Source organism: Spirosoma sp. KUDC1026 (genome assembly GCF_013375035.1).
GTDB lineage: Bacteria > Bacteroidota > Bacteroidia > Cytophagales > Spirosomataceae > Spirosoma.
In genome coordinates this window covers 1,244,044-1,301,714 of the sequence record NZ_CP056032.1, presented here as the reverse complement: position 1 = coordinate 1,301,714, position 57,671 = coordinate 1,244,044, and the positions used below count along the sequence as shown (strand labels likewise).

Here is a 57,671-nt window from a genome sequence, read left to right as displayed (position 1 = left end):
CCAGGCAGACGCGCTGCTGCCAGCCACCGTCGCCAACACGGTTTGCCGGATGAAATCACGACGGGATGAAAAAGCCATACAGATACTGACCGTTGTCGTTTCTTGACTACAGTCAATATCTAAAGCATACGGTACGCCTTCTATACTGAACGGCCCAATAGCGTACACTTATCTAATCTGATGACAGCTTCATGCATAAGCCAGGTAGTAATTCTTTGCGCCAAGATCAGTAAAATCCAGCCCTTTCCGCCTGTTATACGCATTGCCTTCAGACCCTGAATCAATCCACTGCATGACGCTGTTACGTCTTCTCTTTTTGATAAGTACGCTACTGGTTCACACCACCATTCTGGCGCAAAAAGCCACCCGCGTTACGTCCAAAGCCAGTACGAAACCAACGTCAAATTATTGGTGGAAACAAAACAACCTGCGAGTGATTCAAACCAATCTTCCTGCCTACGAAGCCGCGACGCTTAACCCCGACTCGTTGGTAAAAGACCTGCTGGCCTGTTCGGCCAATACGTTGCTGATCAACGCGGGCGGCATCATGGCGTTTTACCCGACGCAACTCGATTTCCACTACACGAACCCCTACATGAAAACCAACATGCTGGGCGAAGTCGTCGAGAAGTGCCACCAGCACGGCATCCGGGTTATGGTACGGTTTGATTTCAGTCGGGTCCATGAAAGCATTTTCAAGGCCCACCCGGACTGGTGTTACATATCACCGAAAGGCGAGCGAATCATTAACACGGATATGTACGTCGTATCCATCAACGCGCCCTACGTGCAGGACAAGGCGTTTCGGATCATCGAGGAAGTTATCGACCGCTACCCCATCGACGGTGTTTTCCTGAATATGCCGGGCTATCAGGTCAATAACCCCTATGAGGGAAAGTACCACGGCATCGACCAGAACGAGTACGACAAAAAGCGCTTTGCGGATTATAGCAAGAGCATGAAACTACCAACGGAGGAAAACAAAGCTGACCCGGTTTTCCAGACGTACCAGGCGTTCAAGAAATTTACGACCGACGACTGGACCAAACGGCTCCACACGCTTATTAAATCGAAGAATGAGCAGATTGCGCTCTGCACGTACATGGATCAATACGTCGACATTATTCGCCACGAGTCGCAGACGAACAGCCTGCCCTATTGGCCCTACTCGGCGTCCGACAACGTGAACAATGCGGTTCATTCCTACCCGGACCACATCATCAGCAACAGCAGCATTCAGCAGATTTCGTTTCAGTCGCGCTACAACGCGGTCGAACCGGAAGAAGTAGCGATCCGGCTGTATGAGAACATTGCCAACGGTTCGGGTCTCGACATCAGCATGATGGGCGATATGCGGGGTTACGAGGACGAACGGAATTTCGGCATCATCAAACGGATTTATGCGCACCATAAGAAGTTCGAGCCCTACTTCGGTAATTATACCTCGGTTGCCAAAATCGCCATTGTTGCACCGGGTTCCTGGCCGAGTGGCGCACCCATGCAGGAATATCGGGGGATTCAGCTGATGCTGAAGGAAGCCCACCTGGCGTTCGATATTATCGAGGATTCGCAGTTGGACAAACAGGCCGAAAAGCTCAAGCAGTACCAACTTCTGATTCTGCCGGACATTACGTACCTCAACCCCGCGTCGATGCAGGCGTTACGTAATGCCTCCCAGCAGGGCACGAACCTGATTGCCACGAACACGACAATGTTCGATAATGCAGCGAGTTTGATGGACTTGTTCGGCGCTAAAATCGTGAACCGTGACCACGAAGGCAGCGGTTTCTACCTCCGACCCGATAATAAGGAACTGTTCAAACGCCTGCCCGGCCAGACAATGCTGTTCTGGAAGTTTAACCTGGGATTATACGATCTAAGTGGAGCTGACGCCCGATTCCTACCCATTCTCGCGAAAGGACGCCCCGGACCACCGGAAATTATTGGCGGGCATGATCCGACGGGTTACTACGGTATGGCGACGAAGAAATATGGGCGTAGCACGAACGTCATTTTACCCATTAACCTCGGTCGGCTGTATTATATGCACGGTTATCAGGAACACAAAAACGTGCTGCTTGACGCTATCGATCGTGTTTTTCCTGACGCCAGTCAGTTGCTGCAAACTAACGCGCCGGAGCGGGTTGAAGTGATTGTGCAGCAGTACGGCCGGAACGAACGACAAAACCCATCCCGAAAAACTGATGATGGTCTGATCGTGCATCTGGTTAACCTGACGGGTTTCAGCGGTAATACGTATTTCAAGCCCCTGCCCATTTACAACCTTACCTTCCGCGTCAAAGCTGATAAGAAACCAGCCTCGCTCCTGTCGATGGCAACCGATAAAGCCGTGCCGTTTACCTGGCAGGATGGCTACGTCAATTTTACGCTGGATAAACTCGAGCAATTTGATGGCATTCTGATTAACAACTAATGGGTTGATTCAGGAAAGACAACTTTCCTGAATCAACCCATTAGCTTAGTACATCTGGTAGTTTAACTCCAGGTCCGGTCCCAGGATTCGACTTTGTTCCAGCTGTCGGACGGGGCGAAATACTGCTCGTCTTTCATCATGTGCTGTTTGGCCACGGCTTCGTTTAGTTCGACGCCCAGGCCTGGTTTATCCGGCACCCGGATGAACCCCTGATTTACGATGGGTTTCTCAATACCCGTTACCAGATCCTCCCAGAAAGGCACGTCGACGCCGTGGTGTTCCAGCGCGACAAAGTTCTGAGTAGCGGCCGCACAGTGCACGTTAGCCATCATCGAAATGGGCGATCCAGCAAAGTGCATCGCCATCGGTATGCCTTTTTCTTCGGCATAATCACCAATCTTTTTGGTTTCCAGAATCCCCCCCGACGATGCCAGATCGGGCTGGATCAGGTCGACGGCTTTCGCATCGACGAGTTTGATAAACTCTTCTTTCAGGTAAATATCTTCGCCCGTCAGCGTTGGGGTTTCGATCGCTTCGGTAATCTGCCGCCACTGATCGTGATAGAACCAGGGCACCATATCTTCTAGCCAGGCCAGTTGGTACCGCTCCAGTCTCTTGCCCAGCCGGATTGCCGTATTGACGTCGAAATGACCGAAATGGTCGGCCGCCAGCGGCATGTCATACCCAATAGCGTTTCGTACCTTCTCGACGTAATCAGCCAGAATATCCAGCCCCTTGTCGGTCACCTGCACCCGCGTAAACGGGTGTTTGGTCATGCTATAGCTACCTACCTGCCGGGGTCCGACAGGGGCATTTCCGAACTGTCGTTTTACGTCCCAGACTCCCGCACCGATCAGCGTACCGGGCGTATCGGCTAGGAGTTCGATACCAAAATCCATTTTCAGGAACGTAAAGCCTTTATCGATCCGCTCGGCTTTCATCTTCTTGGCAAAAGCCGTTGGGTCTTTTTCTTCGGGCGTATCGGCGTATAGCCGCACTTCGTCGCGGTACTTCCCGCCCAGCATCTGATAGACCGGCACCCCGTAGGCTTTTCCGGCCAGATCCCAAAGCGCCATTTCGACGCCACAAACCCCGCCCGCAGCCCGACCATGCTGGCCGAATTCTTTGATGATCTTGAACAACTGTTCGACGTTGCAGGGGTTTTTGCCCAGAATCCGGCTTTTCAGGAAGAGCGCGTATTTGGCGCTGGCTCCATCGCGCACCTCGCCGTAGCCCGAAATACCCTGGTTGGTATCAATCCGGATGATGGGACTCGTAAACGGCACCCCCGTCAGCACAGCCACCCGCATATCAGTGATTCTCAATTCCGACGGTTTGGAACTGCGGTTTACTTTCTGGCTGATATACTCCATCTCAGCCTGCTTGTCGTGGTCGAACAACAGGCCAAGCGACAGGCCGCCCAACGCCGATTTCTTCAGGAATCCCCGGCGATCATCGGCCCGTTGGAGTTCGGGATTGGCGGGTTGTGGAACCGGAACGGCGGGTTCCGGGCGCTTATAGGCAAAACGGTCAAGGATATTTTTCATGGGGTAATAGGAAGATTAAAGAGTTGCTAACCGACTAAAGTGCCGTGATACGCTTTTCGAGTTCCTGCGCCGACATTTTCACTTTTTCTGGGTGCGACTTGAGCCAGCCCCGGAACGTAGTAATGATAGCGGCACTCCATTTCATATCAATTTCGCCGGGGGTGTACTTACCTTCCCGCAGCATCTGATGCCCAAAATCATCCTGCAGGGCTACCCACTCTGCGCTGGTAATTACTTTCTCGGCCAGGTGCGCCGGAATGAAAATGACCCCTTCTTTCTTGCCCAGCACCAGGTCGCCGGGGAGAACCGTCGAGCGACCGATCCGGATGGGGCAGTTAATACCCGTCATGATCATTTCCTTGATGTAGGATGGATCGACACCGCGCACGTAGCCCACGAAGCCGTCGATTTCTTCGAGACCTTCGAGATCGCGCACCCCACCGTCGAACACCACTCCCGTTTTGGATTTAGCGAAAATGGAATTACCCAGGTTATCGCCGATCAGCGTACCGTCGATGATCTTCCCGAAGCCATCTGCTACGTACACATCGTTGGTTTGCAGTACGTCAATGGGCCAGGAGTTGGGCGAACCCGACCGTTTTTCTGCTTTCCCTTTCTCCTTGATGGGTTTCTCCATATCGGGGCGCGACGGCATGTACTGCGCCGTCACAACGCGGCCAGCCAGCACCTTATCGGGGTGGATAACCTGCCAGCCTGCTTCGAACTGGTTGTTGTAGCCTTCGTTTTTCATGACTCCCCAGGCCTCTTCGATGGATATGTTTTTGAGCCGCTCCACCAGATCATCCGACACTTTCGGCCGGCCGTCGGGGTAGCGTTCGCCTTTCCACTCCTGCGAGTAAGCCATGATGGCTTCTTTGCTAGCGCCAATCTGTTGCGCCTGCGTCTGTGCGCACAAACCAATCAGCGCAGCCGCGATGAATAAGGAACCCTTCATATAGAAATGTGTAAGGTTGTAGGAATATATTTCTCTTAGTAAGACACCGTAGCTCACCAAACTACTGTTTATCCCACCAGACACGGGTATCCAGATTATCAGGACCTTGCCGAGACACGACCGTATTTAGGTTTGCCTGGTTAACCGAAATCTCCGCGTCTGGATAGCTGAGCCGGTTGATGAAATTTCCTTTGATTTCTTTTCCAGGATACGGGTTTGGCTTCAGCGTCGGATAGCCGCTCCGGCGGAAATTGGCAAATAACTCAGGACCATTCAGCAGCGACGCTACCCAGTATTGCGTATTGATCTGTTCGAGCCCTCTGGCCGCTACGTAGGGGTTTTTCTGTAAATAAGCCGTAATGTTAGCCGCCGATACCAGCGACGTCGCATCATAGTCTCCCAGTTGCTGCATATGAGCGGTTACACCGGCATTGTAATAGTCGGCCGCATTTCCCGTAGTCCAGCCGCGCTGTGCGGCTTCGGCCAGTAGCAGTTGCGTCTGGGCGTAGGTTAACAGATAACAGGGCACGTCGAATCGCCCCAGCCGGGTCCGATCCAGTTGCGAGTAGTCGTAAAAACTGGCTAGTCCATCGGCAGAGGCCCGGGCGGGTATACTACCATTGTCGTAGCCCAACGGCATCCCGATCTGGACGGCCGCCGTTCGGTTAGCCCGGGCAGCCGTTTGCTCAACGCCACTTCTGGCCCCTACGTACCGGACAGCAATCGACGCCAGCCGTGGATCTTCGGTTGATTTCAGATAATCAACAAATGCCCCCGTCAGGTAGTAGTTGGCTGCTTCGGTAGCGTTAAGGGTCGTACCAACACTGTTCTGGTAATTGGCATTGTTCCGCACAGCACAGTTATCCGCGTTTGACTGCATCAACCCACCGGCCACGGCTTTCTGTACGGTCGACTGCGCCAGGGTTGGATTTACTTTCGACAAGCGCATACCGGCCCGCAGCAGCAGCGAGTTACCCAGTCGTTTCCAGCGATCAATGTTACCGCTATACATTACTTCACCGGCTTCGGTTGGCTTTGTCGCATCCAGCGCTGCAGTGGCTTCGGTCAACTCCTTCAGAATGTCGGTGTAGATCGCTTCCTGCGCGTCGTATTTTGGCGTGATGTTGCTCCCCAGAAAACCCATACCGGCTTCGGTGTACGGAACATCGCCGTACGTATCTGTCAGCACCATGAACGCATAGGCTTTCCAGATTCGCATCATGTTGTAGAGGTTGCTGCGGCTGGCATCGCTTTTTGTTTTATCCAGTCCGTCAACCAGATACCGGATAACGTCCCGGTAGTACCGCTGCCACAGCGCTGCGTTTGCCCCAGCCGATCCGCGGTTATCAATGTTGTAGTTACCTCCGGCTATAATTCCCGAGTTTGGACTGAACATTTGCTGAACAATGGGCTCCTCAAAAATCAGAATAGACGCCGGAAAAGACGTATTGATAATGGCGTTATTAAACGTAAAGACTGGATTCAACGCCGTAGCCGCCGTTGGGTTAACGTTTAGCTGATCGAATCCTTTCTCGCAGCCACTCAAACCAATGAGCAGCGCGCAGAAGGGGGTCAGAAGATGTATCTTTTTCATAAGTCAGGACAGAGTTTCGATTAAAAGCGAACGTTCAAATTGAAGCCAACGCTCCGTGTAATGGGTAGGCCGGTTGATTCAAGACCAATTAGATTGTCGGAACTGAAGCCAAACTGTTCAGGATCGATGTTGGGCACCCATTTTTTCAGGACAGCAACATTGTTAGCTACGGCGCTGACCCGGATCCCTTTGATGAAGAGGGATTTGGGAAGGAATTTTGTAAAATCATAGCCCAGACTGATTTGCCGTAGTTTCCAGAAGCCAGCGTCATAGATTACCTGTTCGCCCAGACTCTTGGAGCGTCCTACCGAGTAGTAATCCTGTACAAAAGCCCGGACCGTGTTGGCTTCACCATTCTGGTTCACCCCGGCTCCGACCATTTTATTGTCGGGATCACCCCGGCCAACCAGCGTCTCTTTCTGCAGCCCGTGCCGGAACAAATTCAGGTTTGTTCCCGAAATCATTTTACCGCCGAGTTTGAAGTCTACCAGTACCGATAGGTTGATGCCTTTATAAGCAAAGCTGTTCGTGATGCCACCCAGAAATTTCGGCAGGGCTGATCCCAGCGAAATTGGTGACGGCGTACGCAGGGGCAGCCCGTCACCGCCGTGTACAATACGTCCCTGTGCGTCACGCTGGTAACCATACGTGTACAACTGCCCCAGCGGCTGTCCGACAACCTGGCGCAGTTCGCCCACGTAAATACCGGTGCCCACCACAATCTGCTCGCCCGGTGTTTCGGTGAGCAGCCGCAGCAGTTTTGTCTGGTTGTAGGAGCCATTCAACGTAATATCCCAGGAGAAATCCTTTGTCCGAACGGGAACCAGGTTAAGCAGAACTTCTACCCCTCGGTTTCGACTGGCGCCGTTGTTGATGAGCGTGCTGGTATAGCCAGATGCATCGGAGGTTTGCGCGGCTACAATTTGATCGCTCGTGATTTTGTTGTAGAACGCCAGATCCAGACCAACCCGGCTATCGAACAGCTTCATTTCCAGCCCAACCTCGGTTTCAGCCGTCCGGCTTGGTTTCAGGTTGGCATTTGGAACGGTATTGGACGTAATGGTGCCAACCGGCTGGTTCAGACCAGCGGAGTTAGGAAACAGATTGGCGGCAACGGCATAGAATAGATTGTTCGAGTAAGGCGCTACGTCACCATCGCTGCCTACTTCGGCATAAGCTGCCCGCAGCTTACCAAAATTCAGCCAGCGGGGTAACGACGAAAACGCCTGGGAGAATACAAAGCTTCCTGTTACTGATGGATACAAAATGCTGCGATTTCCGGGCGCAAGCGTAGAGAACCAGTCGTTACGCACCGTGGCGTTCAAATACAAAAAGTCCTGGTAAGAAAACTCAGCCGCGCCATACAACGAATTGACTTTTCGCTCACTTAATCCATAAAGGGGATCCTTGACGCGGCCATTTTGCGGTACGTACAGTCCCCGCACAATGAAATCGGTCACCAGTACACTGTTCAGATCACTCCGGCGATACAGTTGGTTGCCCCCCACGGTCAGGTCAACACCAATTGGCCCGAACTTCCGATTAGCACCGATCAGGAAGTCGGTGTTCAACTCCCGGAACCGACGGGCTTCCTGTACGTAGTTCCCATTAACAAACCCGGCTGGAGCAGCGGCCAGGGATGCCTGGCCCGTTGGGAAGTTGTAGTCCTGATCGCGCGCCCAGAAATCCTGCCCAACGCGCACCTGGCCATACAACCAGTCTGTTACGTTATAGCGGGCGGCAAGATTGCCGAAGAGCCGGTCGCGACGAATATTTTCAAATTTATTATTCAGCACGAAGTATGGGTTCGTCCGGTTCTGGAAGCGGGAATACACGTACTCATTGCCCGTGGCCGGATTAATCTGATTGGCGTTCAGTACTTCCAGCGGCAAGGAGTTGGCCAGCGTGTATAATACGGTCGGAATGCTGTTATCCTGCTGACCGATCTGGGGTGGATTTTTATTATTCTCGTTCGAGTAATTGATTGTCCCCGTTACCGTGAGCTGGGGCGACAGGTTATAACTGAATCCCAGGTTGATCGTCTTCCGGTTAAACGTATTGTTGGGCGTAATACCCTTGTTATCCGTATTGGATACCGACAGGTTGAAACCTCCTTTATCGCTACCGGACGAGACAGCGATTGAGTTGGTCCAGGTCGAGCCTTCCCGGTAAAATTTATTAATCCGGTTGCGAATCGGCTCGTAGGGCAGCACTAGCCCATTAAAAAGAACCTGTGTCTGTCCCGCAAACCGCTCTCCGAAACTCCATACGCCCGATGTTGGGTTGGGTGCCGTTGGCCGAACGCCGTATTCTCCCTGTCCGTAGTCATACTGAAAGTCTGTATAATCCAGCGCGTGATCGGTCGTAAAGTTTGTATTGTACGTTACACCGATCCCCTGACCACTCCCTTTTGTTTTGGTCGTGATCATGATTACTCCATCCTTCGCCCGAGAGCCGTACAAAGCAGCTGCCGTGCCGCCTTTCAGTACGGTCATTCCTTCAATATCATCCGGGTTGATGGACGAAAGACCATCACCCCCATCCGAGTAATTGGCCCCACGGTTGGCGATCGAGTTGTCACTACCTGTATTGCCGTTATTCTGCCCGAAATTGGTATTGTCTACTGGTACTCCGTTGATGACAATCAGTGGACTGTTCTGTCCGGAAAATGACGACTGTCCCCGAATCCGGATTTTACTGGTACCCGCAGCACCTGTACCAAGGTTGCTGATGTTTACCCCGGCAATCTTGCCCTGCAGGGCGTTCATAAAATTGACGGTACGGTTGGTCGTAATTTGCTCAGGACTGACTACGGCGGTTGCATAGCCGAGTCGCTTCGCTTCTTTTTTGATCCCCAGCGCCGTTACAACTACTTCATTCAGGCTCTGATCAGCTTCCGTCATGGATACGGTCAGCTGCGTCTGATTGCCTACTGCTACTTCCTGTCGCTCGAAACCAATCGCACTGAAAATCAGTACGCCGTCATCCGGTGCAGTAATTGAAAACTTTCCTGTCGCATCGGTAGTGGTGCCCGTCTGACTATTTTTCACTAGAATCGTTACGCCCGGAACAGGTGCTCCGGATCGATCTATTACTCGGCCGGTAATGGTGACTGGGGGTAACGGCTGCTCTGTGGACAACGAATTGACCTCCGCCTTCAAATTTATTTTTCGAAGCACAATCCGGGAGCTAACTTCCTCATACGTCACACCGATGGGCGTCAGCAATTCGTTAAGAATAGCAGACAACTTCTGATTCTCGGCCCGTAGTGATACCTTTCTCGATGGCTGAATAGTTTGTAGACTGTAGACAAACCGCACGTTCGCCTGTTTTTCAATCTGCGACAGGGCATTTTTCACATCCACCGATTCCAGCTTAATGGACAGCGTTCGGTTCAGGATTTCCTGGGCATGGGTGGGGCGGGCCCGTACGATGCTGCTGCCAGCACCCAGCAGCAGTGCGCACGTAACGCACAGACAAAGTACATTCCGCCAGGGGAATCGTACGTAGAACTTAATTTTCATATAGGTACAAGGGTTTAAGAGTACGCAATGGCATTGTTTATTCGGCCCGTTAATGGACCAGGGCAGGCAGCTACACGAATCGCTCATGGCGTTTGTTACAGCCTGTTTCGTTAAGAAATTGATGAAGTTGAATCCGCAGTATTACTGGCACCCCACACCACGGATGAAAATGCTGGTACCTCTGGTTTCGTAATCAGCGTTGAGCGATCTACAGATCAATTCAAGTTGTTTGTAGAGCGGCAGATCGGTTAAATCCGCCGTTAATACGCAGGCCGTCAGAACGTCATTCTCCAGGAAAATATCAATTCCGTAAATCGCCTGCAGCTGCGTTAATACGTCCTGCAGCGGAACAGCCTCAAAAACCAGCTGTACAGGCTGGCGTTTGGCAATCAGCCTGGTCGGATGATCGACCAAACTGGGAATCAGCTGCTTCCGGCGACTATCGAAATCGATCTTCTGGTTTGGTTTCAGAATCACTTCTTTCCGTTGCTTCACCTCCCGGTCGCTCATCTGATACACCGCCACCCGGCCCGTTACCACAGCGACCTCGATTTCTTTGGCGTCTTCGCTGGCCTTGATCCTAAAGCTCGTTCCCAGCACTTCGGTCACCAACTCGCCGGTATGCACAATAAAGGGCTTGGCTGGGTTGCGTTTTACATTGAAAAAAGCCTCGCCTTTCAGAAATACCGTCCGGTCCTGCCGGGCAAAATGAACGGGATAATTCAACACCGCCTTGGGCTGTAACGTAACCATTGTTCCCTCTTCCAGCCAGATTGTCTGCGGTTGTTTCCCGGTATTGCACACTTCGCGATTTCCTCCTGACAACGTGAACTGGGTTAATAGCGGGGGTTCTGATGTGCTGGTATTGCGTACCCAGAAACCAATGCCAACCAGCAGGAACAATCCGCAGACAATGCCCAGGCCCCGTTTCTGAAAAAAGAGCGGTCGTCTTCGCGGTTTGCCGTTGATCGTCGACGATAGCCGTGTCCACAGTCGCTGCCGAATTGCGTCCTGCTCCCGGTTATCGATGGATGTCGGCAGTTGCCCATCCGTGCGTTCGCACCAGTCAGCAATCAATTTCTCCTCAGCAGGTTCACAGCCGCCGGCGAGATACTTCTGAAGGAGCTGGTCAAACTCGTACTGTGACATGTCAGGGACGTTTCAGAATAGATGAAACACGGAATCGTGATAAGCGACTTAATTGTAATTGTGGTAGGCTCTCAGGTTTTCCTTCAGTAGTTTCATGGATTTGGTAATGTGGTACTCAACGGCTTTTTCCGACAGGTTCAGCAAACTGGCAATATCCTTGACGGACTGATTTTCGAATCGGCTCAGCTTGAAAATCTCGCTGGTCTTCTCGGGTAGTTTCTTCATTACTTCCTTTAGTGCGTCGGACAGATCGCCGTAGTTGACCAGTTCCTCGGTGGAGAACGACTGCTGCATCTGGTGAAAGATCAGGTACTCCTGCAGCTTCCGGTGGTTAATCTGCGACTTGATGTAATTCGTTGCCAGGTGCTTCATGGCCACCATCAGATATGCTCCCAGATGGTTGATCACGATCTGCTGCCGTCTGTTCCAGATGCTTTCGAACAGGTCGTGCACCAGTTCTTCGGCTTCTTCTTTTGTTCCCGTCTGCTGATACGCCAGCCCAAATAATCTGTACCAGTACCGGTTATAAATTTCTTCAAAGGCAACGGTATCGCCGTCTTTGAGAAACAGTATGAGCTGCTCATCCGAAATCGACTGGTACTTCATCCGAGATAATTGGTAGACGGTTTATGTATAGTCAACTGAAAGAAAAAAATCCCTAAATGATTTTAAAAATACTACTAATAATACAATGATCACGAACTAAGTATAATTTTTCTGATAACATATAAAACTTTAACAATTAGATAAAATCGAGCGTAGTCTCATTAATTGGCAGTCAGCGAATAGTTGTAGAGCTATTGGGAGCTTTTATGACACATTCAATGTTTTAAATGTATCAAAACGCACTACCGCTATGATTCCCTTTTCTGTGCTGGACCTTTCGCCAATTACGGCAGGCAGTTCGGCGGCTCAATCGTTTCGTAACTCACTGGATTTGGCGCAACACGCCGAAGCCTGGGGCTATAACCGGTTCTGGCTGGCCGAACATCATAATATGACGGGTGTAGCCAGTGCCGCTACATCGGTGGTCATTGGTTACGTAGCTGCGGGCACCCAAACTATCCGTGTTGGCTCGGGAGGTATCATGCTCCCAAACCACTCCCCTCTGGTTGTTGCTGAGCAGTTTGGTACGCTGGAATCCATGTATCCGGGCCGGGTTGACCTGGGACTGGGTCGCGCGCCCGGTGCCGACGGCGCAACCGCTTACGCCTTGCGTCGCGATCAGACGGGCCCCGATACGTTTCCGCAGGATGTAGTCGAGCTGCAGCGCTATTTTCAGCCTGCTGAACCCGGTCAACAGGTACGGGCCGTACCCGGTGCGGGTCTGAACGTACCGATCTGGATACTGGGGTCGAGTTTGTTTGGTGCTCAGCTGGCGGCTCTGCTGGGGCTTCCCTACGCCTTCGCTTCCCACTTCTCACCCAACGAGTTGATGCGGGCTATTCAGTTATATCGCAGCCGGTTCAAGCCGTCGGAGCAGTTAGAAAAGCCTTATGTTATGGTGGCGGCCAATGTGGTTGCTGCCGATACGGACCGGGAGGCCCAGCGGCTTTACACGTCGCTTCAGCAGCAGTTTATCAACATTCGCTTTGGTATGCCCGGTCCTATGCCACCACCGCTGGATAACCCGGATAAGGCCTGGTCGAGTGCTGAACAAGCCATCATCGACCATACGCTACGGTACTCGGCGGTTGGCTCGCGCGACACGGTGAAAGACTGGCTGAAACGGTTTATCGACCAGACACAACCAGACGAGGTAATTCTGACCGGATCTATCTTCGATCATCAGGCCCGCCTGCGGTCATTCGAGATTGCGATGGAAGCCCGTAACGAACTAGCCGAGGAGCAACAATTGGCCGGCGTTCAGGACTGAGTATGCGGGTTAGTTTCGGGCTAGTGAGTGGGCATCAGTCTTGTAGAGTTGCGGGGAAAGGGTAACCTTTGTACTTTATTAGTCTGCAACATTAGTACGCATCTTCATGCTTGACCTGATTCGTCACGAACTAACCGAAGCACAATCCGTTCTGGATACGTTTCTGAATAATCCTGATAACCTTACCGCTATCGAACAGGCGGCCGTCCTGATGGCCGATGCTTTAAAAAGCGGTAAGAAAATTATTTCCTGCGGCAATGGCGGTTCCCATTGCGACGCGATGCACTTCGCCGAAGAGTTGTCGGGTCGTTACCGCGATAACCGACGCTCACTGGCAGCTATCGCCATTTCAGATGTAAGTCACCTCTCGTGCGTCAGCAATGATTTTGGTTACGAACACGTGTTCTCCCGTTTCCTGGAAGGTCTGGGAAATGAAGGCGACGTCTTACTCGGGCTGAGCACCAGTGGTAATTCGGGCAACATCATCCGCGCCGTCGAAGCCGCCCGCCAGAAGGGTATGAAAGTCGTACTGCTGACGGGTAAGGACGGGGGCAAATTAGCCGGGCAGGCCGACGTCGAAATTCGCGTTCCGCACTTTGGCTACGCTGACCGGATTCAGGAGATACACATCAAAGTTATTCACCTGTTCATTCTGCTGATTGAAAAACAGGTGATTGGGTAGAAGATAAAAAAGCGTAACCGGAAATGTCAGTTACGCTTTTTCTTTTACAATCTCAACGAGACAATTACCTTTTAGCTGATCGAGAAATATTTACGACGAGGAACGAGCTTCTGCTGGCCTATTTGCGACTATATTGAGGCATGAACTTGTACCACAGCAACGAGCGATTTATCTCTATCCTTTCCGACTATGGATTCAAAGTAACCTTCGGAAATGAATCTGATACCCGATTTTTACGGAAGGCATTACAAGCGCTCATCCAGTCTCCGTTAGCTATTAATGAGGTTCAGTTTATTCAAAATGAGATTCAGGGAATAACGCGCGATAGTCGCAGTGGAATATACGATTTGTTTTGCGTTGACGAGCGGGGTAATAACTTCATCGTCGAAATGCAACTGGGGAAGTATCCCACGTTTATTCAACGCATGAAGTTTTACACACTGTATCGACTAAACACTATCATCTTAAAAGGAAAATATCAATTTGAAGGCTTACCTAAAATCTATTGTATTGGTATCATAGCCGTCAGCATTTTCCCGCACATTACTGACTATCATAACGTTGCTACGCTAAAGAATAATAACGGAGAACTGATTGATGACCAAACTACCGCACCGGCGGCCCGGGTTTATCACTGTAGAGTTAGATAAGTTTAATAAAGCAATAAGTGAAGTAGAAACGGACTTAGATAAGCTGATCTATACGATGAAAACACTCGACACAACTAATACACCTACTCAGTTTCCTCAATTCTGGACGGAAGAGTGGCTGGACATAGCTATTAAAGAACTGGACACGCGCGCAATGACGCCCGAAAACCGCCTGTTTTACGAGATGACTCTCTCAGCCAACGCACTGGCCATTAAGAACGAGCAGAAAAGAATTGAAGAGGGAAAAAATCAGGCGAAAGAAACCATTATTGCTAACCTTCTTCATCAGACAGATTTTGATAACGATAAAATTGCAGCTATCACTGGCGTTTCTGCCGAATTTGTCGAAACAGTCAGGCAAAAATTAGCTTAGCCAGTTGCACAACTTTTAATAATTCCCCCCGGCGCCACCACCGCCGAAGCTACCCCCACCGAAGCCGCCGAAATCACTTCCGCCACCGCCCCCAAAACCACCACCTCCACCGCCGGAGCTTCCCCAGCCAGAGTAGGTTGATGTTGGAAAAAAGACAGGTGGAAAGAAACCTCCGCCCCGATTCCTATTGTTGCGTCCGCCCCCACCATTTCGTCGGGAAATGAAAAAGACCACGATCATGACGATAATGATTATAAAAAAGATGCTCGATCCACCGCCGTCTGATTTCTCACGGGGTTCGGCCTTGTATTCGCCCTGGGCACGCTGGATGATCTCCGTTGTAGCCGCATCGAGACCAGCGTAATACTGCTCCTGCTTAAAGGCTGGTACAATCTTGTTGGAGATGATTCGCTTAGCAATAGCATCGGGTATAGCCCCTTCCAGGCCATAGCCCGTGGCGATGAATATTTTTCGGGTCTGGGTAGCCCAGGCCAGTACTAGTCCATTGTTTTTTCCTTTCTGCCCAACGCCCCATTTCCGGCCTACCTGAAACGCGAAATCACCAATTGGGTATGGATCGGTATCACGTACGATGACAATCGTGATCTGTGTGGAGGTAGAGTCGTTGTACAATCGTAGCTTCTGCTCCAGTTGCGCCCGGTCGCTGCGGCTCAGAATCCCCACCAAATCGTTGACCAATCGGGGTGGATTTGGCCGGTTTGGAATCACGGAATCGGCACTACTTACCTGCGCCTGTAGCCGAAAGGCGAGCAACAACAGCACCAGCAATACTGGCCAGGCCGTTGATCGGAAACCACGAAACGTTGAAACAGATCTATTCACAGAATTTTTAGTCAAACGATATATCGTCGGAAAGCTCGTTGGTATCGTTCGCGCCGGCATGGGGGAAATACTGCCGTAGCTGCTGCCCCGCTCGTTCAATGCCCTTACTTAGGCCACCTACGTAGTCGCCAGCGGCAAAATGCTCCCGTAACAAGTTTTTCGTACCTGCCCAGAAATCAGCGGGTACTTTAAAGTTGATGCCTTTATCGCCAATAACGGCAAACTTCCGATCCGTGAGCGCCAGATAAAATAATACGCCGTTACGTTCTTTGGTCTGGTGCATACCCAGCCGGCCAAAGACGTCGACGGCCCGCTGAACAGGATCGGCATCCGGGCAATGCTGTTCGACATGCACCCGGATTTCGCCCGAGGTGGTTTTCTCGGCCTGGCGAATGGCACTGACGATACGCTGCTGTTCGTTGGGCGTAAAATGAGGATTCATACGGGAAGGTTTTGTGGAGTCGGGCCAGCGCCATTTAGTAGTCACTGGCCCGACTGCTGACTAAAACTGTACCGTTGGCGCGTTTTGGGCCGCCTGTGACGCTTCGAATAAGCCCCGGCGCTGAAAGCCGAAAATACCGGCGAAGATGTTGTTCGGGAACGAACGTACCGACTGGTTGTAGCTGGTAGCCGCGCCGTTGAAATCGTTACGGGCAACCGCGATCCGGTTTTCGGTACCTTCCAGTTGCGCCTGTAATTCAGAGAAATTCTGCGTGGCTTTTAACTGCGGATAGTTTTCGGCTACGGCCAGCAGCCGCGACAGCGAACCACTCAACTGTTCCTGAGCCGCCTGAAATTTCTGAATATTCTCCGGCGTCAGCTGGTCGGCGCTCAGGTTGATACCCGTGGCACTGGCCCGCGCCTTGATGACGGCTTCCAGCGTACTTTTTTCAAAGTTAGCCGCGCCTTTTACGGTATTGACCAGGTTGGGAATCAGATCGGACCGACGTTGGTACTGCGTTTGCACCTGCGACCAGGCCTGATCGACCTGCGTATCTTTTTCGACCAGACCATTGTATGAGCTACAGCCATAGAAGCCTAGGGCGATAGCAATAACGACAACGATAATTAAGGTTCTTGACATGGTTATGTTCCTGTAGTGATTTTCTACACCAAAACTCCGCAGAAGTGGTGATTTGTTTTCAACTTTTAGGCTAACGGTGTTTTTCTTCCGTAAGCCAGTGATTTGGATTGATGACTGGTAATGGGTACGTATCACCCAGCATTACATTACAGGCCGTCTGCTCGTCAGCGCTCAGATTCGATACCAGATGAATTTTGTCGGCGGGTACAGCAGCCAGTTCCGGCAGCCAGTATTTCACATAACTTCCCTGTTCATCATACCGCCTGGCCTGGCTATAGATATTAAAATACCGGTCCTGTCGCGGGTCGTTCCCGACCCCGGCGATGTAGTTCCAGTTGCCCCAGTTGCTGCACGGGTCATAATCGACCAATAGGCTTTCGAAATACGTAGCGCCCCAGGTCCAGTCGACGCCCAGGTCTTTCACCAGAAAACTTGCTACGTTCTGACGCCCCCGGTTGGACATGTACCCCGTCTCGTTCAGTTCGCGCATGTTGGCGTCGATGAAGGGAATGCCCGTCTGGCCGCTGGCCCACTGCTGAAAGAGAACCAGATCACGATTGCCCCGTTTGGTGAGGTCATATTTAATTCCGCTTGGCTTAAACAAACGCGTACCGTAGCGTAGTGCCGTAAACCGGAAGAAGTCGCGCCAGAGCAGCTCAAACACCAGCCAGTAAGTCGACTCGTTTTTTACCCGCTCGCTTTCGTACCGCTGCAATTCCCAGTAAATCTGCCGGGGCGACAGGCAGCCCATCGACAGCCAGGCCGAGAATTTAGACGAATAGTCTTCGCCCAGCATACCATTGCGGGTTTCCTTATACGTTTTTGCCAGATCAGCCTCCCAGAGATACGCATTCAGCCGGGCCAGGCCGACCGATTCCCCGCCTTTGAACCGAATAGCAGCCCGCCCGTCCTGCTGACTTTCTGCCGCTACAAAACTAAAGGTTTCCAGCGTTGGCAGTTCGCCAGCGAATATATCGGGAACACTCACGATAGTAGCAGGAGACGGGATCAATTCACGCACCGTTGCGGACTTTTCTACCTGCTCCCGAAACTGCGTAAATTGATTCGGCAGGCGAGAGACGTAAAATGGCAGATCACGAACGTGGTAGAGCGTAGCCATCCAGAAAAACTCAAGATCGACGTTAAGCGGCTTCAGCAGTTTGCTCAGATCCGACTCGACGTCGGTTTCTTCCTGCGTAACTTCTTTGCTGGCATACACAGCCTCAGCACCAATTTCTTCGGCCAGCTCAGCCAGAATACGGGCTGTATTTCCCATCCGGATAATGAGGTCAACGCCTTTTTCTTTCAGCGACCGCTGTAGGTCGGCCACGCTCTCAAGTATAAACGCCGTTCGGTAGGCGCCCGTTTTGCAAACATTGATATCAGGTAGTCGAACAAACCAATCGGGGTTGAAGACAAAGACGGGCAGCACTTCGTCGGCATCGGCCACCGCGCGGGCAAATCCTTCGTTATCGTGCAGCCGCAAGTCGTTGCGGAACCAGTAAAGAATACGTTTAGGCATACAAACAGATAATCTCGGTACTACGTACCAAAACAACTCCTGACAAGCTTATTAGTTCCTGCTGTTTGCAATCGCGATCTTGTCCAATCTTCTTTTGTTTGCGTTTAAAGGAGATACAGCAGCCGTATATTGCCTAAAACTGACACAAACTATGAATCTTGATCTGACCGGAAAAACCGCGCTCGTGTGCGGGAGTACGCAGGGAATTGGCCGGGCATCGGCCGTTGAGCTGGCGTTGTTGGGAACCAACGTTGTCCTGATGGCCCGTAACGAAGAAAAATTACAGGAAACGATCAGCGGCTTGGATACGTCACGGGGACAAGCTCACCGATACATCGTTGCCGATTTTGCTGAAGCCAGTGCTGTATCCGATGCTATTTCGAAGCATCTGGCGAGCTATCCGGACATGCATATCCTGATCAATAACACCGGCGGTCCGGCGGGTGGCCCACTGATTGACGCTCAGGCCGACGCCTTCGTGCAGACGTTTCACAATCACCTGCTGAATAATCAGGCGCTGGTGCAGGCCGTTGTTCCGGCCATGAAAAAGGCAGGTTACGGACGTATTGTGAATATCATTTCAACCTCGGTTAAGCAGCCTATTGTGGGGCTGGGCGTATCGAACACCATTCGGGGGGCCGTAGCGCAGTGGTCCAAAACCCTCTCACTGGAGATTGCGCAGTTCGGTATTACGGTCAACAACGTATTACCGGGCTACACGCGCACCGCCCGTTTGGATTCGGTACTGTCGATGCGGGCCAAATCCACCGGAAAAACAGAAGAGGAAGTTACTACGCAGATGCAACAGGAGATTCCTACGGGGCGCTTCGTTGAACCCGAAGAGGTAGGTGCCGCCGTAGCCTTTTTGTGCACACCCGCAGCGGCCTCCATCAATGGCATCAACGTACCGGTTGACGGGGGCCGGACGGGTAGTCTGTAGTCTCAAACCAGATTGTTCCGGAAGGCGAAAGCCACCATGCCGGCGGTGTTTTTGGTGCCTGTTTTCTCCAGGATCCGCAGGCGGTGGCCTTCGACCGTACGGGGGCTCAGGAAGATTTTTTCGCTGATCTCGTTCGTCGACAATCCCTCACAAAGTAGCGTCAGAACTTCTTTCTCCCGATCGGAGATTAGAATCTTACGGTTGTAAAGTCCATTCGACGCGAGTGGTTTAACGACCTTGTTTTTGTTGGTCATCTTGCGAAGCATAGCCTTAGAAACGAAATCGTTGAGGTAAACGCCTTCGTCCATTACCTTACGGATGGCCTTTTCGACTTCGCCTTCATCAGCATCTTTGAGCAGGTAACCGCTAACGCCTTTTTCCAGCAGGTGCAGCACCATCCGGTCTTCATCGTGCATGGTCAGGACGATGATTTTTACGAGCGGAAAATTATCCCGCAGGTAATCAGCGGTGACCGTTCCATCCATAACCGGCATCTGCAGATCAAGCAACAGCACGTCGGGCGTTTTGCGGGGTATCCGGTCGATCAGCTCCTTGCCATTGCTGGCTTCTACGATTAATTCAAAATCATGTACCTGATTTAGAATTGAGCTCATGCCCACCCGAAACAGGTTATGGTCATCACAGAGTCCTAGTCTAATTTTACGCATATCGATAAAAAGTTGGGTATTGAGTTAACCAGGCATAATGGCCGGCTGAAGATCCAGAAGACTAACCTGGGCGTGGACTCGGGTACCTCGTCCCGGTGCAGCGTCAACTGTTACGTGGCCGTTCATGACGCTCAGCCGACTTTCGATGTTACGCAGGCCAATACCTCGCTGTTTATTCTCCATAATGGCATCAAAATCGAAGCCGATCCCATCATCCAGCACCGATAGGCGCACCTCGTTGTCGAAGCAATAAAGCTGCACGACAATCTGCTGGGCCCGCGCGTGGCGGATGGCATTGTTGATCAGTTCCTGTGCAATTCGGTACAGCGTCAGATCCAGCGACGATGGCCATTGCCCGGCCATAGACGGGCAATCGATCTGAACCTGCAGATCATCACTCGTCGCCCGGTCGGCCAGTTCTTCCAGGGCGGCCAGCAAGCCAAATCGCTCAAGTGTCGTTGGTACCAGATCACGGCTGATGCGCCGGACGTTGAACATGGTTTCGTCCAGAATAGCGCGGGTTTTCTGCATCTGAAGGCTAAGCCGGACGTTGTTCTCATTCGAGAAACGCTCAATCTGATTCAGGTTCATCTTCGTCACCGACAGCATGGTACCGATGCTATCGTGCAGATCCTCGGCCAGCCGACGACGTTCGCCTTCCTGCCCCCGAAACGTAGCAGCCATCAGTTCACGCCGGTGTTGTTCCTGCATTTCTTTGAGCGCGAGCTGCTGCCTTACCTGCTTTTGCTGGTAATAGGCAACGAAGACGATGATAAACACCGCCATCGTTAACAGCACGGCCGTTCCAACAGCAATGACAAAACCAGAACTCATGACTACGCAGAAATTTGCAGGTTAATTATTCCACAGTAAAATTGGCGATCAGCTACTGAATGTCAATAAGTTGCGCATAGGATTGAGTAAAAGGTAACAGACCTTTTGTCATGCAAAGCAGGTATTACACCGCTATTTGCTGAGTCTTTCGGGTATTATCAAAGAAATTTTCGCGATCGCGCTTACTAGTCCAGAACCCGACTGACGTAATGCAGCAGAAAATAATGAACAGCATCTGGCAGATGTTCCAGTACCGGTCAAAGATTTCAGCAGGAACCTGCGTGATGTCGCCATACCAGTATTCGCTGAACAGCATACTGAAAAACGTGCCGGACGCGTACACAAGTAACCCCGCGCAGAACCAGAACAGGGTATGCAGCAGAATATTCTTAATCCGCATATCGACCAGAATTTTGTTGAAATAAGCCAGCGAAAGTCCAATAGATACAATCCGGACAATGGCCATCGACATCGTCGATACGTTGCTGCTGCTATACGTGTACGAAATTCCTGCCAGTGATAGTATCAATACGCCAATAATGATCTGTTTTGATTTTTTCGACTCAAATGACCAGTAGAAGATCAGCCCAATAAATATTACCTGAAAAAAGGCTTCGACGTTCTGCACAAACGTTGTGCTTCTGGCAAACAATACCAGCCATAGCGAATAGGTATCTTTGGTGAAGAAAAATACAAACAGGAGCCATATCCAGACGCCAGCCCGGTCCAACTGCCTGAACCGGATTAAACCCGACAGTATGGGTAGCAGACTACTCAGGTGGGCAAGCAGATCAAGAGGATACCGGGTGCTTAAATCCAGAAATCGTTCCCACATACGTTCAGCTTAGTTTCGGCAATGTTGTGGGCAGGTCCACCCATCGCCAACGGCCCCACCCCCACCATTTTCTGGCATATCTTTCAGACCAACGATGTCGGCATAAATCGGCATATCATCACCATTGGAATCAACACCCGTTAACAGGACACGGGGAATCAGCTGACCTTTTCCCGTTTCGGTTGGCTTACCGTTCGTATCTTCCCAACGTTTAGCATGATGAATACGAAGACCAACGCAACCCGGCTGCGACAGCAGACGCGCTATCTGGTCAGCCCCAAAAAACTCGGAGCGGATGTATTCGTCTTCTTTCAGGTGAGCTGCCAGTTTACGCTCTTTGTAGGTGTTTTTTAGCGACTGAGCTTCCTTTGGACTGAGAATCCGTCCGGCATCTTTCGTAAATACGTTCACATTCATGGAATAAAGGGCTTTGTTGATATTGGTTGATGTTTGTAGGGATAGTTGCGGAAAGCGCCATTAAAAATAAAACTTACCTCAACGCGAGCGGTACTTAACAAAGCGTCCCATTCTAAACATTTACTAATAATCAACCACTTATCTAAAAAATATGCGTAGAACTACGTACCAGAATAAGGAATACCCCTGTCTAATCTTATCGCCCAAAAACACGAAACGCCGGAGCAATAGCTCCAGCGTTTCATCACTGTACTTTAATTTATTTACCGTAATATATCCAGCAGGTATTGACCATAGCCGCTTTTAACCAATGGTTTTGCAACAGCTTTCAATTGCTCGGCATCGATGAATTTCATGCGGTAGGCAATCTCTTCAATACAGCCGATTTTCAGGCCCTGCCGCTCTTCAATAACCTGCACAAACTGACCAGCCTGCATCAGCGATACGAACGTACCGGTATCTAACCAAGCCGTTCCCCGGTCCAGGACGCCAACTTTCAGTTTGCCACGCTCCAGATAGACCCGGTTCACGTCGGTAATTTCCAACTCACCACGGGGTGATGGTTTGATGTTCTTCGCAATATCGACGACGTCGTTGTCGTAGAAATAAAGCCCTGGAACCGCGTAGTGCGACTTGGGTGTTTCGGGCTTCTCTTCAATCGACAGCACGTTGAAGGAGTCGTCGAACTCAACTACGCCGTAGCGCTCTGGGTCGTGCACCTGGTAGGCGTAGACAACACCTCCGTCCGGGTCGTTGTTGGCCTGCAACAGCTTTGACAGACCCGACCCGTAGAATATGTTATCACCCAGAACCAGCGCTACTTTATCGTTGCCGATGAACTCTTCGCCGATAACAAACGCCTGCGCCAGTCCATCCGGACTAGGTTGCACGGCATAACTGAACTGGCAGCCGATCCGGGTGCCATCGCCCAGCAGCTTTTGAAAATGCGGCAGGTCATGGGGAGTCGAAATAATCAGAATCTCCCGGATGCCCGCCAGCATCAGAATCGACAGCGGGTAATAAATCATCGGCTTATCGTAAACCGGCATTAGTTGTTTACTGACTGCCAGCGTAAGCGGATGCAAACGCGTACCGGATCCCCCGGCAAGAATAATTCCTTTCATCTTGTTTTAAAAGAGTGAAAGAGTGAAAGAATGAAAGAGCGAAAGACTGTTCCAGATGGTATCACTCTCTCACTCTTTCGCTCTTTCGCTCTTTTATCTGTTCTCGTACATGCCCTGGTAATAGCTCTGGTAGGCGCCGGACGTAACGTTGTCAAGCCACGCCTGGTTGTCCAGGAACCAATCGACCGTTTTTTCGAGACCCTGCTCGAATTGCAGTGATGGCTGCCAGCCTAGTTCATTCATGATTTTTTTAGCGTCAATAGCGTAACGCAGGTCGTGTCCGGCGCGGTCCGTCACGTAGGTAATCAACTGCGCCGATGTACCTTCCGGGCGACCCAGCTTGCGGTCCATGATACTGCACAGCAAATTCACCAGATCGATGTTTTTCCACTCATTGAACCCGCCGATGTTGTACGTCTCACCCAGTTTACCCGTGTGGAAAATCGTATCGATAGCGCGGGCATGATCGACAACGAACAGCCAGTCGCGTACGTTTTCGCCTTTACCGTAAACGGGCAGGGGTTTGTTTGTCTGGATATTGTGAATCATCAGCGGAATCAGCTTCTCGGGGAAGTGATTCGGGCCGTAGTTGTTCGAGCAGTTGGACAGCACAACCGGCATTTTGTACGTATTGCCGTAGGCCCGGACAAAATGGTCAGACGCGGCTTTCGACGCGGAGTAAGGTGACTGTGGATCGTAAGCTGTTTCCTCGGTAAAGAAATCTTCAGGGTTGTGTAGCGAGCCATATACCTCGTCCGTCGATACGTGGTAGAACCGCTTTCCCTCGAAGCCGGTTTCGCCTTTCTGCCAGCTGTTTTTGGCCGCGTTCAGCAGGTTAACCGTACCCACTACGTTCGTCAGCACGAAAGACATTGGGTCAGTAATCGACCGGTCAACGTGCGACTCAGCGGCTAAGTGGATGACGCCGTCGAGGTCTAACTCGGCGAACATATCCTCTAGGAATTTCGCGTCGGTGATATCACCCTTAATGAAGGTGTAGTTCGGCGCGTTTTCGATATCCGACAGGTTCGCCAGATTACCGGCGTAAGTCAGCGCGTCGAGGTTATAAATCTGGTACTCGGGATATTTTGTTACGAACAGGCGAACAACGTGTGAGCCAATAAAGCCGGCTCCGCCTGTAATCAATATCTTTTTCATGAATTGGCTATAACGCGTCACGGGTAATCGACAGAGCTACCCGCCGTGCTTCGTTTCGTTATGATTTTGCTTCTACACTTAATTTCTGCTGCCACCGCCAGGCATCTTCCAGCGATTCGGCCAGCGACCGACTTGCCGTCCACTCCAGTTCGGTGTTCGCTTTCGTTACGTCGGCATACACCTGTTCAACATCACCCGGACGACGTGGCCCGATGCTGTAATTCAGTTTGACGCCAGTTACCTGCTCGAAGGTTTTGATGATGTTCAATACCGTCTCACCCCGGCCTGTGCCGATGTTAATCACATCATACAGCGACTCAGCCGTATTTTCGCTCAGTTTACGCAGCGCCTGTACGTGGGCTTCGGCCAGGTCCATGACGTGAATGTAATCCCGGATACAGGTTCCGTCGGGCGTGTTGTAATCATCGCCGTACACAGTCAGGCTCGAACGAATACCAGCGGCTGTCTGCGTAATGAACGGCACCAGATTTGCTGGAACGCCCAGGGGTAGTTCACCAATCTCGGCCGATGGGTGCGCCCCAACGGGGTTGAAATACCGTAGCGCAATGGCTTTCAGGGGCGTTTGTGCATGTACTGCGTCGCGGATGATGTCTTCGCAGATTGCTTTCGTGTTTCCGTAGGGAGATTGAGCAGGCAGGCGGGGTGTTTCTTCCGTAACGGGAAGCTGCTCTGGCTGACCATAAACGGTACAGGATGACGAAAATACCAGGTTCGGTACGCTGTATTTCGGCATCAACTCCAGCAGGAGCAGCAGCGAATCGAGGTTGTTTCGGTAGTATTTGAGCGGCTCGCGGGTTGATTCGCCAACGGCTTTGTAAGCAGCAAAGTGAATGACGCCCGATAACTGTTCTTTCTGAAAGATCGACTCCATGGCGGCCGCATCATTACAATCGGCCTGATAGAACGCTACGTTTCGGCCAAGAATCGCCCGGATACCGTCCAGCGCCGATCGTTCAGAATTGGAAAAATCGTCGACAATGACCGGTTCGAATCCGGCCTCAACCAACGAAACAACTGTGTGCGATCCAATAAAACCAGCCCCGCCGGTAACCAGGATTTTGGGAGAATTGCCTGTGGAAATCAAACCGTTTTTTATAAAATTTTTGTTAGTATTTTAGCCGAGCGGCTCGCAAAGCCTGACAAAAGTAGTATATTCAGTAGGTTTCCGAAAGTGATTTTTATTGTGGGCGCACTGACAACGAGGTAGAAGCGTATGAATGAAAATGAATTGAAGGCCCTTATTTCGCTGCTGGACGACGACGACCGCGAGGTTGTTGAACACGTTGAGCAGCAAATTCGACAATTAGGCGGGCAGATGATTCCCCTGCTGGAAACCGAGTGGGAAGGGAGTTTCAATCCGAAGTTGCAAAAGCGTATTGAAGAAATTATTCATGATCTTCAGTATGAATCGGTTCTGGACCGCATGCGCGAGTGGAAAAGCGGGGGCGCGATGGATTTGCTCGAAGGCCTCTGGATCGTGGCTACGTACCAATATCCGGATCTGTCGCTGGACAAACTCCGGCTCGACGTGGAGCAGTTGTTCTATGACGTATGGGTGGATTTCAAGTTGGATATGCACCCCGATGAGCAGATCAAAGCGATGAACAGCGCGTTTTTCACCAAACTCAAGTTCTCGCCAAACACGAAGCATTTCCATTCACCGGTCAACTCCATGATCAATCAGGTGCTGGAATCGCGCCGGGGAAACCCAATCACGCTCTGTGTTCTGTACATGCTGATTGCCCGGCGGCTGAATCTGCCCGTCTACGGCGTAAACCTACCGAATCTGTTTGTGCTGACGTATAAGAATGAGAACGGTGTGCAGTTTTACATCAATGTCTTTAATCGGGGGCTGATTTTCACCAAGAAAGACATTGATCAATACATTGATCAGTTAAACCTGAAACGGCTCGATACGTTTTATCAGCCCTGCACCAACGCCGACATTGTTCGGCGGGTACTACGTAACCTGACGCTGGCGTTCGAGAAAAACGGTGATACCGACCGGGTAAAGGAAGTTGAACAAATTATGGATGCAGTTCGGGACGATGGCGATGGGTTACCCCTCTCCGATTATACCCAACGGTAAACGAAAGTCCGGGCATTACGTCCGGACTTCTTTGTTAATAAGCCACCGCCAGCAGGCCCGGCCCCGTTCGAAAACAGCGGATCGTGACAGATGCGTGCCCCGGTTGTTCATGCGACTGGGGCAGCACTACGTGTCCCATTAATTGCTCATCTTCATCGGCAAAAGGCTCGACCATTAAGTGCTCGCGGAAAGTAAGCTGGCGTTTGCCGTAGAGTTTATACAAGGCTTCTTTAGCGCACCAGTACACCGCCAACCGCTGGGGCATACCGGCAGCATGAGTAATCTCCGCTTCGGACAGTACACGAGGCACCACCCGCCGAAACTGCTCGCGGATGGGCTCAATATCGATGCCAACAGGTTGTGATCGGTGCAGAACGGCTGATGCCCAGCCGCTCGTATGCGAGAGCGAAATATGCCAGCCTAACCCAATCGGGTGCGGTTTGCCGTATTCATCCTTCCATAGTCCTGCATAGGACACGCCCTGCGCCTGAATCAATTGCTGAATCGCTACCCGGCACCCCAGCCACTCCAGCCGCTGCGCCGGATGCCTGATAGCCGCCAGATCGGCTAGTTCAGGGTCGGTCAGCGGCAGGCAGGCACGTAATGACTGTTCCGTCGCTTCCTCACCGATGGCAAAGAGTATGGCGGTACAGTCAGCGCTTAGTTGTAGCGTAGTCAGTTGCGACATGGGGTTTTGGTGTAATTTTGGGCCAACAACGCAAGATACGTTCAGGAAGTTTACGGGCGTGGTGCCGAAAACCGGGCTTTGCGTGTTACGCCGGTATGATTGTTCAAAAAATTGATACGTTCGGGGGTCATACCGACTGCGTCTACACGCTCGCGGGCGATTCGAAACCCGATCATTTTTTCTCGGCGGGGGGAGACGGCCTGGTCGTACGCTGGCAGTTGAATCGTCCCGATCTGGGCGAGCTGGTTGCCCGTGTTCCAGCCTCGGTCTATGCCCTGGCCCGTCATCCGGTCTCCGGTCTGTTATGGGTCGGGCAAAATTACGAAGGGGTTCACCTGATCGACCCCGAAACCAAACAGGAGGCAGCTTCTGTCAAGCTAACTTCGGCAGCCATTTTCGACATTGCCTTCTATAAAACGAATGCTTTCATTGCTCTGTCCGATGGCGTTGTCATCGTGCTGGATACCGATCAGCTGGCCGTTCGGAAGCATTTGAAAGCGTCGAATCAGTCGGCCCGCAGTATAGCCATCAACCCCGTTGAACGGGAACTGGCCGTTGGCTACAGCGATCATACGATCCGCATTTTCGACCTTGAAACGCTTGACTTAAAGCGGATTCTTTCTGGTCACACAAATTCTGTTTTTACGCTGGCTTATTCCCCCAATTTCCGGTTTCTGCTATCGGCGGGTCGGGATGCGCACCTGAAAATATGGGACACTGAACGAGAGTATGTACTGCACCAGGATATTGTAGCCCATATGTTTGCCATCAATCATGTCGCCTTCAGTCCGGATGGTTCGCTTGTGGCCACGGCCAGCATGGACAAATCCATCAAGATCTGGGATGCCGATACATACCGTTTGCTGAAAGTGGTTGACCGGGCCCGGCATGCTGGTCACGGTACATCCATAAACAAACTGCTCTGGACCACTGACCCGCAGCGCTTACTCTCTGGGAGCGACGACCGAACTATCTCCGTCTGGAAACTGGACTGATCCCCCCGTTCTTACAGAAAATAGCATGTATCCTTGCATTTTTTTGTAAAATCCATAATAAGGACGTTATTTCACCACCGTCAGATAAATATCAGTAGATTAAACTCCGAAGCGCACCAATGAAAATTACGCCCATTGAAATCCGGCAGCATACGTTCGAGAAAGGGTTGCGCGGTTACAAACCCGAAGATGTCGACTCGTTCTTGATCTCGCTTTCTCAGGAATGGGAGCGGGTAACGAATGACTATAAAATGTTGAAAATGCAGCTTGAACTGGCCGAAAAAGAGCTGGGCAAGCTGAAAGAAGTAGAAATGACGCTGTTCCGGACGCTGAAAACCGCCGAAGATACCAGCACTCAAATTACTGAGCAGGCGAACAAAGCGGCTGAGCAATACCTGGGCGAAGCTCGTCAAAAAGCCGATGATCTTCTGGCCGACGCCCGCAAACGGTCAGTCCTGATGGTACAGGACGCTGAAAATCAATCCCGATTTCTAAAGGATAATATTCTGAACGACCTGAAAGTCATTGAAAATGATTTCAAGGCCCTGGAAGGTTATAAAGAAAGCCTGACCACGCAGATTCGTCAGATGGCCAACAACGCCATCGACAGCGTTGATCGATTTGAAAAGAAGTTTGCTCAGCAGGATCTGAAAGGAAAGATCGACGAAGTAGTCGAGCAGATCACGGTCGATAAAGAGCAGGCAGCCAGTTTAAATAAACCGGATTACGAAGCGCCCGTAGCAGCCCTTCCCGCTCCCGATCCGGTAGACGACTTACCACCACTGACCGAGCGGGAAACGTCGATCCCGGAGTCCATCCCGGTAACCAATAGTAGTGGCAGTGAGCCGCCTGAAGAAAAATTAGAGTCAACCGATCCGGAAACATCGCTCGACCAGACACAGACAGCTCCTGAATCGGTATTAGCCGAGGTTAATACGTCGGACGTAACGGAAGACCCTAAATCGGAATCAACGCCCGAACCGGCGCCAGCGCCACAGCGGGGAGGATCTTTCTTCGATCAGATCTAGTCGCCAGTTTTTATGGGAACCATTAGTCTGGAAGGACTCGAGTTTTTTTCCTACCACGGCTTTTACGACGAGGAGCAGAAGATTGGCAATAAATATTCGGTAGACATTACGGTTACGGCCAACTTTCTGGAAGCCGCCGAGCAGGATCGGCTGAGCGCTACGGTCAATTACGAAGTGTTATACCGGATAACGGCTGACGTAATGAAACAACCCGCCCGCCTGCTCGAACACGTCGCCCACCGGATCATCCAGGAAATTCGCGGAGTCTATCCCACGCTCCAGTCCGTTGAAGTAGGCGTTTCCAAATTCAACCCACCCATCGGTGGCGTCTGCCATCGGGCGAGGATAACTTTGAGAGGATAAAAAGAGGAAAGGGAGGAGAGGGGATAAAGGGAAAGCAAAAGTAAGTCTGCTTATCTCCTTTCGTCCCTCTCCTCCCTTTCCTCCTCTTTTTTTATACCGCCTGCTGCAGCCCGGCGAACGAGATCGACATGTGCGACGCATCGTAGACGCACTCGCCATTACGGATCAACAGCACCTGAGGTGATTCATGATCGACACCAAATTCCGTGACGATTTTATTCGAGATAGCCCGGTTAGCCAGCAAATCGAGGTAATACGGTTTGACCCCAAGCTGCTCGTTCCAGTTCCGTTCCATACGGCTCAGCGCCATCGCACTAATCGAGCAGGTCGTGCTGTGCTTAAAAATCAGTACGGGTTGATTTTCTGACTCTTCTTTGATTGCAGCGAGTTGGCTATCGCTGTTTAGTTTGTTCCAGTTCATCGTATAGCGACACGTAATCTGTAAATAACTAAATCATTTCATGTGGCAAAAAGTTCGTTACTTACCTGGACGCACTGACAGCTTTTCGGCCATTTCGGGCGAGATCGCTTCTGCATACGCGCCATACGCATCGACCAGTGTTCCTCTCTGACCGTCTTTTGCTTTTATGGCGTACAGAACCGTTTCATCGTCGGGGTCGGTCATTCCTTCGAATCGGTACACGTCAACAATTTCGAAATCGGCCGGATGCAGTTCAAGGCTAGTTTGCTGACATTTCAGACGATCTTCTTTCAGGTTGTAATCCTGCGTGAAGCCCTGCTGACGGAGTCCGTCCAGCGCTTCGACAAGCGTATCATAACTTTGCATAGTTGGGGTGGTTTAGCCGTGAGTTTGTAGCTTTGTCTATAACCAACCGCGTATTGGCTTGTTTTCGAGCTTTTATAACACCGGCATCTTTGCGTACCAGACCTTGCTGCGACTGGTAACCCCCTTCAATCCCAAAGCGAAGCAGTGGGTCGAAGGCCGGCAAAACTGGGCCGATGCGCTAACGCAGAAGTTAGCAGGCAACACCGCTCCGATTGCCTGGTTCCACGCGGCTTCGCTGGGTGAGTTTGAACAGGGTCGTCCAGTGATGGAAGCATTCCGCCAGCAGTATCCCACATATAAGATACTGCTCACATTCTTCTCTCCTTCCGGGTATGAAATTCGTAAAAACTACGCCGGAGCAGATTACATCCTTTACCTGCCCGCCGACACACCCGCCAACGCCCGCGAGTTTGTCCAGTTGGTCAGTCCCCAGATCGCGTTTTTCATTAAATACGAATTCTGGTATAACTACCTCCGCGAACTGAAAGCGGCTCGCATACCGGTTATTTCTTTCTCGGCCATCTTCCGCCCCGACCAATTATTTTTTAAACCCCACGGTACGTTCTACCGGAATCTGCTGAGTTATTTTGATCACATCTTGGTCCAGAATCAGGAATCGGTCGGCTTACTGCAACGTATTGGCGTTACGAACGTAACATTGGCGGGAGATACCCGCTTTGACCGCGTAGCGCAGGTAGCTGAAGCCAAAAAAGCAATTCCTATTGCGCAGGCGTTTAAGGATAGCCTGCCCCTGCTCGTTGTCGGCAGCGCCTGGCAGTCGGATATGGACATACTGATTCCCTTTCTGAATCAGTTCAATCAACCATTAAAAGTTATCATTGCGCCACACGATGTGCACGAAGAGGAGATTGAGCGTTGGCGAGTTCAGTTAACGAAACCATCCGTTCGTTTTTCGCAAACCGACGAGCTGACTGTTTCCGCAGCAGACATTCTTTTCATCGACAACGTGGGTATGCTGTCGTCGTTATACCAGTACGGCGAGTTTGCGTACATCGGCGGAGCCTTTGGTAAAGGGCTTCATAACATTCTGGAAGCCGCTACGTTCGGGATGCCCTTGTTTTTCGGTCCCAGCTATATCAAGTTTCAGGAGGCCGTTGATCTGGTTGCCGAGGGAGCGGCCTTCCCCGTACGCGATACCGAAACCTTTATTCAGGCGTTCAACAAACAGTATATCAGCCAGGCAGAGGCCGCCCATATTAGCCGCGCTTACGTCCAGCGGAACATTGGTGCGACGGCAAAGGTTATGCAGATAACAGCAGCATTACTGCTTAGCGAAAGAGTGAAAGAGTAAAAGAGAGAAAGCAATCAACAATCGCTCTTGGCTCCGCCCCGGTTTCACTCTTTCACTCTTTCACTCTTTCACTCTTTGATTCCTTGTCACACACTGGCTTAATCCTCCGCTCGACTGGCTCCTGGTATGACGTTCGTAATACGGACGGGCATATTTTTCAGGGACGACTTAAGGGCAAGTTTAAAATTAAAGGACTGAAGGTGACCAACCCGATTGCCGTGGGCGACCGGGTTACGTTTGACGTTGAAGACGAGGCCGAAAACACCGCCATCATCACCGACATTGCGCCCCGCGAGAATTACATTATCCGCCAGTCGGTCCACAAAACCGCGCACGGTCATATCCTGGCAGCCAATATCGACCAGGCCGTTTTGCTGGCCACACTGGCCATGCCGCGTACGTCCCTAGGATTCATTGACCGGTTTCTAGTTTCCGCCGAGTCGTTCCGGATTCCCACGACGATTGTCTTCAACAAAAGCGATATTCTGAACGACGAGGGGCTGGTCTATCAGCAGGAGATTATCGACATCTACGAACGTATTGGCTATCAGTGCCTGGTAACTTCGGCTACTGAGGGTGAAGGTGTCGAAAACTTCCGGCAGTTGCTCGACCACAAGGTAACGTTACTATCGGGCCACTCGGGCGTTGGCAAATCATCGCTCGTAAACGCGGTTTCCCCCGACCTGAACCTACGTACCAACGAAGTGTCTACGTTCGCCAATAAAGGTGTTCACACGACCACCTTCGCGGAGATGTTTGAACTGACTCCCGATACGTTCATCATCGATACGCCCGGTATTAAAGAACTGGGGCTAATGGACACATCAAAAGAAGAGATTGGCCATTACTTCCCCGAAATGCGCGACCGGCTGAATCAATGCCGTTTCCATAACTGCCTGCACCTCAACGAACCAGGCTGTGCTATTAAGGAAGCCGTTGCCGAAGACGAAATCGCCGAAAGTCGCTACATGAGCTACCTAAGCATGATGGAGGGGGGGGACAACCGGCGGTAATTACTAGATTACCCCTTCTTCGGTCAGTACGTCTGCAATAGTCAGCGTTACGTCGTCGAGTACAGGAATGGTAGCGTCCCAGTTAAGGGTCAGCCAGGTTTCACCCTGCGTTGCTACCAGCACTTTCCGCGATTGGGTCGTTATCCAGATGACGCGTTCCGTACCGAAGTCGAGCATGGCCTGTGTTTTCTCATAGACATAATCCATTGCTTTTGCCGGAAATGCCTCGAAGTCAACCTTGATGTCTACCTCTACAACAACCTTTGGCGCTACGTCAAAAAACTTGCCTTTAACCGTTACGTCCTGTTTAAGGTAAAAAGCAATGTCGTTGGACAGATTATCACCCAGTTGAATGTGTAGGCCAGGCTCATTGGTGACAACCCAATACTTCTTACGATCTGTTTGAGTGCCTAAATACAGGTATAACGCAGAGACAATGATTGCCTGTAGATAACGACAACCCGTAATTTCACCAGGAGTCTTTCGGTTAGCCAATACATCCTTGTACCCTTTACGATAGAGAGGTCTTCCGTTGAGCGTTTCGTAAATCAGATACGACGGAATAGGTTGTTGTGCTGCGTCAAGTTCCGGAGCTACCATTTCTGTTGCCATAACCTCGTTGATTTAGGCTAATGTACAAAGATTTTCACAGCTAGTTCGGCATGGTAGCCTGCAAATCGGCTTCGGTTTACTTCTCAGACCGGACTCAGCACTGATCTCCCGGCACAGTATTTTTTATTTACTCATCAACTCTTTCAGCCGTGCTGCTACCTCTTTAAGCAGTAGGGGAAAAGCCGGTTCGGCCATACCACCGTGGTCGTAGCCCTGTAACTGAAAAAGCCGGGTACGCTGATGCCCCGCCAGCTTCATCATCCGGTTCAGGTACGCGTTTTCCTCGTAGCGTCCAAGTAATTCCATCTCGGCGTCGCCCGTGATAAGCAGCATTGGGGGAGCGTCGGCCCGGACGTGGTATAGGGGCGAATATTTATCGATGGTGGGCTGTGTGTCTTTGATGCCCTGCTCCTGGCGGATCGTGAAATGAGTAATCGCCTGACCGCTGAACGGGATGAGGCCCGCAATACGGTTGGCATCGAGATCATAACGCGCCAGGTATGACTTATCCAGCGTCAGCATCATGCCCAGGTACCCACCCGCCGAATGTCCGGAAACAAAAATCAGCTTTGGGTCTCCACCATATTCTGCAATGTGCTTGAACGCCCAGGCAACGGCGGCCGCTGCGTCGTCAATATAGGCGGGGCCTTTCACCTTGGGAGACAGGCGATATCCAACGCCAATTATAGCGTAGCCCTTCTCCTGTAAAGCTTTAGGAATCTCCTTCCGGCCCGCCGTCAGACCACCCCCGTGGAACCAGACGATGGTCGCTACGTTTTTAGCGCCTTTAGGATAATGAATGTCTAACAGACATTGTGACTTGATGTAAGGATCGTTAGCTGCAACCGACTCCGGATAGTAGGGGATATTGGTCTGTGTTGTGTATGTCTGCTGGGCATTAGCCGATACAACGATCAGCGCGAACAGGAATAAAAACAGTTTTCTCATAGCTTGGTAGCCCAGCCTGTCAGATATTACTGCAGGTTGGGTCAGAAATATAGTTACTAGCTAAGAAAACTGATGTGTTACGCTTTATACTCTTTACGAGACCGACTATCACAAACCCATCGTTGCCTTACTTTGTAGTAGCAATAGTAGTACTTCTGGCTGGTTGCAGCTTGCCAGATTTAGCGGATGACAGGTAGCGCTGTCCCCAGAATTGTACGTAGCCGTCGTGGTTGCCATGACGTACCCGAACAAAGCGCCCGTTTGGATTGCGCAGCCGGGAATTACTCACTAGTGTATCGCCCTGACGGATTGTGGTACGGATTGGGCTCTGATCAGACCGCCGGGTGTGGAGATCATAAGCGGTTTCGGTTCGATAATAATGCTCTGTTCGGGCACAACTATTTAACACAACAGAAAGACCGGCAAACACAAGTAACTTCTTCATAATTAATGAGATAGCTTATGTGCTAATCTACATTGCAAGCCAAACAGGTTACCTACCGTTTAGTAACAATGCGTCTACACCTCTGTGTCACAGGACGCAGACGTCCCTGCCCAAAGAGAGACAAAGGCGGAAAGGACAACTAGTACAGTTATTCCCGTCCGGTTTCAATGTTAATAAATTCGATCATTGCTGCTCTCCCCCCTTACAAGAGTGTATAGTTTACCAGTCTTTACTTTGATACGCTTTATGGCGTTCGTAGAGTCTGTCGCGCGTTCGTTTCAGGCGCATCTTGACCGCACTCTCCGATAGTTTATGCAATTTGGCAATGTCTCTGATGGACATGTTCTGTTCATATTTCAGTTGCAGAAATGATACTTCCTCAACTGGAATACCCTCTAACAGCTTTCCGAGGTCGCTCAGGCGTACTGCCATTATATTCTCTTCATTATCGTCGGGAAGCTGGTCCTGCAGCGTATCCGACCAGGACTCATGAACCATGCGTTTGCCCACCCGGATCTGATCCAGGCAGTAGTGATGGGAGATGGAGTAGAGCCAGGTTGAAAATTTAGATCGCTCCTGAAAAGAGTCAATCTTATTAAAGACTTTTATAAAGATGTCCTGCGTGTAGTCTTCAGCAAGGTCAGCATCTTTCGTCATGGTCAGGCATTTCTGATACACTTTGCCAACGTAGCGCTGATAAAGCATTTCGAAGCAATCTTCATCACTAGTTTGTTGATAGCAGGCAACGAGTTGCTCATCTGCCAGTCGAGTGGGTTTCACAGTTTAAATTAGTATAGTGTTTGAAAAGATAATTACTGGTTAAGTAAGCAATCTACACGAATGGGAAACTAGATGTATATACATCAATTATATATACGCTAAAAAATTCCTTAAGTATTTTTACGGAGCAAATGTTTTGCAAATATTTTAAAAATACATTCTATAGTTACACTATCTATAATTATAAGACTATTAAATTAGCTATTAGACACTCATAAATCAGTTAGGATACACATGTTCAACTTATTATAGGTTTAGTAGACACCATAGAATCATCGCCTACTTTATCAGTACGACTTATGTCGTTCACTGTATAAGTTACTATTCGTAGTTGCAATCAGTAAGTATTTTTGTTTAATAAATATACATACCTGTAAACTTAATTTCATAGCCACCCATTGCGAAGCAGTCTATTGCAGTTGCTTCTTTACCCCAAAGCTGATTTGTCAGAACAGATCACACGTAGCGCTGACTGTCTCGCCGACCAGACGTTTCCAAGTCGATCAGCTTGAGTCAGACGAGATCAACTAGTTTCATGGCGAAGTTCTCGCTTAATAAAAAAGCCTCATCTCCGTTATGGAAATGAGGCTTTTGTGGTCCCGACGGGAATCGAACCCATATCAAACGTTTAGGAAACGTCTATTCTATCCGTTGAACTACGGGACCAAAAAACGAGCGGCCTCGTCAGCCGCTCGCTACTCCCTGCAAAATACTGGAAAATCGATTAACCTGCCAAACCATCGCCGTATTCGGCCGTTTCGGCCAGCGGTACGTTCACCCAGTTCGGATAAATGTAGTAGTGCTTCTCCTTGACCAGGTCGTATAACAGCTCGCGTAACTCACTGATGTTCTCCCCGGTCTGCGCTGAAATAAACACAACATGGTCGGCTTTCTGCGCCAGGTACGTCTTTTTCAGATGTTCCAGTGCCGTTTTACGCTGCACATCGGCCGGAACAATTGCTACCTCGTGGCTATCTTCCTCGAAATAATCGGTACCAATACCGTCTGTCTGCTCCTGCCATTCTTTTCGTGGGTTGAATTGGTCCATTTTGTTGAAGACCAGCACCATGGGCTTATCTGCGGCTTTGATATCGGCCAGCGTAGCGTTTACCACTTCGATCTGCTCTTCGAACAGTGGGTGTGATACGTCCACAACGTGCACCAGAACATCAGCTTCGCGCACCTCATCCAGCGTCGATTTAAAGGCCTCGATCAGCGTTGTGGGCAACTTCCGGATAAACCCAACCGTATCGGTAAGCAGAAACGGAATATTGCCCAGTGTCACTTTACGCACCGTCGAATCGACCGTAGCAAACAGCTTGTTTTCGGCAAAGACGTCGGTTTTTGCCATCGTCCGCATCAGCGTCGATTTACCAACGTTCGTGTAGCCAACCAACGCAACTCGCACCAGCCGGTCACGTTCCTTCCGGCGCGTAACGCTCTGCTTGTCGATCTTTGAGAGTTTTTCTTTCAGGAACGCAATTCGGTCCTTCACAATCCGCCGGTCAGTTTCCAGCTCTTTCTCCCCTGGTCCCCGCATCCCCGCGCCACCTTTCTGGCGGCTTAAGTGGGTCCACATCCGGGTAAGTCGGGGGTAGAGATATTGGTATTGCGCCAACTCCACCTGCACCCGCGACTGGGCAGTCTGCGCCCGCATGGAGAAGATATTCAGGATCAGCAGGCTTCGGTCGAGCACTTTGATTTCCTTGAACTCGGCCTCCAGGTTACGCACCTGCGCTGGGGTCAAGTCATCATCGAAAATGACCGTATCAACGGGATTGTCGAGAATAAACGTTTGAATCTCTTCCAGCTTGCCTTTTCCTACGAAGGTACGGGTGTCGGGCCGGTCGAGTTTCTGCGTGAACGATTTAATGGTTTTCACCCCGGATGTCTCAGCCAGGAAGGCAAGTTCATCGAGGTATTCTTTGGTCTGGTCGGCGGTTTGCTTCTGCGTAATCAGCGCCACCAGCACGGCGGTTTCGGGCTGTTTATGTGTATCAATCATAGAAAAAAGGCTGGATGAAATGAAGAACTCGCTCCTGAGTGGATACGTCCGGCAAGGAGCGCATAAAATAATCTGATTGCCGCGAAGGGGCATCCGTTGAGAAACGTACAGATCAGTCGGTGGAGGGAGGTAATTACTTCATAGCTAAATAACGGGACTGTTTGGGGAAAAGTTTCGGTAAAAAAATGGGATTCTTTGGGCTAGTGCGCTATAACTGAATGGTTTTCCAGCGTCCCTGACGAAATACCCAGATCGCAATCATAGCCAGCAGGGTTTCGCTGATGGCCACCGACCAGAACACACCCGGCGGACCCCAGTTCAGCACATTAGCCAGCGTGTAAGCCAGTGGAATCTCAACGGCCCAGAAACACACCAGGTTAATCAGCGTCGGTGTCCGTGTATCACCGGCCCCGTTGATGGCCTGTGTCAGCACCATCCCATACGCCATGAATACATAGCCCAGACAGAACACCCGCAGGCACTCGACAGCCACTTCGACAATACGCGGCTCCTGGTTAAACAGGCGCACAACGTCTGCAGCACCTATGTAGAAACCAATCCCGACAGTAACCAGAAACAGCATATTGCAGAAAGCCGCCCGCCAGGCTGAGGTTTCGGCACGGTCCGGCTGGTGAGCGCCCACGTTCTGCCCGACTAACGTAGCGGCCGCATTCGCCAGCCCCCACGACGGCAGGATTGTGAACACAATGATGCGAATGGCAATGGTGTAACCAGCAACAATATCGCTGCCAAAAGTCGACAGCAGCCGCGTCAGGAATACCCAGCTCGCCGACCCGATCAGAAACTGACCTGTTCCGCCCGCAGCCAGTTTAAGCAGATTCCGGATGATTGACATATCAGGTCGGACATTCTCCCAGCCAAACCGGACCGAATTATCCGGACGACTTAAAGCATAAAGCTGATATAATACGCCCATACTCCGACCGGCCGTAGTGGCCACCGCCGATCCCAGTACGCCAAGCGCCGGAAACGGCCCCAATCCGAAGATCAGTACCGGGCAAAGAATGATGTTTACGCCGTTGGCCAGCCATAGCGACCGCATCGCCGTCGATGCTTCGCCCGACCCGCGCAGGCAGGCACTCAACGTGTACAGGAGAATGATGGCCGGAGCGCTGGCGAAAATCATCCGGACGAAACCAATCCCATTGCCAATCAGCTGACTATCGGCCCCCATCAGCCGCAGGATTGTCTCAGCCAATAGGAAGCCGGGAATTCCCAGCAGAATGGATAGGCAGATCGAAACGAACACAACCTGGCCGATAGCCGCACTAGCAGCCTTATGGTTATTTTCGCCAACCCGACGGGCCACCAGCGCTGTGGCCGCCGTACTCAGGCCGACCGCCATCGCGTAGACCAGCGTCAGGACTGACTCGGTCAGGCCCACTGTTGCAATGGCTTCCGTCCCGATTTTGGCGACGAAAAAGATGTCGACCACGGCAAACAGAGACTCCATGATCATTTCCAGAATCATGGGAACGGATAGCAAAAAAATAGCCCGGTTGATGCTACCCGACGTGAAATTGGTTTCCGTACCGCGCAAGGCGGCCAGGAATAACCGAACGAATTTGGTCATTGATGACAAGACAAAACGTCCCGCAGCCCAGACAGGCCGTGACGACACATGAATATGATAAAGAGAGAAAAGGATCACCGGGCCGAGACGGCCTGCTGGTAGAAAGTAGTGACCCCGAAAAGAGAAAACCGGCGTAGCGGTTTTTAAGCGAAGAAAATCATCGGCGTTGTTGGACCGCCTTATGCAAGTCCGTTTGCGGCTGTAAACCTAGTCAACCGGTACCGACTTACCAAGATCAGTTGAGTAATCGGTTGAAAATAGCGTAACCAGGATCGAGCTGATCAGTATTCGGAATAGCATCCAGCCAATTGATACGGCCTTCCGAGTGGGCAATAAGTCCATCCAGTGACGTAGCGGTATACAGAATCGAATTATGATCACGAACCAAAGATTGGTCTTACAGTTAGACAAATATGAACTCCGAACCTGTTTTCATCGACGATATTGCTCAGTTTCTTCACCAGCAATTTGCGGTAAATCGCTACCCTGCCAGCGAAGCGGGGGGAGTCTTTCGCCCAACGAATAAACCTGTCCAGCGGTTAGGTCTGGCACTGGAACCCTGGCCCGGTCTGGAAAACTGGGCACTTATGAACAACCTCGATGCCATCTGGCTACATCGTCCCTGGCAGCTTGACCCCAGTGTCCTGCCGGCCCTGGGTATCCTGACGAACCACCTACCTTTCGACGAGACCCTGACGATGGGCTATAATCCATCCCTGGCGCAGGCGTTGGGAGCCACCAGTCCATTGGTACCGCTGGGTTTTAAACAGGCTACGACCGATACCGGAAACGCGCTTCCACAGCGGGCAGTCGGGATGCTGTTCGAAGCGGATACGCACGAGTTCGATGCCTGGCTGAAGGAGATAAGTCAGCAGTTTCGCGGGTATGACCGGGCAGAAGCGGGTCATCAGACGATGATCAGCCGCGTGGCCGTAGTAGGAGCCATGACCGATAAGCTGATTCAGGAAGCAGCCGATCAGGGCGTGCAGCTCTACGTAACGGGGCAATACCGAAAGCCAGCACAGGATGCCGTTAATCAAACGGGTATGGCCGTTGTTGCTGTTGGCCATCGACGCAGCGAAGAATGGGGTATGCAGGCTTTGGCAGCACTGTTACGTACCCATTGGCCCACGTTGGAGGTGGAAATCAGAGCCCTTGGCTAAGTCACCAGATTAACCGCTTAATACGTTTTTAACTTTATTTTAATCTTTTGAAAACCAAAGAAGCTTCTAGCTCGTAAGGCATACAGAGTTGATTCATTCAATCTGTTTACCAAATAGTTTAAACCTATTTATGCGTATGCTTTACGGTAAAGGAATTCGTTTCACGGCTGGTTTGCTTTCTCTGGCAGCTTTACTATCACTTGAGGCCTGCCGGGATGTGCAGACTCCCCTGGCCCCTGAAACGGGGTCTACAGCCAACGCCCGGCTGTCGGCTAATTTCATGTTTTACGTACTGACGGACAACAATCAGATTCTGAAGCTAAACACGCAGAATCCGTCGACCCCCCTGGAAACGATTACGTTAACAGGCATCCCAAGCGGAGAGCGGCTCGCTGGTATCGATTTCCGTCCGGCAACGGGACAGCTCTACGGCGTTAGTAAGGCTAGCCGCCTGTACATGATCAATCTCATGAACGGCGTAGCGACCCCCCTGGGAACGGGTCCATTTACGCCGGCCGTAAACGGTGACATGATTGGCTTTGACTTCAACCCGACCGTCGACCGGATCAGGCTGATTACGAGTGGCGGTCAGAATCTCCGGCTGAATCCGGAAACCGGTACGACGGCCGCTATTGACGGTGCAATTAACGGTGTGCCGATGGTTGCTCTTTCCGGCGCAGCCTACACCAATAACCGCTCGGGCGTCACAACAACGACTTTGTATGACATCGACCCAATAACCGACAAACTGTATCGGCAGGACCCGCCTAACAACGGTACGCTGGTAGAAGTTGGTCCGCTTGGTGTGAACATTGCGGGATTGGGCAGCTTCGATATTGCTCCGGACGGAACAGCTATTGCTACGTTGATTGCCGGCGTAACACAGGGACTTTATCAGATCAACCTCAGCACGGGAATGGCTGAGCGGCTGGGCAATCTTCCTGTAAACAGTATTGTTGGCCTAGCCATCCCTACCGATCCGGTTGCTTACACGGCTGATGGTATGAACATGCTGCACATTTTCAATCCACAGACGGGCGTTGTTACGGCAAGCAAACAAATTACAGGGCTGCAATCGGGCGAAACGCTCTACGGACTCGACTTCCGCCCCGCTAACGGCCAACTCTACGCCATTGGCAGCACCAGCCGGATTTATACCATCAATCCATCGAGCGGTGCCGCTGCCGCAGTGGGTACGGGGCCATTTAGCCCAGCTCTGGAAGGTACCGACGTTGGCTTTGATTTCAACCCAACCGTTGACCGGATTCGGGTTGTAACCAACTCCGGCCAGAATCTGCGTCTAAACCCCGACAACGGTACAGTAGCTGCTATTGATGGCCGCCTGAATCCAGGATCGCCGGTTGTAACGTCAGTAGCATACACGAATAACTTCGCTGGCGCCACGACAACAACCTTGTATGACATCGACACCCGCTCAACTATGCCGATGCTGTTCCGTCAGAATCCGCCAAACAACGGTGGTCTTGAACTGATCGGTAACGTTGGGATGCCGCTAGAAGGTGGTAACGGCTTCGATATTGGTGGCGCAACGGGTATGGGCTACGGCCTGTTCCGCTGGAACGGCGAAACCAAAGTTTACTCGGTCAATCTGATGACCGGCGCTGCGTCGAACGGCGTTACGCTGACTGGTAACCCATCTGTCCGGGGTATGGCAGTAGGCTTAGGTTTCTAAGATACACATACATAAACAGAGCGGCCTCCCCTGTCCAGACAGGGGAGGCCGCTCTGTTTATGTATGTGTTACATCTCTAATTACTTTCTTATTAGCAAGCTCCGTTTAGTCAATATAAATAGAATCAGTATATACTTATAGGTAGTTTTAGACGGTTTTTTCAGCAAAAAAAAGCATGAATGTCCTAAATAGAAACGTGAATGTCTCAAATAGACAAGTCTCTTTTGGGTGACATAGCTACTTTTGACGTCCTCACGCATGAATAGTTACTAAAATATACATACCTATCCTTGTCATTCTCCCAACCGTTTAATGAAGCATATCTACCTACCCCTTTTTGTTTTTTTTCTCGCCTTGATTCAGATCAGTTGTAGCAAAAAAGCGGTCGTGCGGTTTGCACAGAAACCGCCTGAGTTAACATCAGCTGACATGCTGACCGAGATCATGCTGGTCAACAAGTCACCCCGTATTGTACTTCGTGTGCCCAATACGCGTAAAGGTGTGACGAACACACAAGGAACAGGAAGTCATCAGTCAGAGATAGTAAATCCTGTATTAGTAAGGCAATCTGGAAATGGTAGATCATCAGCCAAAGTTCAGTTTGTCGAATCTCTGTATGATGAAACTGCTCTATATAATTCGATTGAGAAACAGCTTTTCAAAGAAGGCTTCAGTGTTCGAGACCGTGGATTATTTAATGAGGTTTTAGATGATAACCAAAGTGTTGATTATTCTAAAATTACCTCTCTCACCAATACTGATCTTATTCTTGAATTAGTAAGAATTGACAATTCTGTCGGTTACACAACGAACGTTTGCCTGATAGATTCAAATGATGAAGAAAAGCTTGTAAGAGACTACAGAACAACAGGAGCATCGGTAGAATTTAAGTTGGTCCATGTAAAAACGAATGAGATTGTTGGCTCTTATAAGATTCACTACACACCGTGTTTAGCAGGATGCCGCGGCATATACAGCAAAGGCTCACCCAAAGGCATTTTTACCTCTTACCCATGGCTTAAGCCTGGGGAGATCAAGCAACTTCAAAAGCTAAATCGTAAACCACAGGAAACTCTGGACCAGGATGAACTTGAAGCGTTCATCACCGATGCGACCCACCAGCTTGTCAAATCCATGCGCTAGTCGCTAATCCAACCTACTATGAAGCAACAACTACTTGTCTTATTTTTCCTGATTGGCTTATCTCCGGTGCTGTACGGACAGGACGCCATCTATACGGCGAACGGCAATAAGCTTGAGAATGCACGTCTGACGGATATTGCCGACGATCGTATTACGTTTACTGTACAACAGAGCGATAAACTCAGTACGTACAGTTTCCAGCGGCAGAACATCCTGGTCGCTTTTCGAAAAGGTAATTTCCTGGTCATCAACAACCTCAGCACCGACCCTGCACAGGCGAAAAAGGAACTGGAAACTTTCCTGACCACAACTGCCTGGCAGGACAAAGATTTCCTTCTCCGGGCTGTTCCCTTTGAAGTCATTCCGGCTAAAATCTCGTACGAAAACGACGCCGTCGTCAACTACCTAACGAGCGACGGTAAATCGGCGTCTATTTCTAAGGGCGAGCTTGTTGCTATTCTTCACAGCGATGGGCGACATAGTTTGATGCAAGATCGGACCCCGGCCGAGGTGGCTTCTGTGCTAAGCTCCATCAAAAAGCCATTAGGAGCCAATATCATATCTACCCAGCCCTCTACACCTATTCAACCTACAGCAACCACAACACCTATTGCTCCAGAAACGCCACCAGCTCCAGACCCAGTCCCTGTTCTTAAGCCAGATGCTCCTATTCCAGCGCCTAACAATTCTCAAGTCAATAAACTAGTTCTAAGCGAGGCTGACTATAGACACTATCGCAAGAAGTCTCTGGAAAAGGTAGAAGAATTTGCGTCTTATTTAAAAACCATCGCAGACAAATCACGTTCTGATTACGAAAAAAATCAGGCTATTGACCAAGCTGTAAAACTATTCATGCCGGGCTCAACGATGGAAGTAACCTCCAAAAGCCAGCCTGGCTCTCGCCGGTATCCAATACGTACGTATCTGACCAACTTAAAGCGGCTTAACTACAGATCGGTTGATATTGAATGGTCTGAAATACAATTCCTCAAAGAGCTGTCTCAGGCTACAGACGGTAATTATTACGGTGTGATAACCGGTCAGCAAACCTTTATTGGCTATGGTGCTAATACCATCTACACGGATATAACTCAGAAAAATGTCCGGGTCAAGCTGGAACGCTACGTCACAACAGTAGATGGAGAAACTAATGTAAAGTGGGCTTTACTACTAGGGTCAATTGGCGTATCGGCTACAGACTAATGAGTCATAAAAACTTGGCTAAGCTTTTCGTTCTATGGCTGTGTGCGATACCTCTGCTGGTACAGGGACAGCAGGCGGATTCATCGTGTCTCCATATCCAGGGAACGCTGCTTGATTATGCCACTCACCAACCGTTACGTGCAGCTCGCTTACTGGCTAGAACCTCGAAAGGACGCCAGCGTGTAAGTATGAGTGGTGACTCCGGCACCTTTTCCGCGGTCCTGCCCTGCGGTACAACAGCTTTGTCTATCGAATGCACTGGCTACCGATCACAATCGGTTCAGATCCGATTTTCGGCCAACCAGCGCAATCAGCCAATTACGGTCATGATTCCGTTTATACCAGTTGACAGACAAAACCAGGATACGCCTTATCTACAGACAGAACAGACCAGCTACGTCCAGTCAGACAGTATAGTCAGCGACAGTAAGGCTGTCCAGCATAATACGTTTCTAGTTACCGACGCCATTCTGGGGAAACCACTCTCATCCAGTGTTTGCTTTTTCCACACGAAAACGGGCGAAAAACGCTGCTTGGGGACGAATGCCCTGGGTAAGCTGGAACGTGATTTTGATCAGAAAGATATTATTGCGCTGGAAGTTCGGTCCACTGGTTACCAACCTTACGACGGCAACCTGATTATTGAGCAGTTGAACGGCCAGTCTCTGCAGCACGAAATACGGCTGCAACGTGAACTAACGTTGTTTTCTGTCAATGCGCCTAATGCAACGTATTGCGAACTCCGCGCCCCGACAAAAACAATCCCCTTGCTCGCCTTATCAGGTTTTGCAAATCAGTACGTATCCTACGAAGCAGTACCGGGTTCCTATGAGTTACTCGTACGGTACGGCGATAAAGTCATCCGTCGGCCGGTTCGTCTGGCTACGGGCTTGAATGCCATTACGCTCAACCAGCCTGCTCAGAATACAGCTCCGGCCCGCGTAGCTGTGGCTCCTCTTCAGGCCATAACAGCTGGCCCGGCTTTGGTCCTGCCCGATTCGATCCCGATGATTTACTTCGAGCAAGGCAGCTACCAGCTCCGGTCCGATTCGCAGGCTGTGCTGAAACAGGTAGCCCAGTACATGAAAGCCCATACGTCTGACACCCTTCGGATTACCGGACATACGGATAACGTGGGCGACCCGAAGGTCAATCGAACACTATCCCTTTATCGGGCCCTGGCAACGGCCAGATTTTTAACGAATCAGGGAATCACGGATAGCCAGCTCACAAAAGACGGCATTGGTAGCCGTCAACCCATTGCTCCTAACGACACCGAAACGAATCGAGCGCTTAACCGGCGGGTGTCGCTAAAACTAATCACCGCTCAATGAGAAAAATTTACTCCCTAAAGTACGCTTCCTGGTTCGTTCTGCTAGTGGCCGTTATTGGCTGTCACCAGGACCCGACTATACCCGCTTCTGGTATTCCGGGAACCTGCCAGATTTACCGTATCGCCAATATTAATGAAGGTGTAAGCGACACAACGACTTACGCCTATAATACCTTTGGGCACGTTGAGGAGATTACGTATCGTCAATGGTCGAAAGGCACGTTGACAAACAATAGCCGTCAGAATTTCACCTATTCCGCCGACCATTTTCTGGTTTCACGGATTGATCAGACTACGCTTTATACAGGTGGCAGCCAGACCCGCGACAACAGAGGGTACATCTATACCTATCAGGACGGGCTTATTCAACAGGTAACTATCAATAATGCCTTATCAGGCCAAACACTCGGTTACAACAGGTACACCTACGAGAGCGGCAAAGTAAAGACCTATGTTGAAGCCAATGCGCAACAGCAGCCGGTACGTAGCTATACCTTCGACAATAATGGCAAGTTGGCGCAGGTTACCGAAGCTGGAACCTTAACGGCGGTTGTCGCAAATGGAAAGATTATCAACCGTACTCTTACCAATGGAACCAGAGTTGTTTATCGGTTTGATAATCAGGGACAGCTCCTAAGTGACTCTACCGTGGCAGGTTCCCTTCAGATAATGCGTAAGTACGAGTACGATAGCTACCCGTACTGGAACAAAACTCAGCTGCTGTTTCGAGGGATTCCATCGCTCGATCTGGGCGGTCATTCATACGTCCATAATTTGACTAAAACTACAGCTGCACAGACGCAGAACGGACGTACTACACCAGAAACATTGACTTACAGACATACCTACACCAAAGCAGGCTATTCACTGGGCTATGCCAGAGGTGACGGCTTCCAACAGCGTATCGTTTACACCAATTGCTTATGAAAAAGACCTTTATCTTCCTTTTACTGGGCCTGGTACTAATTGGAACGCCAGTGCTGGCGCAGAAAGGCGTCAAAAAGATTTACGTGGCTCACGTCAACAATAGTGATACAACTATCACAAAATTGGAGCGGGATGAAATTACGTTTCAGGCTAAGAGCACCATCAAAAATCTGGAAGAATTATTGGTCCTGATAACGTCCACGATTCCGACCGAGAATCAACTCGACAAGAGTATCAAGGAAAGTTATTTAATTGCTCCCCCCCCTAATTCGTCTCAGATCTTTTATAACGACGGCATTGTCATAGAGGATGATATCGATCCAAGACATACATCATCGCAAACTACAGCCGACTTACCCGTTGATCGGTACCTGAGAAATCTGGCTTTGTTCTATTCGAAATCAGACGAAGAGACAATTAAATTCTCACAAGTCATCACATCTACGCTGATTGAAGGAAAAGCTTTTCATTACGTCAAAGTTTTCTTCACCTCAACGTTTACCGGAAAATATACCGACCCGAACAACCAGACCGATGTTGCTTATCGGCCGCTCCAGCGCGTTGCTGAGTTACGGGTAGAAAAGATCGATGGAAAATGGCGTACGTTCATTGTTCGCCTAGGTTTTCCTAAGCCGGGAGAAGGGTTAACTAACAGCGAAACGAAACCGGTGATTTCGCTAGGGATAGCACCAGCGAAACCTATCACTGGTAAGGAGTTTCTATATAGAGGCATTGCTAATCCAATTGATTCTGTATCGGTTAAATGGGATAAAAATTGGCTCACCGTTATTCGCTCCACTACCGATAACATCCCACTAGGTTCTTACCAGTATCGCAGAATCGACAATACCAGTCAGGCTTTTGTCAGTATTACACTGACGGATAAAGATCATAAGCTTGATTTTCGGCAAACCAACGGTTCCCACCTTTACTTAAATCGGGTGGTTCCATCCAGACGCCTGATTGCCTGGCTTCAAATCGTCGTTGGAACGGCAGCTTTGGGAGCCAGTTACGTTGGTTACAGCTCGCTTCAACGTAGCTATAATGACTACACCGGTAAACTAACATCGCTTAACGCCGAGTACGCCGTCTGGCAAACTCTTTCCCAACAACCGGGTGATTCTCCGGCTAAGCCAATGTCGTTTACCAGCTACGCTCAACCGGGAATCTATGGCGTCTATGGCGGTGGGATTGTCGGCAGCGGACTGATCATCAACGGTATTCGTCAATTGCTGAGATCAGGCAAATAAGAGCTAACAACAAAACGGAACGGGCCCTACCCTTACCAAAAGCTTATCCTAAAATGACTATTCACATAAATCGGTACTGGCTGGTTAGCTTACTGCTTCTGGTCTGCCTATCCACTACCCAAGCTCAGGTAACACTGAACCTGTATTACGGTGATCCTGCCGCCAGCCCTGACGCGGCCTTTGATGGCAACGTTTTTCAGGCGGGTACCCAATTCGGTGATGCTCCGTTCTTTGTCAAATTTAGCGGCACGGGCACACGATATTTCGAAATCGACTCGCCAGGAGAGACTGGAACGAACGCGCTGAAGAAGGTTAGCAACGACGGGTTTGTCATCATCCGCCCGGTTGCCAGCATGGTCATCGACCAGTCAAAAATCAAGAACTTCACCGGAACTGTCGTTGGCTCTGTAGCTATTACGGTAAAGCCGCTCAGTATTACGACCATCAGCTCAAACGTAACCGAAACTTCCCCCGGCGCTGAACTTACGGTATCATACCGCACAGGAGCCGGTACCTTTCCAGTAGAGCTAGCCGAGAGTAAATTTAAGGTCCAGCTATTAAGCGCGGACGGCCTTACCGTGCTGGGCGACCTGTTGAATTCGACGGATCAGTACAGCGGCCGGGAGCAGAAAGGCGCTAGCTTTGGCGGTACCCGTTCCATTAAAGCCACCATCCCGACTAGTACTACTGCCGGAACGTATCGGGTTCGCGTCATCACTCAGGGCCTGATTGCCAATGTTGCAGGCAGTGCCAGTAGTCAATTTACGGTTAGGGCCAACCAGCCAGTTACTACAGCAATTTCGACCACAGCTTTAACTGGCAACTTTTGCGCAGGTTCCGTTGTGTCATTTCCGTTTTCGACCACGGGTACATTCCCTACTGGGAATACGTTCAAAGTTCAGTTAGTCAACACGGATGGCAGCCTGCTGCAGGATTTGGCAGGCACAGGTACTACGTCACCCATTAGTGCAACGCTGCCAGCCTCAGTCACCGCTGGCACGTATCGGTTTCGCGTGTCTGCCACGGCGACTAACGTAGTAAGTAATACGGCTTCTGTCAGCGTTATCGCTCAGCCTACGCTGACAATTTCGGGTAGCTCGACCGTAACAGCAGGCTCTACAGCACCGGTACAGTTAGCATTCACTGGCACGGCTCCCTGGTCATTCACGTATGTCGATAATGGTACGCTCCGTTCGTCAACGTCGTCGGTCAGTTCAACTACGATTTCGCCTACCTTTTCAGCCGCAACGATTTTTGACAAATCGTTCATCAGAGGGTTCAGAGATAGCGGTTGTGGCATTAGTGATAACATTAGCGGATCGACGCAGATTTCGATCAGACAGAATCAGATCACGACCTTAACAACAGGGCCCTTATCCGGTACCTACTGCCCTGGCCTGCCAATCTCCGTTTCGTTTACAACGAGTACGACACTTCCAGCGGGACTGACGTATCAGGTGCAACTATCCGATGCGGCCGGGACTTTCAACAACGCCGTAACGATTGGCACAGGTAGCGCAAGCCCTATGACGGCAACACTTCCAACATCGATTAGTGCCGGAACGGGCTATCGGGTTCAAGTCGTCGTTCAGAAGCCAACCACAACCGGTGCTACTGACTATAGCACGCTAACCAGTCCCGTTTCTACGTCCATCGCTATCAGCCGACCCGATGCGCCCCGAGTAGCCGACGTAGCATTTTGCTCTTCGACTACTCTCACCAGCCCGCTCAGCGCCACCGGAACAAACCTGAAGTGGTACGACACGGCAACTACGTCCTTGTCACTTACCGGTGCTCCCACGCCGTCATCGACTCAGGCTAGAACCTATTACGTTAGTCAGACCGTAAATGGCTGCGAGAGTATGCGGGCGGCTATCAACGTAACGCCCAATACCGGACCAGCCGCCCCAGCCGCCAGCAGCGTTTCGCTTTGTCAGGGTACGCAGGGACAATTTTCAACGACCGTTTCAAATCCGCTTTGGTATACAGTCGTTACCGGAGGGACTAGCTCGACCCTGGCGCCCACAATAAACAGTCAGACAGCGGGTGAACAGACGGTATACGTATCGCAGACGATTGGTGGTTGCGAAAGTCCACGCACTGCCGTAAAAGCGACAATTTTCCCGCTTCCCAATGCCCCGACCGTACCGGCGCAAACGACAGTCTGCCAAAACTCGACGAATCTTTTACCCCTAACCGCTTCGGGATCATCGCTAAGCTGGTATAATCAGGCCGGTGTTAAATTAAGCGCAGCTCCCACGCCGAGTACGTCAACAACGGGCGTGCAATCCTTTTCCGTTACCCAGACGGTCAATGGTTGCGAGAGTCCCCGCGCGATAGTTAGCGCAATCGTTGCGCCAGCACCGGCGCCACCGATTACCGCCAATTCAGTAGGTTACTGCGCTAATCAGACACCAGTCTCGCTAACGGCTACCGGTACGAATCTGCGCTGGTACAACCAGGCAGGTACTGCCTTATCTGGCCCGCCAAACTTAACAAATACTGGTGTTGGTACGTACATCTTCTCTGTTACTCAGACAGATGCCAACAACTGCGAGAGTGCACGTCAGCCCGTATCAGTATCAGTCATAGCCGTACCATCGGCCCCCTCCGCCACCAGTATCGCACTATGCCAGGGTACTCAGGGATCATTTTCAACAAACATTCCTAACGCACTTTGGTACACGGCTGCTACAGGTGGAACGGGTTCCCTAAATCCACCTACCCTGAACAACCAGAATGCAGGAGAACAAACGGTCTACGTATCACAGACAATCAACGGTTGCGAAAGCGCACGGGCAACGTTGCGTGCCGTTGTCTACCCAATTCCTGCTGCGCCAACCGTACCGGCGCAAACGACAGTCTGCCAGAATTCGACCTCCACTGCACTGAGTGCAACCAGTACAACCCCCGGTGCATTATTTACCTGGTATGATCAGACAAATACCAAGTCAAGCGTAGCACCCACGCCCATAACATCCGGCACAGGCGTGCAATCGTTCTCCGTTACCCAGACCGTCAATACCTGCGAGAGTCCACGGGCTACCGTCAGTGTCTTTGTCAGAGCAGCCCCAGCACCGCCGGTGGCGGCTTCGGTGCGGTATTGCCTAAACGAACCCGTGCAACCCTTATCAGTTACTGCCGTTAGTGGCTTTACTGTAAAATGGTATACAACGCCTGTAGGCGGTTCTCCGACAGCTAGCAATCCAGCTTACTCTACCACTAGTGCCAATACGTATACCTTCTACGTCACTCAAACTGATGCTAACAATTGCGAAAGCACTCGCCAGTCGGTATCCGTGGTAGTTGTTAATCCTCCGTCGGTTCCGGGCGTAAACGCCAATCAGCTATTTTGTCAGAACGCTAGAGCCGATACATTAACAGCCAGCCCTAATGTTGGCCTGCTCTGGGAAGGTCCAGGTATTACCGGTACCAGTACTGTAGCGCCAGTGCCTTCTACATCATCAGATGGTTCGTTTATCTACTCCGTTTATCAGAGAGCAGGAAATTGTGTTAGCCCTAAAGCACAGATTGTAGTACGAATTGTACCAACACCGGCAGCTCCTACGGTTAAAGCTACGGTACAGTATTGCATTGGGGTAAGTAGTACTGCGCTTTCAGCTACGGGAGCCACAGGCAATCGTCTGCTATGGTATAGGAGCGCTGACCCTGGCGGCCAGGCAGAATCCCAGATTGTACCTAACATCTCCCAGGCAGGAAGAACTACATACTACGTTACGCAGAAGAACGCTGACAACTGTGAGAGCCAAAGAAGTAGTATCGAAGTACGGGTTTCCAATCAGCCAACCGCTACGCTTTCCGGGGACGAATCCGTTTATCCCGGCGATAGTACTGCTATTCGCGTCAGATTGACGGGTGACGGGCCCTGGTCATTCCGCTTTAATAATATTCTCTATACAGCAACTGATTCTCTAAAAGTCATCTGGGTACGCCCACCAGCCACGTCGCAACAGGTCGAGACCTACACCGTCACAAACCTGACGACGGAATGTGGTACTAGTCCTGCATCGGCCATCTATCGGCTACGTGTTCTTTCACCACTGGGAACGCAGCCATCTGTAGAACCAATTTCTGTTAAAGCTTACCCTAACCCCACCACCGGCGACGTATCGGTTGACTGGAGTTCGCCAACGCGGCAGGCTGTTACGTTCCAGATTCTTAATGCCGCCGGTACTGTCGTGCGGCAGGTAACGCGGCAAGCAAGCACAACGCCCCAGACCGAACATTTCCAGTTAGGCACCCAACCCGCCGGTACGTACTTTCTGAAAGTGCAAACCGAGTCAAACGGTGTGCAGGGTAAGTCGATTATTAAACAGTAACTTTTAACCGTAACTAATGTCTACGATCACTGAACTACTCAAATTACTTGCTAGTGGCGTCTTCTTACTCGCCACTAACCGCTCAGCCATGACAATTACCTTGGTAGCGGCCTTTGTTATGGCTGGTTTATCGTGGTACCTGTGCAATAACTACGTAAAACTCTGGAATCGTCGTTTTCGGTTAACGGCTACTCATCAGTTCCTCACTGTAATCGCAAGCGTATTAACCTTCTTTTTTGTCTTGGCTTTCGGTGGGTTAAAATACATGCAGAATGTAACGTCAGCTATTGTTAATATATGGGAAGCTTACGAAATCAAAACAGATAATCAGTGGAGCCAAGAAACCTTCAAAGATGCTTATTACAAAGTAAAAGGCTTAGACATCGAAAATTTCTCTGATCATCCTACTCCTGAAAGTGGAGGTCAAATTATTCCGGCAACTAAAAAGGCTTCTCAAGAGGCAGCAGCAAAAGTGTATGCTATAGCTGCCTGTAACCATTTCGATCACGAGCACCCATTCCTCAGTAAAATCATTTGGTCTAATCCATCGCAATCATCTGAGAATATTTCCAATGATGTTGTGAATCACTTTAGCCGAAAGCCTGGTACTACATACTCTGCGGAACAGGCAATCAATATTGCAGCTGACACGATCAAAACACAGTTGAGCGCACAAACTCCGCGTACCGTTACGTTATCGCGCATTGCTCTGTTACTACTTTATCTGCTGGTTATGGCTATCCCATTGGGAGCAATTGGATATGCAGCCTACAAAGACATTCGTATTCAGAAGTAATACCGTTTCATTACTTAAAACATAAAGAAATACACATGGCTAATCACTTACTTATAGGGCTTGGTGGTACAGGTGGTAAGGTTATACGAGCATTTCGTAAAACCATTTACCAGGAATTCCGCAAAACAAAACCCGATAATGCTCACATAGGATATCTATATGTTGACTCTAGCGATGAGTTAATGGGATTAGAAGATCCAACGTGGAAGATCCTGGGTAAAAGCGTACAGCTAGGAGAAAACAGTAAGGTCCGAATAAAGGGTCAAAACCTTAGACCTGTTCTTAATTCCGTTGACCAATACCCTGGTATTCAGCCTTGGATCGGTGATCGAGCAGTTTGGAATGATGTGCTGGGAAGTATTGTTGGTGATGCCGCAGGCGGCCAAAAAAGACGACTAGGCCGTTTTCTTCTGTCTACCAATGTATCAGCAGTCAATAACGCTCTGAACGCCCAAGTTCAAGAGTTAGTAAAAAACTCACAAGACCCCAACGTAACGTTTCATGTATGCTGTGGCTTGGCAGGTGGCACGGGTAGCGGTACGGTTGTCGATATTGTAACTCAAATCCGAAGCAATTATCGTCCGTCTTATCCGGGTGAGTACCGTATCGTTATTTACGCTTTTTTGCCTGACGAGAAGCCAAAGCCTAACCGGGACATGACTGGCTTTTACCACGCTAACGGATATGCCGCTTTACGAGAATTGAACGCGCTAAGTATCGGCCAATTTAAACCTGTTGATTTATCTGCTAAGAACCCAAATCAACTTCAATTGGATTTACAAGACCCTTTCAATGGATGCTACTTATTTTCCAATAAGAACGAGAATGGGTACTTGGTTGATGTTGATAAGCGCTTACCTGACGTTATTGCGGATTTTCTCTATCAGAAGATAATTGCACTTGAAACTGTACAAGTCGTTGGTGGTCAAGATGAACACCCACAAGCAACATTAAGCCGTCAGGAAAATGCGGAGAATGGTGATAGTAGCCCGGAAACTTCTCCCAACGATCCCAACATCATGGAGCGCAGCAAGCGCTTTTTAACGTTCGGCTTAAAGCGAATTGCTATTCCAGAGGAAGAAATTCGGGAGTACACTACGTTGACGCTGGCGAATCAGGCAACCCAGCATTTGCTCTATAATAACTGGAACGATGATATAGGCTGGGACAACAAGCCTAAAAACATTGCCTATGCTTCTTACGTAGAAGACAAAGCAAACCTTGAAGCCTGGTCGCTTACCAATGAGCATTTAACCTACTCAAAAGGTATACTCGAAGGCGATAGGAATAACAAAAACTGGAAGCTAATTAGCGAATATTGGCAAGTAGTAGCTGCTCCCATGATGGAGACAGCTATGCAGCAAGATTGGTCGCAGTGGCTACGAGAGATTGAACGTCTATTCGCCGAAAAATTTGATAATGAGTATCGTGGAAATGGTGTAAAAAACTTTTACGCGCAAAAAGAATCTGCCAAAAGCGCCATTGCTCAGGAAATGAAGCAGCAGTTAGAAGCAAAGCTTATTGACCTGTGGCGCAATGGTGAGTTTTCAATGCACAACATCCAGCAAATTACTGAAGCATTGGGTGTGTGGGTTCTGAATAAGATTACCGAGACAAATGGAAGAATAACCAAAATCCGCGAAGAAATTCCCGCTGAAGAAGCCAAGATTAGTGCCAACAATAAAGAATACAGTAACATAGGGGTGTTAGCAAGAACAATGGGCAAGCATAAAAATATGCTGATTGCTCATACCGAGGTATTAACTCAGCTTTATAGACAACGTACCAATTTAGCAGGATGGGAGTTTGCCAAATCGTTGTTAGGAGCGTATAATCTTCAACTGGCAAATCTACAGAAAGACATTGCCAAGACTGTCCAAACGCTTGCCGTATCCATAGAAAGCTTTGATAACGGCCTCAAGGAGCGTTTACAGGATAAAGGGCTGGAGTTGAATGAGCATATCATTCGTTTTTACGACCGGGATAAAGTTATACAGGCTTTACCTGCGTTCGTCCTGAACAAAAATTTACAGCATACTACTGCCGGTAACGTTCGTAATCGACTCTTGAGTATTCTTGGCAACACACAGACCTTTGGCAATTTCAACGGTAAAATAAGTGATGTCGTTTTCCAGGATACGTTATCCGACGCATCAGAAGAAAATGCTGCGGTCTGGCACGATACGTTGCCAAAGCAACAGCAGTTTATGGGACAGAGTATCGTTCAGAAGTTACGCGAAGAATATGCAGGAAACGATCAGGCCCTCGTAGTTTTTGTCCGGGACATTGTCAAGCAGTCTGGTAGTTACCTACAATTTAACGCAGACGAGATCAATAAAAAGGGAGACGGTATTCCTAATAAACCGAGCAAAGTAGTAACCTACACGGTCATTATCCCCCATGCTCCGGAAGAGCAGGATTTTGTAAGCAAGTTAGAGGACGCATTTCGGCAAAACATATCAACGACGGGTAACGTAAGTGTATCGATCGTGCCCCAAAACGACCCCCGTCGTCAGCATGAGATTGTACTAATAACCGTCACAAATTTATTTCCACTACGGTTCGTAGGACAACTTAGCTATCTGAAAGAAGGCTATGACCGGCAGGTCATATACCATCCAAACGCTGGAGAAAAAGCAAAGAGCCGGATGATACTACATCTCGAAGGCGATGGCAGTCAACACCCTGACTTGTACGTCAAAACTATCACGCGAGACGAATATACACCGTATATGATACTTGCTCTTGCTATGGGGTTATTTACAGAATTAGAAGATGAGCGTGGGGTCAAGCAACTAGCCTTAGTACGTAAGGATGAAGATGGTTTTGACGAGGCTCCAATTTTCCTCGGTGCAGATTTACATCAGGCTAAGGAAAATATGCCCATCAAAGATCTAGCGTCTCTCAAGAAAGAAGTAGATCTCAAGCTACAGGGTGAATTTCTACAAGTAGCAAAGCGTGACGAGCTCAAAGCCAAAGTATTGTCGATCGCTGAGAAGTTCAAAGAGTCAAGAGGAGGTAGTGTAACCGATCCAGTTTATGCCGCTTTTAGAGATAATGGAAAGTTGGCTGTAACAATTCTAAAACAATAAAGCCTACCACTCATGAAAAAGTACATCTGTTTAAACCACGGTGAATGTAATTGGGCTGATGAGAAACCGCCAAGAGAGTTCTCTCTACCTGAAGGAGAGGAAAACGTCTGTCCTAATTGTGAAAGTACTAATCTTAAAGAGGTTATCCCTCCCGGGCCGCCTAGAGGAAGAATCGCTCTAATTGCTAGCGCTCTAGTATTACTAGCCGCTATTGCGTGGTTAATTTGGTTTCAATCTCAGCCACCACTAAAATTGAATGCTGAGATGAATTGTGAAACGGGCTTAATAACTTTAACTTCTACAGGGGGCAATGAAGAACCTATTACTTTTAGCGCCGACGGATTAAGCCTTGGTCAAGAGAATAATACTTTCAAGGTTCCTAGAAACCGCCGTAAAGGGAGTACTTTCACATTTCATGCTGAACAAAGTGGAAACACGGTTAATACTGAGTACACGACAGATTGCCCAGTTAAAAAATTACATTATCCTCCCGGACCAAAAGAGGAAGAAACTTCTCAAACTACAGTACGTCCTGCTGCTACATGGAGTAAAATTAACGGCAGCGATTTTTGCATTGATGACTGCGTAGTAGAATATACCGAACAAGACAATCTGGGTCATACCAGAGTACGTAGAGTTAGCAACTACGCCAAGTGTTGCCCAGCTGAAAACTAATTTTCTTCATAAAGCAAAAGGGGGCTGTTTCGAAACAGCCCCCTTTTGCTTTATGAAAATCTATCAAACCTACTCGTTCAGCTTCGAGCGGACGTAATCGTGCTCGGGCAGTAACGGCATGGTGTATAGGATCGTCTTGTTCCGTTCAAACGTCGGCTTGTCCAGGTCGGCGGTCGTATGGTAGTTCTTAACGAACATGTCCACCGTCCGGCGAATCAGATCGGCATCGCTGGGGCGCTCCTCTTCAACCAGCAGGTCTACCGGCTCCAGAACGGGAGGCTCGATTACAGGTAATGGCCGCTGTTGAGGCAGCATTACGTTTGTCGATTCAGGCCGCACAGTCATCGGTTCCATGATAGTATGCCCATTATAACCCGTATCCGTTGTCTTTTCATCGCCTTTTACCGTAACGCCAGTCGATGAATCAGCAGGCCCGGCGTCAGCGGTTTCTAGCACAGGTTCAAGCTCCGGCTCGTTTGTCGGAGCTTCGTCCTTCACCTCGGGCTCAATCTCTTCAACCTTCAGGTTCAGGTCGTTTTTCGGATCAGTTGTATTCTTCAACTGCTCCATCAGTGCCGTTGTCCCATCAAAGCCTGCGGCAATAATGGTAACCCGCAGTTTATCGCCCAGTTCCTTGTCAGTGATCGCACCAAACTTGAACATCCGGGCTTCCGTGTGGATTTTCTTAGCAACGTGCTCCGAAATAGCCATCTGCTCTTTCAGGAGCATGGCGTGTTCCTTACTCGATGCAATCGTCAGCAGGATACGCTTAGCGCCCCGAATGTCGTGATCGTTCAGCAGGGGCGAGTTCAGGGCGGCTTCAATAGCACGGAGCGCCCGGTCCTCACCACCTATTTCGGCGGATCCCATTACCGACTGCCCGGCCTGTTCGAGCACTTTCTTAACATCGGCAAAGTCAGCGTTGATATCCCCCTGCGTCGTGATAATCTCGGCGATACTTTTTACAGCATTGGCCAGTACGTCATCAGCGTGGGCATACGCTTCAGTCCAGGTCAGTTCGCTATACAGTTCAGCCAGTTTATCGTTCAGCACGACGAGTACCGTATCGCAGCTCTTTTTCAGCTTCTCGATCCCTTCCCGGGCCTGTTCTTTTTTGTCGATACCTTCGTACCAGTAGGGCGCTGTCACGACCGCTACCGTCAGCAT

The 57,671-nt window shown here is 50.2% G+C and carries 52 protein-coding genes and 1 tRNA gene (2 of these 53 only partly in view); 23 read left to right on the top strand and 30 right to left on the bottom strand.

Going from position 1 to position 57,671, the window contains the following annotated elements; translation table 11 throughout:
• Positions 1 to 78 carry the start of a 6-bladed beta-propeller gene (locus tag HU175_RS05570; RefSeq protein WP_176565644.1) on the bottom strand. Its footprint begins 987 nt before the window's first position, so the window shows 78 of its 1,065 coding nt (coding positions 1-78); its start codon is at positions 76 to 78; its stop codon lies beyond the left edge, outside the window.
• A gap of 214 nt (positions 79 to 292) precedes the next feature.
• Here HU175_RS05570 and HU175_RS05565 point away from each other — a divergent pair, with 214 nt between their 5' ends.
• Positions 293 to 2,434: an alpha-amylase family protein gene (locus HU175_RS05565; protein ID WP_176565643.1), complete on the top strand. Its 2,142-nt coding sequence runs from the start codon at positions 293 to 295 to the stop codon at positions 2,432 to 2,434.
• 62 nt (positions 2,435 to 2,496) lie between these two features.
• On the opposite strand, the gene HU175_RS05560 is transcribed toward HU175_RS05565, so the two are convergent.
• The 6 genes from HU175_RS05560 to HU175_RS05535 all read right to left on the bottom strand — a co-directional run bounded on the left by HU175_RS05560 (position 2,497) and on the right by HU175_RS05535 (position 11,809).
• On the bottom strand, positions 2,497 to 3,981 hold the full coding sequence (locus tag HU175_RS05560; protein WP_176565642.1) for a mandelate racemase/muconate lactonizing enzyme family protein: 1,485 nt from the start codon (positions 3,979 to 3,981) through the stop codon (positions 2,497 to 2,499).
• A 34-nt stretch (positions 3,982 to 4,015) separates the two neighbouring features.
• Positions 4,016 to 4,936, bottom strand: coding sequence for an RraA family protein (locus HU175_RS05555; protein WP_176565641.1), 921 nt, complete (start codon positions 4,934 to 4,936; stop codon positions 4,016 to 4,018).
• Positions 4,937 to 4,997: 61 nt separating this feature from the next.
• Entirely contained in the window at positions 4,998 to 6,530 is a 1,533-nt protein-coding gene (locus HU175_RS05550) for a SusD/RagB family nutrient-binding outer membrane lipoprotein (protein WP_176565640.1), read from the bottom strand.
• Between the two features lie 20 nt (positions 6,531 to 6,550).
• Positions 6,551 to 10,054 carry a SusC/RagA family TonB-linked outer membrane protein gene (locus HU175_RS05545; protein ID WP_228724333.1) on the bottom strand — a complete coding sequence of 1,168 codons (3,504 nt, stop codon included), beginning with the start codon at positions 10,052 to 10,054 and terminating at the stop codon, positions 6,551 to 6,553.
• Between the two features lie 141 nt (positions 10,055 to 10,195).
• Positions 10,196 to 11,203 carry a FecR family protein gene (locus tag HU175_RS05540; RefSeq protein ID WP_176565639.1) on the bottom strand — a complete coding sequence of 336 codons (1,008 nt, stop codon included), beginning with the start codon at positions 11,201 to 11,203 and terminating at the stop codon, positions 10,196 to 10,198.
• A 48-nt stretch (positions 11,204 to 11,251) separates the two neighbouring features.
• Positions 11,252 to 11,809 (bottom strand): RNA polymerase sigma factor, encoded by a 558-nt coding sequence (locus tag HU175_RS05535; protein ID WP_176565638.1) that lies wholly within the window; start codon positions 11,807 to 11,809, stop codon positions 11,252 to 11,254.
• Between the two features lie 250 nt (positions 11,810 to 12,059).
• Here HU175_RS05535 and HU175_RS05530 point away from each other — a divergent pair, with 250 nt between their 5' ends.
• From HU175_RS05530 to HU175_RS24755, 4 genes are all read left to right on the top strand, one after another.
• Positions 12,060 to 13,079 carry an LLM class flavin-dependent oxidoreductase gene (locus HU175_RS05530; protein ID WP_176565637.1) on the top strand — a complete coding sequence of 340 codons (1,020 nt, stop codon included), beginning with the start codon at positions 12,060 to 12,062 and terminating at the stop codon, positions 13,077 to 13,079.
• Positions 13,080 to 13,185: 106 nt separating this feature from the next.
• The gene (gene lpcA / locus HU175_RS05525; RefSeq protein ID WP_176565636.1) at positions 13,186 to 13,761 is read left to right on the top strand and encodes a D-sedoheptulose 7-phosphate isomerase; all 576 of its coding nucleotides are present in this window, start codon (positions 13,186 to 13,188) and stop codon (positions 13,759 to 13,761) included.
• A gap of 140 nt (positions 13,762 to 13,901) precedes the next feature.
• A complete protein-coding gene (locus tag HU175_RS24760) occupies positions 13,902 to 14,411 on the top strand; it encodes an Rpn family recombination-promoting nuclease/putative transposase (protein ID WP_228724332.1) in 510 nt (169 codons plus the stop codon).
• A 55-nt stretch (positions 14,412 to 14,466) separates the two neighbouring features.
• On the top strand, positions 14,467 to 14,784 hold the full coding sequence (locus HU175_RS24755; RefSeq protein ID WP_228724331.1) for a hypothetical protein: 318 nt from the start codon (positions 14,467 to 14,469) through the stop codon (positions 14,782 to 14,784).
• A gap of 15 nt (positions 14,785 to 14,799) precedes the next feature.
• Here HU175_RS24755 and HU175_RS05515 read toward each other — a convergent pair whose 3' ends face one another.
• From HU175_RS05515 to HU175_RS05500, 4 genes are all read right to left on the bottom strand, one after another.
• Positions 14,800 to 15,627: a TPM domain-containing protein gene (locus tag HU175_RS05515; RefSeq protein WP_410528589.1), complete on the bottom strand. Its 828-nt coding sequence runs from the start codon at positions 15,625 to 15,627 to the stop codon at positions 14,800 to 14,802.
• Positions 15,628 to 15,634: 7 nt separating this feature from the next.
• A complete protein-coding gene (locus HU175_RS05510; RefSeq protein ID WP_176565634.1) occupies positions 15,635 to 16,069 on the bottom strand; it encodes a TPM domain-containing protein in 435 nt (144 codons plus the stop codon).
• 60 nt (positions 16,070 to 16,129) lie between these two features.
• Entirely contained in the window at positions 16,130 to 16,711 is a 582-nt protein-coding gene (locus tag HU175_RS05505) for a LemA family protein (protein ID WP_176565633.1), read from the bottom strand.
• 70 nt (positions 16,712 to 16,781) lie between these two features.
• The gene (locus tag HU175_RS05500; RefSeq protein WP_176565632.1) at positions 16,782 to 18,233 is read right to left on the bottom strand and encodes a DASH family cryptochrome; all 1,452 of its coding nucleotides are present in this window, start codon (positions 18,231 to 18,233) and stop codon (positions 16,782 to 16,784) included.
• Between the two features lie 151 nt (positions 18,234 to 18,384).
• Between HU175_RS05500 and HU175_RS05495 the strand changes: the two genes are divergently transcribed.
• Positions 18,385 to 19,173, top strand: a complete 789-nt coding sequence (locus HU175_RS05495) for an SDR family oxidoreductase (protein ID WP_176565631.1) — start codon at positions 18,385 to 18,387, stop codon at positions 19,171 to 19,173.
• A gap of 2 nt (positions 19,174 to 19,175) precedes the next feature.
• Here the strand turns inward: HU175_RS05495 and HU175_RS05490 are convergent, their stop codons facing one another.
• The 7 genes from HU175_RS05490 to galE all read right to left on the bottom strand — a co-directional run bounded on the left by HU175_RS05490 (position 19,176) and on the right by galE (position 25,314).
• Positions 19,176 to 19,841: a response regulator transcription factor gene (locus HU175_RS05490; protein WP_176565630.1), complete on the bottom strand. Its 666-nt coding sequence runs from the start codon at positions 19,839 to 19,841 to the stop codon at positions 19,176 to 19,178.
• 24 nt (positions 19,842 to 19,865) lie between these two features.
• Positions 19,866 to 20,675, bottom strand: a complete 810-nt coding sequence (locus HU175_RS05485; RefSeq protein WP_176565629.1) for a sensor histidine kinase — start codon at positions 20,673 to 20,675, stop codon at positions 19,866 to 19,868.
• A 124-nt stretch (positions 20,676 to 20,799) separates the two neighbouring features.
• Positions 20,800 to 21,510: a hypothetical protein gene (locus HU175_RS05480; protein ID WP_176565628.1), complete on the bottom strand. Its 711-nt coding sequence runs from the start codon at positions 21,508 to 21,510 to the stop codon at positions 20,800 to 20,802.
• Positions 21,511 to 21,519: 9 nt separating this feature from the next.
• Complete coding sequence (locus HU175_RS05475; protein WP_176565627.1) at positions 21,520 to 21,927, bottom strand: hypothetical protein; 408 nt, start codon at positions 21,925 to 21,927, stop codon at positions 21,520 to 21,522.
• A gap of 263 nt (positions 21,928 to 22,190) precedes the next feature.
• The gene (gene rfbA / locus HU175_RS05470) at positions 22,191 to 23,051 is read right to left on the bottom strand and encodes a glucose-1-phosphate thymidylyltransferase RfbA (protein ID WP_176565626.1); all 861 of its coding nucleotides are present in this window, start codon (positions 23,049 to 23,051) and stop codon (positions 22,191 to 22,193) included.
• Positions 23,052 to 23,144: 93 nt separating this feature from the next.
• Positions 23,145 to 24,209, bottom strand: coding sequence for a dTDP-glucose 4,6-dehydratase (gene rfbB / locus HU175_RS05465; protein WP_176565625.1), 1,065 nt, complete (start codon positions 24,207 to 24,209; stop codon positions 23,145 to 23,147).
• 58 nt (positions 24,210 to 24,267) lie between these two features.
• Positions 24,268 to 25,314 (bottom strand): UDP-glucose 4-epimerase GalE, encoded by a 1,047-nt coding sequence (gene galE / locus HU175_RS05460; protein WP_176565624.1) that lies wholly within the window; start codon positions 25,312 to 25,314, stop codon positions 24,268 to 24,270.
• Between the two features lie 129 nt (positions 25,315 to 25,443).
• On the opposite strand from galE, the gene HU175_RS05455 reads away from it, so the two are divergent.
• Positions 25,444 to 26,319, top strand: coding sequence for a transglutaminase-like domain-containing protein (locus HU175_RS05455; RefSeq protein ID WP_176565623.1), 876 nt, complete (start codon positions 25,444 to 25,446; stop codon positions 26,317 to 26,319).
• 34 nt (positions 26,320 to 26,353) lie between these two features.
• Here HU175_RS05455 and HU175_RS05450 read toward each other — a convergent pair whose 3' ends face one another.
• Positions 26,354 to 27,007: a 4'-phosphopantetheinyl transferase family protein gene (locus HU175_RS05450; protein ID WP_176565622.1), complete on the bottom strand. Its 654-nt coding sequence runs from the start codon at positions 27,005 to 27,007 to the stop codon at positions 26,354 to 26,356.
• Positions 27,008 to 27,102: 95 nt separating this feature from the next.
• On the opposite strand from HU175_RS05450, the gene HU175_RS05445 reads away from it, so the two are divergent.
• The 3 genes from HU175_RS05445 (at position 27,103) to folB (ending at position 29,393) form a co-directional block, all read left to right on the top strand.
• On the top strand, positions 27,103 to 28,002 hold the full coding sequence (locus HU175_RS05445) for a WD40 repeat domain-containing protein (RefSeq protein WP_176565621.1): 900 nt from the start codon (positions 27,103 to 27,105) through the stop codon (positions 28,000 to 28,002).
• Positions 28,003 to 28,121: 119 nt separating this feature from the next.
• Positions 28,122 to 29,030 (top strand): DivIVA domain-containing protein, encoded by a 909-nt coding sequence (locus tag HU175_RS05440; protein ID WP_176565620.1) that lies wholly within the window; start codon positions 28,122 to 28,124, stop codon positions 29,028 to 29,030.
• 12 nt (positions 29,031 to 29,042) lie between these two features.
• Entirely contained in the window at positions 29,043 to 29,393 is a 351-nt protein-coding gene (gene folB / locus HU175_RS05435; RefSeq protein WP_176565619.1) for a dihydroneopterin aldolase, read from the top strand.
• Positions 29,394 to 29,484: 91 nt separating this feature from the next.
• On the opposite strand, the gene ytxJ is transcribed toward folB, so the two are convergent.
• Both ytxJ and HU175_RS05425 read right to left on the bottom strand, forming a co-directional pair.
• Positions 29,485 to 29,814 carry a bacillithiol system redox-active protein YtxJ gene (gene ytxJ / locus HU175_RS05430; RefSeq protein WP_176565618.1) on the bottom strand — a complete coding sequence of 110 codons (330 nt, stop codon included), beginning with the start codon at positions 29,812 to 29,814 and terminating at the stop codon, positions 29,485 to 29,487.
• Between the two features lie 57 nt (positions 29,815 to 29,871).
• Complete coding sequence (locus HU175_RS05425; protein WP_176565617.1) at positions 29,872 to 30,180, bottom strand: phosphoribosylpyrophosphate synthetase; 309 nt, start codon at positions 30,178 to 30,180, stop codon at positions 29,872 to 29,874.
• A 58-nt stretch (positions 30,181 to 30,238) separates the two neighbouring features.
• On the opposite strand from HU175_RS05425, the gene HU175_RS05420 reads away from it, so the two are divergent.
• Entirely contained in the window at positions 30,239 to 31,492 is a 1,254-nt protein-coding gene (locus HU175_RS05420) for a 3-deoxy-D-manno-octulosonic acid transferase (RefSeq protein ID WP_176565616.1), read from the top strand.
• A gap of 83 nt (positions 31,493 to 31,575) precedes the next feature.
• Positions 31,576 to 32,505, top strand: coding sequence for a ribosome small subunit-dependent GTPase A (rsgA, locus tag HU175_RS05415; protein WP_176565615.1), 930 nt, complete (start codon positions 31,576 to 31,578; stop codon positions 32,503 to 32,505).
• 3 nt (positions 32,506 to 32,508) lie between these two features.
• On the opposite strand, the gene HU175_RS05410 is transcribed toward rsgA, so the two are convergent.
• The 8 genes from HU175_RS05410 to HU175_RS05375 form a co-directional block, all read right to left on the bottom strand.
• Entirely contained in the window at positions 32,509 to 33,117 is a 609-nt protein-coding gene (locus HU175_RS05410; RefSeq protein WP_228724330.1) for a Uma2 family endonuclease, read from the bottom strand.
• A 123-nt stretch (positions 33,118 to 33,240) separates the two neighbouring features.
• Entirely contained in the window at positions 33,241 to 34,065 is an 825-nt protein-coding gene (locus HU175_RS05405) for an alpha/beta hydrolase (protein WP_176565614.1), read from the bottom strand.
• Between the two features lie 127 nt (positions 34,066 to 34,192).
• Complete coding sequence (locus tag HU175_RS05400) at positions 34,193 to 34,510, bottom strand: hypothetical protein (protein ID WP_176565613.1); 318 nt, start codon at positions 34,508 to 34,510, stop codon at positions 34,193 to 34,195.
• Between the two features lie 219 nt (positions 34,511 to 34,729).
• Positions 34,730 to 35,290, bottom strand: a complete 561-nt coding sequence (locus tag HU175_RS05395) for an RNA polymerase sigma factor (protein WP_228724329.1) — start codon at positions 35,288 to 35,290, stop codon at positions 34,730 to 34,732.
• Positions 35,291 to 35,884: 594 nt separating this feature from the next.
• Positions 35,885 to 35,956: transfer RNA gene (locus HU175_RS05390), tRNA-Arg, on the bottom strand.
• A gap of 58 nt (positions 35,957 to 36,014) precedes the next feature.
• Positions 36,015 to 37,295 carry a GTPase HflX gene (gene hflX, locus HU175_RS05385; RefSeq protein WP_176565612.1) on the bottom strand — a complete coding sequence of 427 codons (1,281 nt, stop codon included), beginning with the start codon at positions 37,293 to 37,295 and terminating at the stop codon, positions 36,015 to 36,017.
• A 208-nt stretch (positions 37,296 to 37,503) separates the two neighbouring features.
• On the bottom strand, positions 37,504 to 38,889 hold the full coding sequence (locus HU175_RS05380; RefSeq protein ID WP_176565611.1) for an MATE family efflux transporter: 1,386 nt from the start codon (positions 38,887 to 38,889) through the stop codon (positions 37,504 to 37,506).
• A 235-nt stretch (positions 38,890 to 39,124) separates the two neighbouring features.
• On the bottom strand, positions 39,125 to 39,277 hold the full coding sequence (locus HU175_RS05375; protein WP_176565610.1) for a hypothetical protein: 153 nt from the start codon (positions 39,275 to 39,277) through the stop codon (positions 39,125 to 39,127).
• Positions 39,278 to 39,302: 25 nt separating this feature from the next.
• On the opposite strand from HU175_RS05375, the gene HU175_RS05370 reads away from it, so the two are divergent.
• The 11 genes from HU175_RS05370 (at position 39,303) to HU175_RS05320 (ending at position 56,504) form a co-directional block, all read left to right on the top strand.
• Complete coding sequence (locus tag HU175_RS05370) at positions 39,303 to 40,052, top strand: Nif3-like dinuclear metal center hexameric protein (RefSeq protein ID WP_176565609.1); 750 nt, start codon at positions 39,303 to 39,305, stop codon at positions 40,050 to 40,052.
• Between the two features lie 130 nt (positions 40,053 to 40,182).
• Complete coding sequence (locus HU175_RS05365; RefSeq protein WP_317167793.1) at positions 40,183 to 41,745, top strand: DUF4394 domain-containing protein; 1,563 nt, start codon at positions 40,183 to 40,185, stop codon at positions 41,743 to 41,745.
• Between the two features lie 312 nt (positions 41,746 to 42,057).
• Positions 42,058 to 42,888 (top strand): hypothetical protein, encoded by an 831-nt coding sequence (locus tag HU175_RS05360; RefSeq protein ID WP_176565608.1) that lies wholly within the window; start codon positions 42,058 to 42,060, stop codon positions 42,886 to 42,888.
• Between the two features lie 18 nt (positions 42,889 to 42,906).
• Positions 42,907 to 44,091, top strand: a complete 1,185-nt coding sequence (locus HU175_RS05355; RefSeq protein WP_176565607.1) for a hypothetical protein — start codon at positions 42,907 to 42,909, stop codon at positions 44,089 to 44,091.
• Positions 44,092 to 44,105: 14 nt separating this feature from the next.
• On the top strand, positions 44,106 to 45,425 hold the full coding sequence (locus HU175_RS05350; RefSeq protein WP_176565606.1) for an OmpA family protein: 1,320 nt from the start codon (positions 44,106 to 44,108) through the stop codon (positions 45,423 to 45,425).
• Positions 45,422 to 46,351 (top strand): hypothetical protein, encoded by a 930-nt coding sequence (locus HU175_RS05345; RefSeq protein ID WP_176565605.1) that lies wholly within the window; start codon positions 45,422 to 45,424, stop codon positions 46,349 to 46,351. Before HU175_RS05350 ends, HU175_RS05345 begins: the two co-directional genes overlap by 4 nt.
• On the top strand, positions 46,348 to 47,601 hold the full coding sequence (locus HU175_RS05340; protein ID WP_176565604.1) for a hypothetical protein: 1,254 nt from the start codon (positions 46,348 to 46,350) through the stop codon (positions 47,599 to 47,601). The genes HU175_RS05345 and HU175_RS05340 overlap by 4 nt, the downstream gene beginning before the upstream one ends.
• A 53-nt stretch (positions 47,602 to 47,654) precedes the next feature.
• The gene (locus HU175_RS05335) at positions 47,655 to 51,941 is read left to right on the top strand and encodes a T9SS type A sorting domain-containing protein (protein WP_176565603.1); all 4,287 of its coding nucleotides are present in this window, start codon (positions 47,655 to 47,657) and stop codon (positions 51,939 to 51,941) included.
• A gap of 16 nt (positions 51,942 to 51,957) precedes the next feature.
• Positions 51,958 to 52,737: a hypothetical protein gene (locus tag HU175_RS05330; RefSeq protein ID WP_176565602.1), complete on the top strand. Its 780-nt coding sequence runs from the start codon at positions 51,958 to 51,960 to the stop codon at positions 52,735 to 52,737.
• Positions 52,738 to 52,772: 35 nt separating this feature from the next.
• Positions 52,773 to 55,829 carry a tubulin-like doman-containing protein gene (locus tag HU175_RS05325; RefSeq protein WP_176565601.1) on the top strand — a complete coding sequence of 1,019 codons (3,057 nt, stop codon included), beginning with the start codon at positions 52,773 to 52,775 and terminating at the stop codon, positions 55,827 to 55,829.
• 12 nt (positions 55,830 to 55,841) lie between these two features.
• A complete protein-coding gene (locus HU175_RS05320) occupies positions 55,842 to 56,504 on the top strand; it encodes a hypothetical protein (RefSeq protein ID WP_176565600.1) in 663 nt (220 codons plus the stop codon).
• A 69-nt stretch (positions 56,505 to 56,573) separates the two neighbouring features.
• Here HU175_RS05320 and ftsZ read toward each other — a convergent pair whose 3' ends face one another.
• On the bottom strand, positions 56,574 to 57,671 hold the 3' portion of the coding sequence (gene ftsZ / locus HU175_RS05315) for a cell division protein FtsZ (protein WP_410528582.1). 381 nt of this gene lie beyond the right edge of the window; only the last 1,098 of its 1,479 coding nucleotides appear in the window; its start codon lies off the right edge, out of view; its stop codon occupies positions 56,574 to 56,576.

What these genes read in the sequence shown, in the direction of transcription:
- HU175_RS05320 (WP_176565600.1), top strand. Translation starts at nt 55,842, where the DNA reads ATGAAAAAGTACATCTGTTTAAACCACGGTGAATGTAATTGGGCTGAT.
- HU175_RS05530 (WP_176565637.1), top strand. Translation starts at nt 12,060, where the DNA reads ATGATTCCCTTTTCTGTGCTGGACCTTTCGCCAATTACGGCAGGCAGT.
- HU175_RS05440 (WP_176565620.1), top strand. Translation starts at nt 28,122, where the DNA reads ATGAAAATTACGCCCATTGAAATCCGGCAGCATACGTTCGAGAAAGGG.
- HU175_RS05340 (WP_176565604.1), top strand. Translation starts at nt 46,348, where the DNA reads ATGAAAAAGACCTTTATCTTCCTTTTACTGGGCCTGGTACTAATTGGA.
- HU175_RS05510 (WP_176565634.1), bottom strand. Translation starts at nt 16,069, where the DNA reads ATGAATCCTCATTTTACGCCCAACGAACAGCAGCGTATCGTCAGTGCC.
- HU175_RS05365 (WP_317167793.1), top strand. Translation starts at nt 40,183, where the DNA reads ATGCGTATGCTTTACGGTAAAGGAATTCGTTTCACGGCTGGTTTGCTT.
- HU175_RS24755 (WP_228724331.1), top strand. Translation starts at nt 14,467, where the DNA reads ATGAAAACACTCGACACAACTAATACACCTACTCAGTTTCCTCAATTC.
- HU175_RS05445 (WP_176565621.1), top strand. Translation starts at nt 27,103, where the DNA reads ATGATTGTTCAAAAAATTGATACGTTCGGGGGTCATACCGACTGCGTC.
- HU175_RS05405 (WP_176565614.1), bottom strand. Translation starts at nt 34,065, where the DNA reads ATGAGAAAACTGTTTTTATTCCTGTTCGCGCTGATCGTTGTATCGGCT.
- HU175_RS05485 (WP_176565629.1), bottom strand. Translation starts at nt 20,675, where the DNA reads ATGAGTTCTGGTTTTGTCATTGCTGTTGGAACGGCCGTGCTGTTAACG.
- HU175_RS05540 (WP_176565639.1), bottom strand. Translation starts at nt 11,203, where the DNA reads ATGTCACAGTACGAGTTTGACCAGCTCCTTCAGAAGTATCTCGCCGGC.
- rfbB (WP_176565625.1), bottom strand. Translation starts at nt 24,209, where the DNA reads ATGAAAAAGATATTGATTACAGGCGGAGCCGGCTTTATTGGCTCACAC.
- HU175_RS05545 (WP_228724333.1), bottom strand. Translation starts at nt 10,054, where the DNA reads ATGAAAATTAAGTTCTACGTACGATTCCCCTGGCGGAATGTACTTTGT.
- HU175_RS05400 (WP_176565613.1), bottom strand. Translation starts at nt 34,510, where the DNA reads ATGAAGAAGTTACTTGTGTTTGCCGGTCTTTCTGTTGTGTTAAATAGT.
- HU175_RS05380 (WP_176565611.1), bottom strand. Translation starts at nt 38,889, where the DNA reads ATGACCAAATTCGTTCGGTTATTCCTGGCCGCCTTGCGCGGTACGGAA.
- HU175_RS24760 (WP_228724332.1), top strand. Translation starts at nt 13,902, where the DNA reads ATGAACTTGTACCACAGCAACGAGCGATTTATCTCTATCCTTTCCGAC.
- HU175_RS05560 (WP_176565642.1), bottom strand. Translation starts at nt 3,981, where the DNA reads ATGAAAAATATCCTTGACCGTTTTGCCTATAAGCGCCCGGAACCCGCC.
- HU175_RS05370 (WP_176565609.1), top strand. Translation starts at nt 39,303, where the DNA reads ATGAACTCCGAACCTGTTTTCATCGACGATATTGCTCAGTTTCTTCAC.
- hflX (WP_176565612.1), bottom strand. Translation starts at nt 37,295, where the DNA reads ATGATTGATACACATAAACAGCCCGAAACCGCCGTGCTGGTGGCGCTG.
- HU175_RS05455 (WP_176565623.1), top strand. Translation starts at nt 25,444, where the DNA reads ATGAATGAAAATGAATTGAAGGCCCTTATTTCGCTGCTGGACGACGAC.
- HU175_RS05555 (WP_176565641.1), bottom strand. Translation starts at nt 4,936, where the DNA reads ATGAAGGGTTCCTTATTCATCGCGGCTGCGCTGATTGGTTTGTGCGCA.
- HU175_RS05500 (WP_176565632.1), bottom strand. Translation starts at nt 18,233, where the DNA reads ATGCCTAAACGTATTCTTTACTGGTTCCGCAACGACTTGCGGCTGCAC.
- HU175_RS05345 (WP_176565605.1), top strand. Translation starts at nt 45,422, where the DNA reads ATGAGAAAAATTTACTCCCTAAAGTACGCTTCCTGGTTCGTTCTGCTA.
- HU175_RS05325 (WP_176565601.1), top strand. Translation starts at nt 52,773, where the DNA reads ATGGCTAATCACTTACTTATAGGGCTTGGTGGTACAGGTGGTAAGGTT.
- HU175_RS05505 (WP_176565633.1), bottom strand. Translation starts at nt 16,711, where the DNA reads ATGTCAAGAACCTTAATTATCGTTGTCGTTATTGCTATCGCCCTAGGC.
- HU175_RS05360 (WP_176565608.1), top strand. Translation starts at nt 42,058, where the DNA reads ATGAAGCATATCTACCTACCCCTTTTTGTTTTTTTTCTCGCCTTGATT.
- HU175_RS05330 (WP_176565602.1), top strand. Translation starts at nt 51,958, where the DNA reads ATGTCTACGATCACTGAACTACTCAAATTACTTGCTAGTGGCGTCTTC.
- HU175_RS05475 (WP_176565627.1), bottom strand. Translation starts at nt 21,927, where the DNA reads ATGAATGTGAACGTATTTACGAAAGATGCCGGACGGATTCTCAGTCCA.
- HU175_RS05550 (WP_176565640.1), bottom strand. Translation starts at nt 6,530, where the DNA reads ATGAAAAAGATACATCTTCTGACCCCCTTCTGCGCGCTGCTCATTGGT.
- HU175_RS05410 (WP_228724330.1), bottom strand. Translation starts at nt 33,117, where the DNA reads ATGGCAACAGAAATGGTAGCTCCGGAACTTGACGCAGCACAACAACCT.
- HU175_RS05495 (WP_176565631.1), top strand. Translation starts at nt 18,385, where the DNA reads ATGAATCTTGATCTGACCGGAAAAACCGCGCTCGTGTGCGGGAGTACG.
- folB (WP_176565619.1), top strand. Translation starts at nt 29,043, where the DNA reads ATGGGAACCATTAGTCTGGAAGGACTCGAGTTTTTTTCCTACCACGGC.
- HU175_RS05335 (WP_176565603.1), top strand. Translation starts at nt 47,655, where the DNA reads ATGACTATTCACATAAATCGGTACTGGCTGGTTAGCTTACTGCTTCTG.
- HU175_RS05355 (WP_176565607.1), top strand. Translation starts at nt 42,907, where the DNA reads ATGAAGCAACAACTACTTGTCTTATTTTTCCTGATTGGCTTATCTCCG.
- rfbA (WP_176565626.1), bottom strand. Translation starts at nt 23,051, where the DNA reads ATGAAAGGAATTATTCTTGCCGGGGGATCCGGTACGCGTTTGCATCCG.
- HU175_RS05565 (WP_176565643.1), top strand. Translation starts at nt 293, where the DNA reads ATGACGCTGTTACGTCTTCTCTTTTTGATAAGTACGCTACTGGTTCAC.
- ytxJ (WP_176565618.1), bottom strand. Translation starts at nt 29,814, where the DNA reads ATGAACTGGAACAAACTAAACAGCGATAGCCAACTCGCTGCAATCAAA.
- HU175_RS05535 (WP_176565638.1), bottom strand. Translation starts at nt 11,809, where the DNA reads ATGAAGTACCAGTCGATTTCGGATGAGCAGCTCATACTGTTTCTCAAA.
- HU175_RS05425 (WP_176565617.1), bottom strand. Translation starts at nt 30,180, where the DNA reads ATGCAAAGTTATGATACGCTTGTCGAAGCGCTGGACGGACTCCGTCAG.
- HU175_RS05450 (WP_176565622.1), bottom strand. Translation starts at nt 27,007, where the DNA reads ATGTCGCAACTGACTACGCTACAACTAAGCGCTGACTGTACCGCCATA.
- HU175_RS05480 (WP_176565628.1), bottom strand. Translation starts at nt 21,510, where the DNA reads ATGTGGGAACGATTTCTGGATTTAAGCACCCGGTATCCTCTTGATCTG.
- HU175_RS05490 (WP_176565630.1), bottom strand. Translation starts at nt 19,841, where the DNA reads ATGCGTAAAATTAGACTAGGACTCTGTGATGACCATAACCTGTTTCGG.
- lpcA (WP_176565636.1), top strand. Translation starts at nt 13,186, where the DNA reads ATGCTTGACCTGATTCGTCACGAACTAACCGAAGCACAATCCGTTCTG.